General features: G+C 73.3%; 48 protein-coding genes and 1 pseudogene (1 of these 49 running past the window's edge). 18 read left to right on the top strand and 31 right to left on the bottom strand.

Features of this window, described 5'->3' with window-relative positions; genetic code table 11:
- From tkt to pgl, 6 genes are all read left to right on the top strand, one after another.
- A protein-coding gene (tkt, locus tag AC2CHG_RS02235; RefSeq protein ID WP_262014421.1) for a transketolase crosses the window boundary here: on the top strand, positions 1-1,828 show its 3' portion. Its footprint begins 311 nt before the window's first position; the window shows 1,828 of its 2,139 coding nt (coding positions 312-2,139); the start codon falls outside the window, past its left edge; it ends in the stop codon at positions 1,826-1,828.
- Positions 1,829-1,844: 16 nt separating this feature from the next.
- Positions 1,845-3,023, top strand: a complete 1,179-nt coding sequence (gene tal, locus AC2CHG_RS02230) for a transaldolase (protein WP_194803173.1) — start codon at positions 1,845-1,847, stop codon at positions 3,021-3,023.
- 145 nt (positions 3,024-3,168) lie between these two features.
- Positions 3,169-4,740, top strand: coding sequence for a glucose-6-phosphate isomerase (locus AC2CHG_RS02225; RefSeq protein ID WP_484524056.1), 1,572 nt, complete (start codon positions 3,169-3,171; stop codon positions 4,738-4,740).
- A 50-nt stretch (positions 4,741-4,790) separates the two neighbouring features.
- Positions 4,791-6,305 carry a glucose-6-phosphate dehydrogenase gene (gene zwf / locus AC2CHG_RS02220; protein ID WP_355512716.1) on the top strand — a complete coding sequence of 505 codons (1,515 nt, stop codon included), beginning with the start codon at positions 4,791-4,793 and terminating at the stop codon, positions 6,303-6,305.
- Between the two features lie 31 nt (positions 6,306-6,336).
- Positions 6,337-7,353: a glucose-6-phosphate dehydrogenase assembly protein OpcA gene (locus AC2CHG_RS02215; protein WP_366622068.1), complete on the top strand. Its 1,017-nt coding sequence runs from the start codon at positions 6,337-6,339 to the stop codon at positions 7,351-7,353.
- 69 nt (positions 7,354-7,422) lie between these two features.
- Positions 7,423-8,193 (top strand): 6-phosphogluconolactonase, encoded by a 771-nt coding sequence (gene pgl, locus AC2CHG_RS02210; RefSeq protein WP_366622070.1) that lies wholly within the window; start codon positions 7,423-7,425, stop codon positions 8,191-8,193.
- Between the two features lie 65 nt (positions 8,194-8,258).
- Here pgl and AC2CHG_RS02205 read toward each other — a convergent pair whose 3' ends face one another.
- The 8 genes from AC2CHG_RS02205 to rapZ all read right to left on the bottom strand — a co-directional run bounded on the left by AC2CHG_RS02205 (position 8,259) and on the right by rapZ (position 15,279).
- Positions 8,259-8,603, bottom strand: coding sequence for an RNA polymerase-binding protein RbpA (locus tag AC2CHG_RS02205; RefSeq protein WP_018788218.1), 345 nt, complete (start codon positions 8,601-8,603; stop codon positions 8,259-8,261).
- Between the two features lie 130 nt (positions 8,604-8,733).
- Entirely contained in the window at positions 8,734-8,994 is a 261-nt protein-coding gene (gene secG, locus AC2CHG_RS02200) for a preprotein translocase subunit SecG (RefSeq protein WP_091420428.1), read from the bottom strand.
- A gap of 95 nt (positions 8,995-9,089) precedes the next feature.
- Positions 9,090-9,881, bottom strand: a complete 792-nt coding sequence (gene tpiA / locus AC2CHG_RS02195) for a triose-phosphate isomerase (RefSeq protein WP_135241179.1) — start codon at positions 9,879-9,881, stop codon at positions 9,090-9,092.
- A complete protein-coding gene (locus AC2CHG_RS02190) occupies positions 9,882-11,081 on the bottom strand; it encodes a phosphoglycerate kinase (protein ID WP_484524055.1) in 1,200 nt (399 codons plus the stop codon).
- On the bottom strand, positions 11,078-12,082 hold the full coding sequence (gap, locus tag AC2CHG_RS02185) for a type I glyceraldehyde-3-phosphate dehydrogenase (protein ID WP_013287466.1): 1,005 nt from the start codon (positions 12,080-12,082) through the stop codon (positions 11,078-11,080). The genes AC2CHG_RS02190 and gap overlap by 4 nt, the downstream gene beginning before the upstream one ends.
- Positions 12,083-12,346: 264 nt before the next feature.
- On the bottom strand, positions 12,347-13,327 hold the full coding sequence (gene whiA / locus AC2CHG_RS02180; protein ID WP_018788213.1) for a DNA-binding protein WhiA: 981 nt from the start codon (positions 13,325-13,327) through the stop codon (positions 12,347-12,349).
- Between the two features lie 54 nt (positions 13,328-13,381).
- Entirely contained in the window at positions 13,382-14,386 is a 1,005-nt protein-coding gene (locus AC2CHG_RS02175; protein ID WP_484524054.1) for a gluconeogenesis factor YvcK family protein, read from the bottom strand.
- Positions 14,383-15,279: an RNase adapter RapZ gene (rapZ, locus tag AC2CHG_RS02170; RefSeq protein WP_402809136.1), complete on the bottom strand. Its 897-nt coding sequence runs from the start codon at positions 15,277-15,279 to the stop codon at positions 14,383-14,385. The genes AC2CHG_RS02175 and rapZ overlap by 4 nt, the downstream gene beginning before the upstream one ends.
- Positions 15,280-15,476: 197 nt before the next feature.
- On the opposite strand from rapZ, the gene recQ reads away from it, so the two are divergent.
- Positions 15,477-17,345, top strand: coding sequence for a DNA helicase RecQ (recQ, locus tag AC2CHG_RS02165; RefSeq protein ID WP_402808838.1), 1,869 nt, complete (start codon positions 15,477-15,479; stop codon positions 17,343-17,345).
- A 102-nt stretch (positions 17,346-17,447) separates the two neighbouring features.
- Here recQ and AC2CHG_RS02160 read toward each other — a convergent pair whose 3' ends face one another.
- The 5 genes from AC2CHG_RS02160 to rsgA all read right to left on the bottom strand — a co-directional run bounded on the left by AC2CHG_RS02160 (position 17,448) and on the right by rsgA (position 25,788).
- A complete protein-coding gene (locus AC2CHG_RS02160; protein WP_484524053.1) occupies positions 17,448-18,104 on the bottom strand; it encodes a C39 family peptidase in 657 nt (218 codons plus the stop codon).
- Positions 18,105-18,944: 840 nt separating this feature from the next.
- On the bottom strand, positions 18,945-20,891 hold the full coding sequence (gene uvrC / locus AC2CHG_RS02155) for an excinuclease ABC subunit UvrC (protein WP_262014692.1): 1,947 nt from the start codon (positions 20,889-20,891) through the stop codon (positions 18,945-18,947).
- Positions 20,892-20,967: 76 nt separating this feature from the next.
- Positions 20,968-21,456: a Rieske (2Fe-2S) protein gene (locus AC2CHG_RS02150; protein WP_262014691.1), complete on the bottom strand. Its 489-nt coding sequence runs from the start codon at positions 21,454-21,456 to the stop codon at positions 20,968-20,970.
- A gap of 100 nt (positions 21,457-21,556) precedes the next feature.
- Positions 21,557-24,499, bottom strand: a complete 2,943-nt coding sequence (gene uvrA / locus AC2CHG_RS02145; protein ID WP_357209349.1) for an excinuclease ABC subunit UvrA — start codon at positions 24,497-24,499, stop codon at positions 21,557-21,559.
- Between the two features lie 209 nt (positions 24,500-24,708).
- Complete coding sequence (gene rsgA, locus AC2CHG_RS02140) at positions 24,709-25,788, bottom strand: ribosome small subunit-dependent GTPase A (protein ID WP_484524052.1); 1,080 nt, start codon at positions 25,786-25,788, stop codon at positions 24,709-24,711.
- A gap of 237 nt (positions 25,789-26,025) precedes the next feature.
- On the opposite strand from rsgA, the gene AC2CHG_RS02135 reads away from it, so the two are divergent.
- Positions 26,026-26,742 (top strand): maleylpyruvate isomerase family mycothiol-dependent enzyme, encoded by a 717-nt coding sequence (locus AC2CHG_RS02135; RefSeq protein ID WP_262014688.1) that lies wholly within the window; start codon positions 26,026-26,028, stop codon positions 26,740-26,742.
- 8 nt (positions 26,743-26,750) lie between these two features.
- Positions 26,751-27,404: an MBL fold metallo-hydrolase gene (locus tag AC2CHG_RS02130; RefSeq protein WP_135241188.1), complete on the top strand. Its 654-nt coding sequence runs from the start codon at positions 26,751-26,753 to the stop codon at positions 27,402-27,404.
- A 45-nt stretch (positions 27,405-27,449) separates the two neighbouring features.
- On the opposite strand, the gene AC2CHG_RS02125 is transcribed toward AC2CHG_RS02130, so the two are convergent.
- The gene (locus tag AC2CHG_RS02125) at positions 27,450-28,058 is read right to left on the bottom strand and encodes a DedA family protein (protein WP_484524051.1); all 609 of its coding nucleotides are present in this window, start codon (positions 28,056-28,058) and stop codon (positions 27,450-27,452) included.
- Positions 28,059-28,147: 89 nt separating this feature from the next.
- Entirely contained in the window at positions 28,148-28,822 is a 675-nt protein-coding gene (locus tag AC2CHG_RS02120; RefSeq protein ID WP_262014686.1) for a class I SAM-dependent methyltransferase, read from the bottom strand.
- Positions 28,823-29,003: 181 nt separating this feature from the next.
- Between AC2CHG_RS02120 and AC2CHG_RS02115 the strand changes: the two genes are divergently transcribed.
- Positions 29,004-29,207 (top strand): cold-shock protein, encoded by a 204-nt coding sequence (locus AC2CHG_RS02115; protein ID WP_013287480.1) that lies wholly within the window; start codon positions 29,004-29,006, stop codon positions 29,205-29,207.
- Positions 29,208-29,256: 49 nt separating this feature from the next.
- Here AC2CHG_RS02115 and AC2CHG_RS02110 read toward each other — a convergent pair whose 3' ends face one another.
- From AC2CHG_RS02110 to AC2CHG_RS02090, 5 genes are all read right to left on the bottom strand, one after another.
- Entirely contained in the window at positions 29,257-30,531 is a 1,275-nt protein-coding gene (locus tag AC2CHG_RS02110; RefSeq protein WP_484524050.1) for an MFS transporter, read from the bottom strand.
- Entirely contained in the window at positions 30,528-31,103 is a 576-nt protein-coding gene (locus tag AC2CHG_RS02105; RefSeq protein WP_262014684.1) for an ArsR/SmtB family transcription factor, read from the bottom strand. Before AC2CHG_RS02105 ends, AC2CHG_RS02110 begins: the two co-directional genes overlap by 4 nt.
- A 97-nt stretch (positions 31,104-31,200) precedes the next feature.
- On the bottom strand, positions 31,201-32,109 hold the full coding sequence (locus tag AC2CHG_RS02100; protein WP_463840155.1) for a hypothetical protein: 909 nt from the start codon (positions 32,107-32,109) through the stop codon (positions 31,201-31,203).
- Positions 32,110-32,279: 170 nt separating this feature from the next.
- On the bottom strand, positions 32,280-33,929 hold the full coding sequence (locus AC2CHG_RS02095; RefSeq protein WP_484524049.1) for a CocE/NonD family hydrolase: 1,650 nt from the start codon (positions 33,927-33,929) through the stop codon (positions 32,280-32,282).
- Between the two features lie 2 nt (positions 33,930-33,931).
- Positions 33,932-34,447 (bottom strand): MarR family winged helix-turn-helix transcriptional regulator, encoded by a 516-nt coding sequence (locus tag AC2CHG_RS02090; protein WP_262014697.1) that lies wholly within the window; start codon positions 34,445-34,447, stop codon positions 33,932-33,934.
- 137 nt (positions 34,448-34,584) lie between these two features.
- Between AC2CHG_RS02090 and AC2CHG_RS02085 the strand changes: the two genes are divergently transcribed.
- On the top strand, positions 34,585-36,711 hold the full coding sequence (locus tag AC2CHG_RS02085) for an MMPL family transporter (protein ID WP_484524048.1): 2,127 nt from the start codon (positions 34,585-34,587) through the stop codon (positions 36,709-36,711).
- Between the two features lie 54 nt (positions 36,712-36,765).
- Here the strand turns inward: AC2CHG_RS02085 and AC2CHG_RS02080 are convergent, their stop codons facing one another.
- Both AC2CHG_RS02080 and AC2CHG_RS02075 read right to left on the bottom strand, forming a co-directional pair.
- The gene (locus AC2CHG_RS02080) at positions 36,766-37,635 is read right to left on the bottom strand and encodes a lytic transglycosylase domain-containing protein (protein WP_484524047.1); all 870 of its coding nucleotides are present in this window, start codon (positions 37,633-37,635) and stop codon (positions 36,766-36,768) included.
- Between the two features lie 32 nt (positions 37,636-37,667).
- Positions 37,668-39,167 carry a DedA family protein gene (locus tag AC2CHG_RS02075; RefSeq protein WP_484524046.1) on the bottom strand — a complete coding sequence of 500 codons (1,500 nt, stop codon included), beginning with the start codon at positions 39,165-39,167 and terminating at the stop codon, positions 37,668-37,670.
- A 131-nt stretch (positions 39,168-39,298) separates the two neighbouring features.
- Here AC2CHG_RS02075 and typA point away from each other — a divergent pair, with 131 nt between their 5' ends.
- Complete coding sequence (gene typA / locus AC2CHG_RS02070; protein WP_484524045.1) at positions 39,299-41,167, top strand: translational GTPase TypA; 1,869 nt, start codon at positions 39,299-39,301, stop codon at positions 41,165-41,167.
- Positions 41,168-41,411: 244 nt separating this feature from the next.
- Here typA and AC2CHG_RS02065 read toward each other — a convergent pair whose 3' ends face one another.
- Positions 41,412-42,077 carry a class I SAM-dependent methyltransferase gene (locus tag AC2CHG_RS02065; RefSeq protein ID WP_355509113.1) on the bottom strand — a complete coding sequence of 222 codons (666 nt, stop codon included), beginning with the start codon at positions 42,075-42,077 and terminating at the stop codon, positions 41,412-41,414.
- 72 nt (positions 42,078-42,149) lie between these two features.
- Here AC2CHG_RS02065 and AC2CHG_RS02060 point away from each other — a divergent pair, with 72 nt between their 5' ends.
- Positions 42,150-43,016 carry a serine hydrolase gene (locus AC2CHG_RS02060; RefSeq protein WP_484524044.1) on the top strand — a complete coding sequence of 289 codons (867 nt, stop codon included), beginning with the start codon at positions 42,150-42,152 and terminating at the stop codon, positions 43,014-43,016.
- Positions 43,017-43,021: 5 nt separating this feature from the next.
- Here the strand turns inward: AC2CHG_RS02060 and AC2CHG_RS02055 are convergent, their stop codons facing one another.
- Positions 43,022-43,819, bottom strand: a complete 798-nt coding sequence (locus AC2CHG_RS02055; RefSeq protein ID WP_262014676.1) for a tyrosine-protein phosphatase — start codon at positions 43,817-43,819, stop codon at positions 43,022-43,024.
- 44 nt (positions 43,820-43,863) lie between these two features.
- Here AC2CHG_RS02055 and AC2CHG_RS02050 point away from each other — a divergent pair, with 44 nt between their 5' ends.
- Positions 43,864-44,961, top strand: coding sequence for a mandelate racemase/muconate lactonizing enzyme family protein (locus AC2CHG_RS02050; RefSeq protein WP_484524043.1), 1,098 nt, complete (start codon positions 43,864-43,866; stop codon positions 44,959-44,961).
- 57 nt (positions 44,962-45,018) lie between these two features.
- Positions 45,019-46,086: a C40 family peptidase gene (locus AC2CHG_RS02045; RefSeq protein ID WP_355509105.1), complete on the top strand. Its 1,068-nt coding sequence runs from the start codon at positions 45,019-45,021 to the stop codon at positions 46,084-46,086.
- 58 nt (positions 46,087-46,144) lie between these two features.
- Here the strand turns inward: AC2CHG_RS02045 and AC2CHG_RS02040 are convergent, their stop codons facing one another.
- Positions 46,145-47,143, bottom strand: a complete 999-nt coding sequence (locus tag AC2CHG_RS02040; RefSeq protein ID WP_194803519.1) for a TerC family protein — start codon at positions 47,141-47,143, stop codon at positions 46,145-46,147.
- Between the two features lie 389 nt (positions 47,144-47,532).
- On the opposite strand from AC2CHG_RS02040, the gene AC2CHG_RS02035 reads away from it, so the two are divergent.
- Positions 47,533-47,826, top strand: a complete 294-nt coding sequence (locus tag AC2CHG_RS02035) for an antibiotic biosynthesis monooxygenase family protein (protein WP_013287496.1) — start codon at positions 47,533-47,535, stop codon at positions 47,824-47,826.
- Positions 47,827-47,935: 109 nt separating this feature from the next.
- Here the strand turns inward: AC2CHG_RS02035 and AC2CHG_RS02030 are convergent, their stop codons facing one another.
- The 4 genes from AC2CHG_RS02030 to uvrB form a co-directional block, all read right to left on the bottom strand.
- Positions 47,936-48,835 carry a DUF5753 domain-containing protein gene (locus AC2CHG_RS02030; RefSeq protein ID WP_355509103.1) on the bottom strand — a complete coding sequence of 300 codons (900 nt, stop codon included), beginning with the start codon at positions 48,833-48,835 and terminating at the stop codon, positions 47,936-47,938.
- 85 nt (positions 48,836-48,920) lie between these two features.
- Complete coding sequence (locus AC2CHG_RS02025; RefSeq protein WP_262014672.1) at positions 48,921-49,289, bottom strand: VOC family protein; 369 nt, start codon at positions 49,287-49,289, stop codon at positions 48,921-48,923.
- Between the two features lie 25 nt (positions 49,290-49,314).
- Positions 49,315-50,151: a helix-turn-helix domain-containing protein gene (locus tag AC2CHG_RS02020; protein ID WP_484524042.1), complete on the bottom strand. Its 837-nt coding sequence runs from the start codon at positions 50,149-50,151 to the stop codon at positions 49,315-49,317.
- A 25-nt stretch (positions 50,152-50,176) separates the two neighbouring features.
- A complete protein-coding gene (uvrB, locus tag AC2CHG_RS02015; protein WP_135241208.1) occupies positions 50,177-52,282 on the bottom strand; it encodes an excinuclease ABC subunit UvrB in 2,106 nt (701 codons plus the stop codon).
- Positions 52,283-52,580: 298 nt separating this feature from the next.
- Between uvrB and AC2CHG_RS02010 the strand changes: the two genes are divergently transcribed.
- Positions 52,581-54,206: a hypothetical protein gene (locus tag AC2CHG_RS02010; RefSeq protein WP_484524041.1), complete on the top strand. Its 1,626-nt coding sequence runs from the start codon at positions 52,581-52,583 to the stop codon at positions 54,204-54,206.
- 25 nt (positions 54,207-54,231) lie between these two features.
- Here the strand turns inward: AC2CHG_RS02010 and coaE are convergent, their stop codons facing one another.
- On the bottom strand, positions 54,232-55,416 hold the full coding sequence (gene coaE, locus AC2CHG_RS02005; RefSeq protein ID WP_484524040.1) for a dephospho-CoA kinase: 1,185 nt from the start codon (positions 55,414-55,416) through the stop codon (positions 54,232-54,234).
- A 161-nt stretch (positions 55,417-55,577) separates the two neighbouring features.
- Positions 55,578-57,107, bottom strand: a complete 1,530-nt coding sequence (gene rpsA / locus AC2CHG_RS02000; protein ID WP_262014668.1) for a 30S ribosomal protein S1 — start codon at positions 57,105-57,107, stop codon at positions 55,578-55,580.
- A 312-nt stretch (positions 57,108-57,419) separates the two neighbouring features.
- On the opposite strand from rpsA, the pseudogene AC2CHG_RS01995 reads away from it, so the two are divergent.
- Positions 57,420-57,671 (top strand): annotated as a pseudogene (locus AC2CHG_RS01995) (SAM-dependent methyltransferase); the annotation flags it as partial.

Below are 57,671 nucleotides of genomic sequence, written 5' to 3'. Positions count from 1 at the left end.
CCAGTGGGGCTCACTCACCCCGGGCCACCCGGAGCACGGCCACACCCCGGGCGTGGAGACCACCACCGGTCCGCTCGGCCAGGGCCTCGGCAACGCGGTCGGCATGGCGATGGCGGCCCGCCGCGAGCGCGGCCTGTTCGACCCCGAGCCGGACCGCGCCGACTCGCCGTTCCGGCACGACATCTGGTGCATCGCCTCCGACGGTGACATCGAGGAGGGCATCACCCACGAGGCCAGCGCGCTCGCCGGTCACCAGCAGCTCGGCAACCTCTGCGTGATCTACGACGACAACGAGATCTCGATCGAGGACGACACCCGCATCGCCAAGAGCGAGGACGTTGCGGCCCGCTACGAGGCGTACGGCTGGCACGTGCAGACCGTCGACTGGCGCCGCGGCGACGCCGACCAGGGCGACTACCACGAGGACGTGGAGGCGCTGTACCAGGCGCTGCTGGCCGCCAAGGCGGAGACCGGCCGGCCGTCGTTCATCGCGCTGCGCACGATCATCGGCTGGCCCGCGCCGAACAAGAAGAACACCGGCAAGATCCACGGCTCGGCGCTCGGCGCGGACGAGGTCAAGGCCACCAAGGAGATCCTCGGCTTCGACCCGCAGCGCACCTTCGAGGTCGACGAGGAGGTGCTCAAGCACGCCCGTCAGGTGCTGGAGCGCGGCGCGCAGGAGCAGGCCGAGTGGACCACCGGCTTCGACGCCTGGGCGCAAGCCAACCCGGAGCGCAAGGCGCTGTGGGACCGGATGGCCACCCGTACGCTGCCGACCGGCTGGACCGACGCGCTGCCGACCTTCCCGGCGGACGCCAAGGGCGTCGCCACCCGGGCCGCCTCCGGCAAGATCCTGGAGGCCCTGGCGCCGGTGCTGCCGGAGCTGTGGGGCGGCTCGGCCGACCTGGCCGAGAGCAACAACACCACGATGAAGGGCGAGCCGTCGTTCGTCCCGGCCGCGCACGCCACCAAGGACTTCCCGGGCGACGAGTACGGCCGCACGCTGCACTTCGGCATCCGCGAGCACGCCATGGGCTCGATCCTCAACGGCATCGCCCTGCACGGCGGCACCCGCCCGTACGGCGGCACGTTCCTGGTGTTCAGCGACTACATGCGCCCGGCGGTACGGCTGGCCGCGCTGATGAAGCTGCCGGTGACGTACGTCTGGACGCACGACTCGATCGGCCTCGGCGAGGACGGCCCGACGCACCAGCCGATCGAGCACCTGACCGCGCTGCGGGCCATCCCCGGCCTGGACGTGGTCCGCCCGGCCGACGCCAACGAGACGGTCTGGGCGTGGCGGCAGGCGCTGGAGCACACCGACCGGCCGACCGCGCTGGCGCTCAGCCGCCAGGCGCTTCCGACGTTCGACCGCACCGACCTGGCCGGCGCCGAGGGCGTCGCCAAGGGCGGTTACGTGCTGGCCGAGGCGTCGAACGGCAAGCCGCAGGTGATCCTCGTCGGCACCGGCTCGGAGGTGCAGCTCTGCCTCACCGCGCGGGAGCGGCTGGAGGCCGACGGCACCCCCACCCGGGTCGTCTCCATGCCCTGCCAGGAGTGGTTCTTCGCCCAGGACGAGGCGTACCGGGAGTCGGTGCTGCCTCGCGGGGTAAAGGCACGGGTGAGCGTGGAGGCGGGCATCGCGATGTCGTGGCGCGCGATCGTCGGCGACAGCGGCGAGTGCGTGAGCATCGAGCACTACGGCGCCAGCGCGCCGCACACCGTGCTCTTCGAGCAGTTCGGGTTCACCCCCGACCGGATCGTGGCCGCCGCGCACGCGGCGCTGACCCGGGTGGGCGACATCACCGGTTTCACGACCGGCAACTGAGGGGAGCGTGGACGGCATGACGGACAGGCTGAAGGACCTCCAGGGCGCCGGTGTGGCGATCTGGCTCGACGATCTCTCCCGGGTACGGCTGACCTCCGGCGGGCTGGACAAGCTGCGCCGGGAGAGCCACGTAGCCGGGGTGACCACCAACCCGACGATCTTCGCCAAGGCGCTGAGCGACGCCGACGAGTACGACTGGCAGCTTCGTGACCTCGCCGTACGCGGCGTGGACGTCGAGGAGGCGGTCCGCATGCTCACCACGTACGACGTGCGGTGGGCCTGCGACGTGATGCGCCCGTCGTACGACGTCAGCGGGGGCGTGGACGGCCGGGTGTCGATCGAGGTGGACCCGCGCTCGGCGCACGACGCGGCGAAGACCGTCGCCGAGGCCAAGGCGCTGTGGTGGCTGGTCGACCGGCCGAACCTGTTCATCAAGATCCCGGCCACCGAGGAGGGCCTGCCCGCGATCACCGCGACGCTGGCCGAGGGGATCAGCGTCAACGTCACGCTGATCTTCGGCCTGGACCGGTACTCGCAGGTGATGGACGCCTTCCTGGCCGGCCTGGAGCAGGCGAAGGCCAACGGGCACGACCTGTCGAAGATCGGCTCGGTCGCCTCGTTCTTCGTCTCCCGGGTCGACACCGAGGTGGACAAGCGGCTGGAGAAGATCGGCTCGGACCAGGCCAAGGCGCTGCGCGGCAAGGCCGCGGTCGCCAACGCCCGGCTGGCGTACGAGCGCTACGGCGAGGTGTTCTCCTCGGCGCGCTGGCAGAAGCTGGCCGACGCGGGCGCCCACCCGCAGCGCCCGCTGTGGGCCTCCACCTCGACGAAGAACCCGGACTACCGGGACGTCATCTACGTCGAGGAGCTGATCGCGCCCGGCACCGTCAACACCATGCCGGAGCCGGTCATCCACGCCTACGCCGAGCACGGCGAGACGAAGGCGGACACCGTCACCGTCGCGTACGACGACGCCCGCCAGGTCTTCGACGACCTGCTGGCGGTGGGCGTGGATCTGTCCGACGTGATCGCCACGCTGGAGCGCGAGGGCGTGGAGAAGTTCGAGGCGAGCTGGGTGGAGCTGCTGGAGGGGGTCAAGAAGTCCCTCGCCGAGGCGGCCAAGGGCTCGGGCAGCCCGCACCGGGCCGCCGGGAAGAACGCGCAGGCGGCGCAGCAGGCCGGCGGCAACGCGTGACAGACGGCGTCCGACGCGTCCCGGGGCCCCGCCCCGGGACGCGTCGCGCCGTACCGTGGAAGCGGTGACACGGGTGAGGGGATGCCGTGAGCGCGAGGAGTGAGCCGGGGTTGCGAGCCCCGCAGTCGCGAACAGAGGCGGCACCGTGAGTGACCTGCTGGCCGGGCGGGCGGACATGGCCGCCGGTCTGGCCGTGCGCGGAGCCGACGCCCTCGGTGCGTCCAGCCGCGCCATGCTCGTCTCCCACGACGTCCCGGCCCGGCTCGCCGCCGCCGACCCGGCCCTCTGGGGGCCCGCCGCCGAGTCGGCGGCCCTCGACCGGCTGGGCTGGCTGCACGCCCACCGGCGCAGCCGGGACCTGCTCCCCCAGCTCGCCGAACTGGCCGCCGAGCTGGGCGACCTGGACCACGTGGTGCTGGCCGGCGCCCGCGACGACACGCTCGCCGCGGAGGTGCTGGCCGAGTGCCTGGGCCGGCCGCTGACAGTGCTCGACACCGCCGACCCGGGACCGGTCCGGGCCGCGCTCGCCGACCGCCCGGCGCGTACCCTCCTGGTGCTCGCCGCCCGGCGCGGCCTCGACCGGACCACCGACGCCCACCTGCGGGTCTACCGGCGGGCGTGGGCGGACGAGGGCCCCGACGCCGCCCGGCACGTCGTGGTGGTCACCGAACCCGGCTCCGACCTCGCGGCGCGCGCCGACGAGCTGGGCGCGATGGTCATCCCGGCCGAGCCCGGCGTGGCCGGGCCGTGGGCCGCGCTCACCGCGTCCGGCCTGGTCGCGGCGGCGCTGGCCGGTGCGCCGGTGGCCGAGGTGCTGGACGAGGCGGAGGCGCTCACCGGCGCGCTGGACCGGGACCGGGACAACCCGGCCCTGGCGCTCGGCGCGGCCCTGGGCGCGGCGCCCGGCGCCGGCCGGGACACGATCGCGCTGGTCCCGGACGGCACCGGCCTCGGCGGCCTGGGCCGCTGGGCCGGCGCGCTGCTCGCCCGGGCCACCGGTGGACGGCTGCTGCCGGTGGTCGCGGAGTCTCCCGACTCCCCCGACGCCACCGGGCCGGGCCTGCTCACAGTCGGTCTCGGCGGTGCCCTCGGCGCCGGTGTCGGGCCGGGCGTAGCGGCCGACGTCGCGGTAAACGGCCCGCTCGGCGCGCACCTGCTCACCTGGGCCTACGCCGCGGCGACCGCCGCGGTGACGCTGCGGGCCGACCCGTTCGCCGCGCCGCCGGACCCGGTGGACGACGACGCGGCGCCGGAGAGCGGGCCGCCGTCGTCGGTCGAGGGCGCGATCGAGGTGTACGCCCCGAGCGGCGCGCCGGACGACCTGACCGGCGCGCTGCGCTGGCTGCTCGACGGGCTGGGCGAACGGGAGCACCTCGTGGTGACCGCGTACCTCGACCGGCTCGCCGACGCGTCGGTCGCCGGGCTGCGCCCGCTGCTGGCACGGGCCGCCGGCCGTCCGGTCACCTTCGGCTGGGGACCGCGCCGGCCGGAACACACCGACCCGTACGGCCGGCATCTCCAGATCACCGGTGCGGTCACCGATGATCTGGAAGTGCCCGGTCGTCCGTACACCTTCGCGCAGCTCCAGGCGGCCCAGGCCGCCGGCGACCGGCGGGCCCTGGCCGGCCGGGAGCGACCGGTGCTGCGCCTGCACCTGACCGAGCGGGCGGCGGGTGCCGCCCAGCTCCTGGAAACGGCCGGACGGACACGCACGTGACGATCAATGACCTGGAATCAGCGGACCGAGACGCAGGAGGAGGTGGCCCGGTGAACCCGCTGCGCGATCCGCAGGACCGGCGACTGCCCCGGATCCCCGAGCCGTGTGCCCTGGTGATCTTCGGGGTGACCGGCGACCTGGCCCGCAAGAAGCTGCTGCCGGCGGTCTACGACCTGGCCAACCGAGGGCTCCTGCCGCCCGGCTTCGTGGTCCTGGGCTTCGCCCGCCGGGACTGGGGCGACGGCGACTTCGAGTCGGTGGCGCACGACGCGGCCAAGAAGCACGCCCGCACCCCGTGGCGGGAGGAGGTGTGGGCCCGCCTCGCCGGCAACATCAAGTTCGTCGGCGGCTCGTTCGACGACGACGCGGCGTTCGACCAGCTCGCCGCCACACTCGACGAGCTGCGCGACTCGCACGGCATCGCCGGCAACGCGGCCTTCTACTTCTCCATCCCCCCGGCGGCCTTCCCGGTGGTGCTCAAGCAGCTCGCCCGCACCGGCATGGCCGACAACGCCAAGTCCGGCGGCTGGCGGCGCGTGGTGGTGGAGAAGCCGTTCGGCAACGACCTGCCGTCGGCGAAGGCCCTCAACGATCTGGTCGACGACGTCTTCACCAGCAAGGACGTGTTCCGGATCGACCACTACCTGGGCAAGGAGACGGTCCAGAACATCCTGGCGCTGCGGTTCGCGAACAACCTGTTCGAGCCGCTGTGGAACTCCAAGTACGTCGACTCGGTGCAGATCACCATGGCCGAGGACGTCGGCATCGGCACCCGCGCGGCCTTCTACGACTCCGTCGGCACCGCCCGCGACGTGCTCCAGAACCACCTGCTCCAGCTGCTCGCCCTGGTCGCGATGGAGGAGCCGACGAGCTTCGACGCCGACGAGATCCGGGCCGAGAAGCTCAAGGTACTCAAGGCGATCACCGTGCCGCGGGACGTCACCGAGGACACCGTGCGCGGCCAGTACCTGCCCGGCTGGGTGGGCGGCGAGCGCGCCAAGGGCTACCTGGAGGAGGAGGGCGTCCCGGAGGGCTCCACCACCGAGACGTACGTGGCGGTGAAGCTGGGCATCCAGAACCGCCGCTGGGCCGGGGTGCCGTTCTACATCCGGGCCGGCAAGCGGCTGCCCCGGCGGGTCACCGAGGTGGCCATCATGTTCAAGAAGGCGCCGCACCTGCCGTTCGACGCCGCCGACATGGAGTCCCTCGGCCCCAACCAGCTCGTCATCCGGGTGCAGCCGGACGAGGGCGTGGTGCTGAAGTTCGGCTCCAAGGTGCCGGGCACCACGATGGAGGTCCGCGACATCGCGATGGACTTCCAGTACGGCGAGGCGTTCACCGAGTCCAGCCCCGAGGCGTACGAGCGGCTGGTGCTGGACGTGCTGATCGGCGACCGGACGCTGTTCCCGGACGCCGCCGAGGTGGAGCAGAGCTGGCAGGTCGTCGACCCGCTGGAGCACGCCTGGGCGGGCACGACCCCGGAGCCGTACCGGGCCGGTGAGTGGGGGCCCCGGGCCGCCGACGAGATGCTGGCCCGCGAGGGCCGGGCTTGGCGGAGAGCGTGAGCGAGCACTGCGACCGAACCAGGAGGCTCCATTGATCGGGCTGTGGGACACCACCGGCAACGAGGTGGTCAAGGCGCTGGCCGCGGAACGGCGCAGCGCGGGCGGGGTGGCCAGTGGCATGGCGCTCACGCTGATCGTGGTGGTGGACGAGAAGCGGGTACGCGAGGCCGAGGCCGCGGCCACCATCGCCGCCGCGGCGCACCCGTGCCGCCTGCTCGTGGTGGTCCGCTCCGACGTCGAGCGGGACCGCAACCGGCTGGACGCGGAGATCGTCGTGGGCGGCCGGCTCGGGCCGTGCGAGGCGGTGGTGACCCGGATGTACGGGCGGCTCGCGCTGCACGCCGAGTCCGTGGTGATGCCGCTGCTGGTGCCGGACGTGCCGGTGGTGACGTGGTGGCACGGCGAGCCGCCGGAGGAGATCGCCACCGACTTCCTCGGTGTGGTCGCGGACCGGCGGATCACCGACTCGGCGCAGGCCGCCGACCCGATCGCCGCGCTGCGGCAGCGGGCGCACGACTACGCCCCGGGCGACACCGACCTGGCGTGGACCCGGATCACGCCGTGGCGCACGCTCGTGGCGGGCGCGTTCGACACCACCCAGGCCCGGGTCACCGAGGCGAGCGTGGTGGCTCCCCCGTCGGACCCGACGGCGGCGCTGATGCGCGGCTGGCTCAACGCCCGGCTCGGCATCGACCCGATCCTGACCGCCACCGAGGAGTTCCCGCGGATGCGTCAGGTGCAGCTGCGCTGCGCCAACGGCGACGAGCTGACGCTCACCCGGGACGACAGCATCGCGGTGTTCCGGCGTACCGGGCAGGAGGACCGCACGCTGCCGCTGGTGCGCCGGCCGCTCGGCGACGAGCTGGCCGAGGAGCTGCGCCGCCTCGACGCCGACCAGGTGTACGCGGAGGCGCTCGGCGCTGCGGCCGGGATCACCGGGCTCGACCAGCGCCCCGCCCAGCGGGTGCACGTGTGGAAGGATCCGGCGACCGCCCAGCGGGCCGAGGCCGGCGTGACCGCGCACGCGGGCACGACCGCGAACGAGTGACCGCCCGGACCGGGTGGTCGGAGGCACAGGTGACCGCCGGTGGGCGGTCGGAACACGAGGGCTCGACGGATGACTGAGGCGAGTGTCGCCGTACACGCCGACCCCGACCTGCTGGCGCAGGCGGTGGCGGCCCGGTTGGTGGTGAAGCTGCTCGACGCGCAGGCCGAGCGCGGCCAGGCGTCGGTGGTGCTGACCGGCGGGCGGATCGCCTCGGCGGTGTACCGGGCGGTCGGGCAGCTACCCGCCCGCGACGCCGTCGACTGGTCCCGGGTCGACGTGTGGTGGGGCGACGAGCGGTTCCTGCCCGCCGGCGACCCGGAGCGCAACGAGACGCAGGCGCGGGCGGCGCTGCTGGAGACGGTGCCGCTGGACCCGGCCCGGGTGCACCCGATGCCGGCGTCGGACGGCCCCGCCGGCGACGACCCGGAGGCGGCTGCCGCCGGGTACGCGCGGGAGCTGGCCGCCGCCGCCCGGCCCGGGAACGCGATCGTGCCGCACTTCGACGTGCTGATGCTCGGCGTCGGCGAGGACGGGCACGTGGCGTCGGTGTTCCCGGAGCACCCGGTGCACCACGACAACCGGCCGGTCAGCGCGGTACGGGGCAGCCCGAAGCCGCCGCCGGTGCGGACCACGCTGACGCTGCCGACGATCAACACGGCCGAGGAGGTCTGGCTGATCGCCGCCGGAGCGGACAAGGCCGGGGCGGTGGGCATGGCGCTGGCCGGGGCCGGGCCGGTGCAGCTTCCTGCCGCCGGGGTGCGGGGCGTCTCCCGTACCCTCTGGCTGCTCGACCGGGCCGCGGCGGCCAACGTGCCGCCCCGCCTGCGCAGCCTCCGCTGAGGTGTAAGGAAGGGCCCCTTCTTAACGTCTCCGGTAGAGAAGGGGCCCCTTCTTAACACCTCGGGTCAAGCGCGGCCGCGGCGCCGCCGCAGCGCGTCGAGGGCCTCGGCGAGCAGCGCCTCCCCCTCCTCCGGCGTGCGCCGCTCCTGCACGTACGCCAGGTGGGTCTTGTAGGGCTCGGCGCGCTGGCGGCCCGGCGGGTCGCCCGGGTCGGGGCCGGCCGGCTCGCCGCAGCGCGGGCACTCCCAGGTCGCGGGTGTCTCGGCCTCGGCGGCGATCAGGAACTCGACCCGGTGCCCGTGGCGGCACCAGTAGACGACCGGGCGGCGCGGCGCGGGCTCCACCCGCTGGTCGAACCGCTCGGGGGCGGACCCGATCCGGGTGCCGCGGATGACGTTGTTGCTGGGCACGGTTGCTCGCTCCCTGTCGTCGGAGGGGACCGCCGCCGGAGGGGGTGGGCGACGGGCGACGTGCGGAGAAACAAAACTGCGCGCGGTCCGTGACGGACCGCGCGCAGATTGTACGCTTCTCAGCGCCGACTCAGGTGCCGCTGGCCATCTGCAGCCGCAGCCAGAGTCCGAGCCCGACGATGCACGCGAACCAGACGATTCCCACCAGAACGGTGTAGCGGTCGAGGTTCTTCTCGGCCACCGACGAACCGGCCAGGCTGGAGCTGACGCCGCCGCCGAACATGCTCGACAACCCGCCGCCCTTACCGCGGTGCAGGAGGATCAGCAGGGTGAGCAGGACGCTCGTGATGACCAGCAACGTGATCATCGTGTAGGCGAACCAGATCGGCATGGCGGGGGTCAGTCCTCTCGTTGCGATCACTGCCCGGACCTGTCGGGCACTGCGGCACCGACCGGTGGACGGGCAGCGTCAAGGATAGCGAGCGATCAGCGGGTGATGTGCTCCGGGAACCGGCAGATCTGCGCGAACTCCTCCGCGTCCAGGCTGGCGCCCCCGACCAGAGCCCCGTCCACGTCCGGCTGCGCCATGATCGCGGCGACGTTCGACGCCTTGACCGACCCGCCGTACAGGATCCGGACCTGCTCGGCGGTGCCCTCGTCGTAGGTCTCGGCGATGCGCTTACGCACCGCGCCGCAGACCTCCTGGGCGTCGTCCGGGGTCGCCGTCTTGCCGGTGCCGATCGCCCAGACCGGCTCGTACGCCACGACGACCTTGGTGACCTGCTCGGCGGTGAGCCCCTTCAGCGCGCCGTCGAGCTGGTCGCAGCAGTGCCGCACCTGACCCGACTGCTCCCGGACCTCCAGGCCCTCGCCGATGCAGAGGATCGGGGTGAGCCCGTTCGCCAGCGCCGCCGACACCTTTGCGTTGACGAGCGCGTCGTCCTCGTGGTGGTACTGCCGCCGCTCGGAGTGCCCGACCACCACGTAACCGCAGCCCAGCTTGGCGAGCATCGGACCGGCGATGTCACCGGTGTACGCGCCGGACGGGTGCGGCGACAGGTCCTGCGCGCCGTAGCCGATCAGCAGCTTGTCGCCGTCCACCGCGGTCTGCACGGTACGCAGATCGGTGAAGGGCGGCAGCACCACGCACTCGACGTCGGTGAGCTGCTTCTCGTTCAGGCTCGCGGCCAGCTTCTGCACCAGCAGGTTGGCCTCGAGGTGGTTCAGGTTCATCTTCCAGTTGCCGGCCATCAGCGGCCGGCGGGTCGTGCTCGCCATTCAGTTCTCCAGGGCCGCGATGCCGGGGAGGGTCTTGCCCTCCAGGTATTCCAGGGAGGCGCCACCACCGGTGGAGATGTGCCCGAACGAGGACTCGTCCAGGCCCAGCGCGCGCACCGCCGCGGCCGAGTCGCCGCCGCCGACCACGCTGAACGCGTCGGCCTTGGTGATCGCCTCGGCCACACCCCGGGTGCCGTTGGCGAACGCCGCCATCTCGAACACGCCCATCGGGCCGTTCCAGAAGACGGTCTTCGCCTGCGACAGCGCGGCGGCGAAACCGGCCACCGTCTCCGGGCCGATGTCCAGGCCCAGCCGGTGGCTCGGGATGCCGTCGGCCGGCACGGTGTCGTGCGCGGCATCAGGCGCGAACGCGTCGGCCACCACCACGTCGACCGGGAGCATGATCTTGCCCGGCGCGCGCTCCATCAGGTTGCGGCAGGTCTCGACCATGTCCTTCTCCAGCAGCGACGTGCCCACCTCGTGGCCCTGGGCCTTGAGGAAGGTGAAGCACATCCCGCCGCCGATGAGCAGCCGGTCCACGGTCGGCAGCAGCGCCTCGATCACTGCGAGCTTGTCCGAGACCTTCGAGCCGCCCAGCACCACCACGTACGGCCGCTCCGGGGAGCCGGTGAGGCGGCTGAGCACCTCGACCTCGCGCAGCACCAGCCGGCCCGCGTAATGCGGCAGCCGGGCCGGTACGTCGTGCACGCTCGCGTGCTTGCGGTGCACCGCGCCGAACGCGTCGTCCACGTAGGCGTCGCCGAGCGCGGCGAACTGGTCGGCGAACGCGCCCCGCTCCGCGTCGTCCTTGCTGGTCTCGCCCTTGTTGAAGCGCAGGTTCTCCAGCAGCGCGACCTGGCCGTCGGCCAGGTCGGCCACGGTGGACCGCGCCGAGTCGCCGACGGTGTCCTCGGCGAAGTGCACCGGGGCACCGAGCAGCTCACCGAGCCGCCCGGCGACCGGGCGGAGGCTGAACTGCGGGTCCGGCGCGCCCTTCGGGCGGCCCAGGTGCGAGCAGACGACCACCTTCGCGCCGGCCCGCACCAGCGCGCTCAGCGTCGGCAGGACGGCCCGGATCCGGCCGTCGTCGCTGATCTCCCCGGTCTGCTTGTCGAGCGGGACGTTCAGGTCGGCGCGCACCAGCACGCGCCGACCCGACACCCCCTCGGCGAGCAGGTCGTCGAGGTTACGGATCGTCACAGCGACTGACCCACCAGCTTGACCAGGTCCACCAGGCGGTTCGAGTAGCCCCATTCGTTGTCGTACCAGCCGACGACCTTGACCTGGTTGCCGATCACCTTGGTCAGCGGCGCGTCGAAGATGCACGACGCCGGGTCGGTCACGATGTCGGCGGAGACGATCGGGTCCTCGTTGTAGGTGAGGATGCCCCGCAGCGGGCCCTCGGCGGCGGCCTTGAGCGCGGCGTTGACCTCGTCCACAGTGGTCTCCCGGCCGACCTCGACGGTCAGGTCGGTGGCCGAGCCGGTCGGGATCGGCACGCGCAGCGCGTAGCCGTCCAGCTTGCCCTTGAGCTCCGGCAGCACCAGGCCGATCGCCTTCGCGGCGCCGGTCGAGGTCGGCACGATGTTGAGCGCGGCGGCCCGGGCCCGGCGCAGGTCCTTGTGCGGCGCGTCCTGCAGGTTCTGGTCCTGCGTGTACGCGTGGATGGTCGTCATCAGACCCTGCTTGATGCCGAACGTGTCCTGCAGGACCTTCGCCATCGGCGCGAGGCAGTTGGTGGTGCAGGAGGCGTTCGAGATGATGTTGTGCTTGGCCGGGTCGTACTGGTCCTGGTTGACGCCCATGACCACGGTGACGTCCTCGTTCTTCGCCGGCGCGGAGATGATGACCTTCTTGGCCCCGCCGTCGAGGTGCGCCTTCGCCTTGGTGCCGTCGGTGAAGAAGCCGGTGGACTCGATGACCACGTCGGCGCCGACCTCGCCCCACGGCAGCTTCGCCGGGTCCTTCTCGGCGTACGCCTTGATGGTCTTGCCGCCCACGGTGATCTCGTCGGCGGTGGCCTTCACCTCGTGCGGGAGGCGGCCCAGGATGCTGTCGTACTTGACAAGGTGGGCGAGCGTCGCGTTGTCGGTCAGGTCATTGACCGCCACGACCTCGATGTCAGCGCCGGACGCCAGCACTGCCCGGAAGAAGTTGCGGCCGATCCGGCCGAAGCCGTTGATGCCAACCCGGATGGTCACAGGTCCCATCTCCTCGCGTTCTGGTCCGCCGGCGCCAGACCGGGGCCGGCGGAGGTGTGTGCGCCGACCGTTGGAGCCGGCCGTCGACATGTCATCTCGGCCACCCCGCCGCGGTCCCGGAGACCTGACCGCCCGAGGCGGTGAGCACGGCGAGGAGCGCCTGTTCCGGCCCCCTTGCCGTACGCAGCGACCATATCCGAGCGCGCGGCGTCGCGCTGCGGCGGGTGGTGATCCCGCTCGCGTTGCACTGCCGCCCGAGTCCTATCAGACCACGAGCATGTCCGGCGTGACTGCCGCTTCCGTATCCGGGATGCCCAGGTCACGGGCACGCTTGTCGGCCAGCGCGAGCAGCCGGCGGATCCGGCCGGCGATGGCGTCCTTGGTCAGCGGCGGCTCGGCGAGCGCGCCCAGTTCCTCCAGCGAGGCCTGACGGTGCTCCAGGCGCAGCCGCCCGGCCGAGGTCAGGTGGTTCGGCGCGTCGTCGGCGAGGATCTCCAGCGCGCGGGTCACCCGGGCGGCGGCGGCCACCGCGGCACGGGCGGAACGGCGCAGGTTGGCGTCGTCGAAGTTGGCCAGCCGGTTCGCGGTGGCGCGCACCTCCCGGCGTACCCTCCGCTCCTCCCAGGCCAGCACGCTGGAGTGCGCCCCTATGCGGGTGAGCAGCGCGGCGATCGCGTCACCGTCCTTGACCACCACCCGGTCCACGCCGCGCACCTCGCGGTTCTTCGCGGTGATGCCGATCCGGCGGGCGGCGCCGACCAGCGCCAGCGCCGACTCCGGTCCCGGGCAGGTGATCTCCAGCGCGCTGGAGCGGCCCGGCTCGGTGAGCGAGCCGTGCGCCATGAACGCGCCCCGCCACGCCGACACGGCACAGCAGACGTTCGCGGCCACCACGTGCGGCGGCAGGCCGCGCACCGGGCGGCCCCGCACGTCGAGCAGGCCGGTCTGCCGGGCGAGCGCCTCGCCGTCCTTGACCACCCGCACGATGAAGTGGCTGCCCTTGCGCAGCCCGCCGGAGGCGAGCACGTGGATCTCGCTCGGGTAGCCGTAGACCTCGGCGATCTCCCGCCGCAGCCGGCGCGCGACCGCCCCGGTGTCCAGCTCCGCCTCGACCACCACGCGGCCCGACACGATGTGCAGGCCGCCGGCGAAACGCAGCAGGGCGGCCATCTCCGCCCGCCGACAGCAGGGCTTGGGCACGTCGACCCGACTCAGCTCGTCCTTGACCGCAGCCGTCATCGCCATAGTGCGCCCCCTCACGGACCGGTTCCGGCGTGTCGCCGGTGATTACGTACGTGTCTAACGATCGGCGCGCAGGACAGGCACCAGCGCGGCGCCCAGGGCGGCTGGATCATGACGGGGCGTGCCGTCCAGGACGGCGACGGGAGCGAGGACCAGCCGGGCACCAAGCGATTCTGCCGCACGTTCGACCGCCGCGGGATCACCCACCGCCGTGGAGTCGGCGAGCACCCGGTCCACCTTCAGCTCGGGCAGATAGCGCCGCAGGGTGTCCAGATGGTCGGGCAGGGAGAGCCCCGAGGTCTCCTTCTCGGCCACCAGGTTGAGCGTCACCAGCCGCCGCGCCGGGCTGGACACGATCGCGTCCGCAAGCCCCGGCACCAGCAGGTGCGGCAGCACGCTCGTGTACCAGCTGCCCGGCCCGAAGATCAGCCAGTCCGCGGCGCGTACCGCCGTCACCGCCTCGGCGCACGCGGCCGGCGCGGACGGGCTGAGCCGCAACGACTCGACGGTGCCCGGGGTGACAGCGACCTGGTGCTGGCCGCGCACCGTGGACACCTCGTCCGGGTGCTCCGGGTCGGCGCCGCGGACCCGGGCCTCGATCCCGACCGGCTGGCGGGACATCGGGAGCACCCGCCCCACCGCGCCGAGCATCGCCCCGGCGTGGTCGAGTGCTGCCACCGGGTCGCCGAGCAGCTCGGTGAGCCCGTGCAGCAGCAGGTTGCCGACCGCGTGGCCGGCGAGCGAGTCGCCGATCGCGACCGGCACCGGCGCGGCGATCCTCGGCGCGGGCGGCACGGCGGCGGCGAAGCGGTGCTGGAACAACGCCGCGCTGCGCCGGGTGGCCGGGTGGTCACCTGCCAGCGCGACGAGCGCCTGCCGCAGGTCGCCCGGCGGCAGGCCGCCGCGCTCGGCGCGCAGGCGGCCGCTGGAGCCGCCGTCGTCACCGACGGTGACCACCGCGGTGATGTCCAGGTCCAGTTCGGGTACGCAGTGACGCAGCGCCCGCAGCGACGCCGAGAGCCCGTGCCCGCCGCCGAAGGCGACCACCCTGGTCAGGGTCACTCCCGCCCCAGGTCCCGGTGCTGGGCGTTCGCGGCGATGCCGGAGTGGCGCAGCCGGGAGGCCAGCTCCTCGGCGATGGCCACGCTGCGGTGCTTGCCGCCGGTGCAGCCGACCGCCACGGTCAGGTAGCGCTTGCCCTCCCGCTCGAACCCGGCGGTGGTGGCGTTGACCAGGTCGGCGTAGCCGGCCACGAACGCGTCGGCACCCTCCTGGCCCAGCACGTACGCGCTGACCGCCTCCTCGCGGCCGGTGTGCTCGCGCAGCTCCGGCACCCAGTACGGGTTCGGCAGGAACCGGGCGTCCATCACGAAGTCGGCGTCCGGCGGCAGGCCGTACTTGAAGCCGAACGAGATCACGGTGATCCGCAGCCGGCGGGCGTCCTCACCGCCGAACAGCTCCTCGACCCGGCGACGCAGCTGGTTCACGTTCAGGTGGCTGGTGTCGATGATCACGTCGGCCTGCTCGCGGGCCTCCTCCAGCAGCGTCCGCTCGACCGCGATGCCGTCGGCCAGCCGCCCGTCGCCCTGCAACGGGTGCGAGCGGCGCACGCTCTCGAACCGGCGGATCAGCACCTCGTCGTCGGCGTCGACGAAGACCACCCGGGGCTGGAAGCCGCGCTCGCGCAGCTCGCGGATCGCCCCGGCCAGGTCGGTGGAGAACGCGCGCGAGCGCACGTCCAGCACCATCGCCGTACGCCGGGCCGCGCCGCCGGCCTTGAACGCCAGCTCGGCCATGTCCAGCAGCAGCGCCTGCGGCAGGTTGTCGACCACGTAGTAGCCGACGTTCTCCAGCGCCCGCGCCACAGTGCTGCGCCCGCCGCCGGACAGGCCGGTCACCACCACCAGGGAGGTGTCCGACTCGGCCGGCGTTGTCTCCCCCTCGGTCCGCCCCAGGTCACCCGCTGTACGCGCCTCGCTCACCCGCTACCCCCAGCCGTGGCGCCGCGGCCGGTCGGCCGCGCATGGTCAATCAGCGACTCTAACGGCTGCGACCCGGCCCGGGATTCCACGGGGTGACCACCGGAACATGTCGCCGCCCCGGAACGGCTCGCCGGACGGGCGCTGTCGGGGGACGCTCGTAGACTGCGCAGATGGTCTCCCCCACCGACGAGCGGACCACCTCCGCAGCGGCCGGCTCCCCACCGACCGGCGACGCGCTCGACGTGTTGCGGCGGGTCTTCGGGTACGACGCCTTCCGCGGCTTTCAGCAGGAGGTCGTCGAACACGTGGTGACAGGCGGCGACGCGCTGGTGCTGATGCCCACCGGTGGCGGCAAGTCGCTGTGCTACCAGATCCCCGCGCTGGTCCGCGACGGCGTGGCGGTGGTCGTCTCGCCGCTCATCGCGCTCATGCAGGACCAGGTCGACGCGCTCACAGCGGTCGGCGTCCGGGCCGGGTTCCTCAACTCGACCCAGGATCCCGCGCAGCGGCGCCGGGTCGAGGCGGCCTACCTCGCCGGTGAGCTGGACCTGCTCTACCTCGCCCCGGAAGGGCTGGCCGTGCGGTCCACGCTCGGCCTGCTGGAACGCGGCCGGATCGCGCTGTTCGCGATCGACGAGGCGCACTGCGTCTCGCAGTGGGGGCACGACTTCCGCCCCGACTACCTCAACCTGTCGATGCTGCACGAGCGCTGGCCGGACGTACCGCGGATCGCGCTGACCGCCACCGCGACCCGGGCCACGCGCACCGAGATCGCCACCCGGCTGCGGCTCACCGAGGCCCGGCACTTCGTCGCCAGCTTCGACCGGCCCAACATCCAGTACCGCATCGTCCCCAAACGGGAACCGCGCAAGCAGTTGCTCAGCCTGCTGCGCGACGAACACCCCGGCGACGCCGGCATCGTCTACTGCCTGTCCCGGGCCTCGGTGGAGAAGACCGCCGACTTCCTGGTCGCCAACGGCATCCCCGCGCTGCCGTACCACGCCGGGCTGGACGCCTCGACCCGCGCCGCCAACCAGCAGCGCTTCCTGCGCGAGGACGGCCTGGTCATGGTCGCCACCATCGCGTTCGGCATGGGCATCGACAAGCCCGACGTACGCTTCGTCGCCCACCTCGACCTGCCGAAGTCGGTGGAGGGCTACTACCAGGAGACCGGCCGCGCCGGGCGTGACGGGCTGCCATCCACGGCCTGGCTGGCGTACGGGCTCCAGGACGTGGTCCAGCAACGCAAGATGATCGAGACGTCCGAGGGCGACCTGGCGCACCGGCGCAACCTCGCCGCCCACCTGGACGCGATGCTGGCGCTCTGCGAGACGGTCCGCTGCCGCCGCGCCCAGCTGCTCGAATACTTCGGCGAGACCGGCGTGGCCGACTGCGGCAACTGCGACACCTGCCTCGAACCGCCGGAGTCCTGGGACGGCACCGTCGCCGCGCAGAAGCTGCTGTCCACCGTCTTCCGGCTCGACCGCGAGCGCAACCAGCGGTTCGGCGCCGGGCACAGCATCGACATCCTGCTCGGCAAGCACACCGACAAGATCGACCAGCACGGCCACGACGCGCTCAGCACGTTCGGCATCGGCACCGAGCTGCGCGAGGCGGAGTGGCGTGGCGTGGTGCGGCAACTGCTCGCCGAGGGCCTGCTCGCGGTCGAGGGCGACTACGGCACGCTGGCGCTGACCGACGCCAGCGCGGACGTGCTCGGCCGCCGCCGTACCGTGACGCTGCGCAAGGAGCCCGAGCGCCCGGCCGGCCGGTCCGCCAAGCCGCGGGGCGCGGCCACTGTGGTCGCCGACCTCTCCCCCGCCGCCGCGCCCGTCTTCGAGCGGCTCCGCGCGTGGCGTGCGGCCACCGCCAAGGAACAGGGCGTCCCGGCGTACGTCATCTTCCACGACGCGACCCTGCGGCAGATCGCCGCCGAGCCGCCCGCCTCCCTCGCCGAGCTGTCCCGGTTCAACGGGGTCGGCGAGAACAAGCTCGCCAAGTACGGCGAGGCGATCCTGGCCGTCCTCGCCGAGTCCTGACGCAGGCGCACGGAAGGGCCCGGCCCCTCGTGGTGGGGGTCGGGCCTTTCCGGTGTGCGTGCTGTCGCTATTGCTCTGCAGCCATATGGGCGGCGGTGTTGCCTAGCTGGTGCTGTAGCCGCGGGTGGCGATCCAGTCGGCGAGGTTGTCGATGTTCATGCGGTAGGTGGCGGTGTTCGGGTCGGCGCTGTCGGCGATGGTGACGGTGTGGCCGTCGTCGCGGTAGCCGATGACGCTGATGTAGTGGCCGCCTTCGAAGGAGTGGGTGGTGCCGTCGGTGTCGGTGGCGGTGCCGGCGATGTTGGCGACGACGGCCCGGCCGGCGTCGACGGTCTTGACGACGTCGGCGCGAAGCTTGTCGGTCTGCTTGTCGTCGGCCTTGGGGGTGCTGATCTCGACCGACTTGTAGGCGTCCTTCGCGCCGGTCTCCTTGTTCAGCACGGGGGTGATGTCGTTGATGGAGTTGGTGCCGGCCTCGGTGGTGCCCATCTCCTTGGCCATGGCGTGTACGTCGATGTTCTTGCCCTGCACGGACAGGGCGTTGCGGGCGGCGGCGGGGCCGCAGAAGTAGAAGTTGGGCTGGGCTTCGTAGCGCACGTCGAGTTCCCGCTCGCCATGACCGCTCTTGCGGTCGGCGACGATGGCGGCCTTCTCGGCCGGGGCGGCGTGGGCGGCGATCGCGGGGCCGGCGATGCCTCCGGCGGTGGCGGCGATACCGGCAGCGGTCAGAACGGTCTTGCGCAGCAGAGTGGTAGCCATGATGGTTGCCTCCCTGGTCGGGGGAAAACCGCGGCGATAGGGGATGCCGCGAGAAGGGGGAAAGTCTTCGGGGGGTGCCCGTCGGAAGAGGGCTGTAGCGGCGCGGGCGGCCGGGGGGCCTGCTCCGCGGCTCGGGGGGTGTAACGACGTGCGGGCCGGGGTCATTCCCGGGGACGGCGGGGTGCCCGTCGCCCGGGGGATGTAACGACGACCGGGCCGGGCCGATTCCCTGACCTGCCGTGGGTGCCGGGCGGGCCGATGTTCGGCGCTCGGTTCCGGTGCCGCGGGGCTCAGCCATGTACAACGCCCCGCGCCCGCCACCGATTCCACCCGCACGATGGCACCGACCACAGCCACGCCCCCGCATGAACCGGACACAGCTCACCAAACCACCCGCCCTCGGTGCGATGGCCCCGGCCTGGTGCGGGATGGAGTCCGCGAAATGCCGACATCGAACGCCAGCCGTCACAGATCCACTCGACCACATGCGCGATCTTGCAGTTTGGTACCCGGCAAACCTCGCAAAGCTGGCATCCCTGGGGCACCAAGTGCAAGATCGCGTGGGGCCTGGGCGTGGGCGGCCCGCCGGTACAAGCCCCGCGCGGTGTGCGAGATCTTGGTACCGAATGGCCCCTATGGGGGCTCTTCCGTACCAAGATCTGCCACCGCTTTCAGAATGTGGACAGAGGTCGCACCAGGCGGGAAGCCGTCCATCAGTGGAACGCCATGGGTGTCAAACGGGGGCGGAGACACCCATGGGGTTCCAGTCGGGCGTGACGGGTGACGTGCCGGCAAAGCCGGACAGCGAGCAAGCCCGAGGGCGGGCGTGAGCGCGAAGGGTCAGGGACGGGGGGCGGCTTCGGTGGGGGTGGAGCCGTCCAGCGCGGCCAGGATCGCCTCGGCCGTACGCCTGCCGACCCCGGGCACCTCGGTGATCTCCTCCACCGTGGCGGACGACAGCCGCTTCAGCGAGCCGAAGTGCCGCAGCAGCGCCTTACGGCGTACGTCACCGAGGCCGGGCACGTTGTCCAGCGCCGATTCGGTCATCCGCTTGGAGCGCCGCTGCCTGTGGAACGTGATGGCGAAGCGGTGCGCCTCGTCACGGACGCGCTGCAGCAGGTAGAGCGCCTCGGAGGTGCGCGGCAGGATCACCGGGAACTCGTCGTCGGGCAGCCAGACCTCCTCCAGCCGCTTCGCCAGCCCGCACAGCGCCACGTCGTCGATGCCCAGCTCGGCGAGCGCCTTCGCGGCGGCGGCGACCTGGGGCGGGCCGCCGTCGACCACGACGAGCTGCGGAGGGTACGCGAACTTGCGTGGCCGCCCGGTGGTCGGGTCGATGCCGGGCCGGTCGGGGTCGGAGGCGGTCTCCTCGCCCAGCTCGCCGGTCTCGGCGCGGGCGTCGAGGTAGCGGGCGAAGCGCCGCCGCAGCACCTCGGACATGGCCGACAGGTCGTCGGTGGCGCCGCGCACGATGAACCGGCGGTATTCGCTCTTGCGGGGCAGCCCGTCCTCGAACACGACCATGCTGGCGACCACGTCGGTGCCCTGGATCTGGGACACGTCGAAGCACTCGATGCGCAGCGGCGAGGTGTTCATGGCGAGCGCGTCGGCGATCTCGTCGAGCGCCTGGCTGCGGGTGGTCAGGTCACCGGCCCGCTTGAGCTTGTGCCGGGCCAGCGCGTCCTTGGCGTTGCGCTCGACGGTCTCCAGCAGCGACCGCTTGTCGCCGCGCTGCGGCACCCGCAGCGACACCCGGCTGCCCCGGCGGGCGGTGAGCCAGTCGGCGAGCGCGTCGGCGTCGCCCGGCAACTCGGGGACGAGCAGTTCGCGGGGCACGTCGGCCTCACCCTGCTCGCCGCCGTACACCTGGGTGCAGAAGTGGTGCACGAGGTCGCCGGTGGTCAGTTCCTCGGTCTTCTCCACCACCCAGCCGCGCTGGCCACGCACCCGGCCGCCGCGGACGTGGAAGACCTGCACGGCGGCTTCGAGCGGGTCGTCGGCGAACGCGACCACGTCGGCGTCGGTGCCGTCGCCGAGCACCACGGTCTGCTTCTCCATCGCCCGGCGCAGCGCCGCGACGTCGTCGCGCAGCCGGGCGGCCCGCTCGAACTCCAGCTGCTCGCTGGCGTCGAGCATCTCCTTCTCCAGCCGCCGGACCATGCTGTCGGTGCGGCCGGCCATGAAGTCGCAGAAGCCGTCGACGATCTCCCGGTGCTGTTCGGCGGTGACGCTGCCGACGCACGGCGCCGAGCACTTGCCGATGTAGCCGAGCAGGCAGGGCCGGCCGACCTGGCCGGCCCGCTTGAACACCCCGGACGAGCAGGTCCGCGCCGGGAAGACCCGCAGCAGCAGGTCGAGCGTCTCGCGGATCGCCCAGGCGTGCGAGTACGGCCCGAAGTAGCGCACGCCCTTGCGCTTCACCCCGCGCATCACCTGCAACCGGGGGTATTCCTCGTCGAGCGTGACCGCGAGATAGGGGTACGACTTGTCGTCGCGGTAGCGGACGTTGAACCGGGGGTCGTACTGCTTGATCCAGGTGTATTCCTGCTGGAGCGCCTCGACCTCGGTGGCCACGGTGATCCAGTCGACCGACTCGGCGGTGAACACCATCTGCCGGGTGCGCTGGTGCAGGCCGACCGGGTCGGCGAAGTAGGAGTTGAGCCGGCTGCGCAGGTTGCGCGCCTTGCCGACGTAGATCACCCGGCCGGTGCCGTCGCGGAAGCGGTAGACCCCTGGCGACTCCGGGATGGTGCCGGGCGCGGGACGGTAGGTCGAGGGGTCAGCCACGGTGTCAAGCCTAGTCCGCACCCCTGACAGGCGACCGTAGCCGCGTCCCCGCCGGCCGACGGGGACGCGGAACGGGTCAGGCCAGCTTGATCTGGTCGCCGTCGACCTTGATCTCCTTCGCCGCGAGCGGCTTGGTGGCCGGGCCACCCTTCACCGAGCCGTCGACGATCGAGAACCGGCTGTTGTGGCAGGTGCAGTTGATCGTGCCGCCGTCGACGTTCGACACCGGGCAGCGCTGGTGCGTGCAGATCGGGTCGAACGCCTTGAACTGGCCGGCCTCGGGCTGGGTGATCACCACGCCCTGGCTGGCGAAGACGGCGCCACCGCCGACCGGGATGTCCGAGGTGCGCGCCAGCGCACTGCTGCCGTCCCGGTCGCCGCCGCCGGCGTCCCCGGTCGCGGTGGCGCCGGGCGGGCCGCCGCTGGTCGGGGCCTGCCCGGGGGACGCGTCGTCGTCACTGCCGCAGCCCGCGAGCACCACGGCTGCGCCCACCGCGCCGGCTCCGGCGAGCAGACTGCGGCGGCTCTGGGTGAACGGTCGGGTCAGCGCCTGATCATCACTCATGTCCGGCCTTTCTCTCGGCTTACTGCGGAACACGCACAAGCTTGCGGCACGGTTCATATTGACGCGTCAACGAACCGGGAGCCGCGTTGAAGGACGCCGGTCAGCGCGCCCCGGCGGGGACCTTCCGGGTCCGGGACTTGGCGCTGCCGTTGGCCTTCGCCGCCCGGGTGGTGGCCGCCTTGGCGCCCTTGGCCTCGCCGTCGAGCTTGAGGATCGGCCGCAGGAACTGCCCGGTGTGGCTCTCCGGCACCTCGGCGACCTCCTCCGGCGTGCCGGTGGCGAGCACCGTGCCGCCCCGGTGGCCGCCCTCGGGGCCCATGTCGATGAGCCAGTCGGCCGTCTTGATCACGTCGAGGTTGTGCTCGATGGTGATGACCGTGTTGCCCTTGTCGACCAGGCCCTCCAGCACCATCAGCAGCTTGCGGATGTCCTCGAAGTGCAGGCCGGTGGTGGGCTCGTCGAGCACGTAGACGGTGCGGCCGGTGGAGCGCTTCTGGAGTTCGGAGGCGAGCTTGACGCGCTGCGCCTCGCCGCCGGACAGCGTCGGCGCGGGCTGGCCGAGGCGGACGTAGCCGAGGCCGACGTCGACGAGCGTCCGGAGGTGCCGGTGGATGGCCGGGATGGCGGAGAAGAACTCGGCCGCCTCCTCGATCGGCATGTCCAGCACCTCGGCGACCGTCTTGCCCTTGTAGTGCACCTCGAGCGTCTCGCGGTTGTAGCGCGCGCCCTTGCACACCTCGCAGGGGACGTAGACGTCCGGCAGGAAGTTCATCTCGATCTTGATTGTGCCGTCGCCGGAGCACGCCTCGCAGCGCCCGCCCTTGACGTTGAACGAGAACCGGCCCGGGCCGTACCCCCGGACCTTGGCCTCGGTGGTCTCGGCGAACAGCTTGCGGACGTGGTCCCAGACGCCGGTGTACGTGGCGGGGTTGGAGCGCGGCGTCCGCCCGATCGGCGACTGGTCCACGCCGACGACCTTGTCCACGTTCTCCAGGCCGGTGATCCGGGTGTGCCGGCCGGGCACCAGCCGGGCGCCGTTGATCTGGTTGGCGAGCACGGTGTAGAGGATGTCGTTCACCAGCGTCGACTTGCCCGAGCCGCTGACGCCGGTGACCGCGATGAGCTGGCCGAGCGGGAAGCTCACGGTGAGGTTGCGCAGGTTGTGCTCGCGCGCGCCGTGCACCACCAGTTCGCGCCCCGGGGTCTGTGGCCGACGGCTGGCCGGCGTCGGGATGGCCTTGCGCCCGGCCAGGTACGCCCCGGTGACCGACTCGGTGTTGTCCAGCAGCGCCGGCACCGACCCGCTGTGCACGATCTTGCCGCCGTGCTCGCCCGCGCCCGGGCCGATGTCGACGATCCAGTCCGCGACCCGGATGGTGTCCTCGTCGTGCTCGACCACGATCAGCGTGTTGCCCAGGCCGCGCAGCCGCAGCAGCGTCTCGATGAGCCGGTGGTTGTCCCGCTGGTGCAGGCCGATCGACGGCTCGTCGAGCACGTAGAGCACGCCGACCAGACCGGAGCCGATCTGGGTGGCCAGCCGGATGCGCTGGGCCTCACCGCCGGAGAGCGTGCCGGCCGGGCGGTCCAGCGAGAGGTAGTCAAGACCGACGTCGAGCAGGAACTTGAGCCGGGCGTTGATCTCCTTGAGCACGCGCTCGGCGATCATCTTCTGCCGGTCGGTCAGCTCGATGCCGGCGAGCAGGTCGGCCGCCTCGCCGACGGAGAGGTTGCAGACCTCGGCGATGCTCTTGCCGGCCAGGGTGACCGCGAGCACCTCCGGCTTGAGCCGGGTGCCGCCGCAGGCCGCGCAGGGCACGTCCCGCATGTAGCCCTCGTACTTGTCCCGGGACCACTCCGACTCGGTGTCGGTGTGCCGGCGCTCGATCCACTGCACCACGCCCTCGAAGCCGGTGTAGTAGGAGCGCTCGCGGCCGTACTTGTTGCGGTAGCGCACGTGCACCTGGTCGTCGGAGCCGTGCAGGATCGTCTTCTGCGCCCGCGACGGCAGCGCCCGCCACGGGGTGTCGATGTCGAAGTGCTCGGCCTCGCCGAGCGCCTCCAGCAGCCGCAGGAAGTATTCGAGGTTGTGCCCGGTGGCCCAGGGCTGGATCGCGCCCTCGCGCAGCGTGCGCTCCGGGTCGGGGATGACCAGTTCCGGGTCCACCTCCTTCTTGGTGCCGAGGCCGGTGCACTCCGGGCAGGCGCCGTACGGGGCGTTGAACGAGAAGACCCGGGGTTCCAGGTCCTCGATGGCGAGCGGGTGGTCGTTCGGGCAGGCCAGGTGCTCGGAGTAGCGGCGCTCCCGGGCCGGGTCGTCCTCCGGCAGGTCGACGAAGTCGAGCAGCACCAGGCCGCCGGACAGACCGAGCGCGGCCTCGACCGAGTCGGTCAGCCGCTGCTTGGCGCTCGGCTTGACGCTGAGCCGGTCGATCACCACCTCGATGGTGTGCTTCTCCTGCTTCTTGAGCTTCGGCGGCTCGGTCAGCGGGTGCACCACGCCGTCGACCCGGGCCCGGGCGTAGCCCTTGGCCTGGAGTTCGGCGAACAGGTCGACGTACTCGCCCTTGCGGCCGCGCACCACCGGCGCGAGCACCATGAACCGGGTGCCCTCCGCCATGGCCAGGACCCGGTCGACGATCTGCTGCGGGCTCTGCTTGGAGATCCGCTCGCCGCAGATCGGGCAGTGCGGCTCGCCGATGCGGGCGAACAGCAGGCGGAGGTAGTCGTAGACCTCGGTGATGGTGCCCACGGTGGAGCGCGGGTTGCGCGAGGTGGACTTCTGGTCGATGGAGACGGCGGGACTGAGGCCCTCGATGAAGTCGACGTCGGGCTTGTCCATCTGGCCGAGGAACTGCCGGGCGTACGACGACAGCGACTCGACGTAGCGGCGCTGCCCCTCGGCGAAGATGGTGTCGAACGCCAGGCTCGACTTGCCCGAACCGGAGAGCCCGGTGAAGACGATCAGGGCGTCCCGGGGCAGGTCGAGACTGACGTCACGGAGGTTGTGCTCGCGCGCGCCACGGATGATCAGTCGGTCGGCCACGGTGCGTGTGCTCCCGGAAGAAGAATATGAGGCGGATCTGTGCACCAGACGCCGGGTCTGGGTGGTTTTCACAGGTTGTCGGGGGCGCAGAGAAGACGCCCCGGCAACTCTAGCCCCGACGTATGACAACTTCCGTCGCGCGAACATTCCCCCAGCTCAGGCCGGTCGGGCGAGAACCACGCAGGTCCACCCGACCGGCCCGGGCCGGCTCAGAATGCCCCTGGTGCAGGCGGGGTCGCCGGACGTCCGGTACGTCGCCGCCCGGCCCGCCGTCCGCCCCGCCGTTCGGCCGCCAGCCGGGCCGCGCGGCGGCCGCCCTCGTGCTCGATCTCCCGCTGCAGCCGCCGCCAGCTCTCCCAGCGACGCACCGGCAGCTCGCCGTCGTCCAGCGCGGCCCGCACCGCGCAGCCCGGCTCGGCGTCGTGGGCGCAGTCGGCGTACCGGCAGCCGGCGGCCAGCTCGGTGATGTCGGCGAACGCCCGGTCCAGCCCGGCCGCGCCGTCGAGCAGGCCGACCGCCCGTACACCGGGGGTGTCCAGCACCGCTCCCCCACCCGGCAGCGGCACCAGCGACCGCCAGGTGGTGGTGTGCCGGCCCTTGCCGTCGACCCGGCGGATCGCCTGGGTGCGCATCACGTCCGCCCCGGCCAGCGCGTTGACCAGGCTCGACTTGCCGGCCCCGGAGGGGCCGAGCAGGCCGAGCGTGCGGCCCGGGGCGACGTGGCGGCGCAGCGGCGCCAGGCCGGTGCCCCGCTCGGCGCTGACCGGCAGCACCGGCACCCCCGGCGCGAGGTCGGCCAGTTGCCGGGCCACCGCCGCCGGGTCGGCGGCCAGGTCGGCCTTGGTGAGCACGACGAGCGGCTCCGCCCCGGATTCGTGCGCCAGGGAGAGCAGCCGTTCGATCCGCGCGGCGTCCGGTTCCGGGTGCACCGGCTCGACCACCGCGGCGGCGTCGAGGTTGGCGGCCAGCACCTGGCCGCCGGAGTCCTTGCCCGCGGTGCGCCGCACCAGCGCGGTACGCCGCGGCAGCACCACCTCCACCGTGACCGGGCCGTCCGGCCAGGTGGACAGCAGCACCCAGTCACCCGCGCAGGGCAGCGCGGTCAGGTCGCGGGCGGCGGCGGACAGCACGCCGCCGCCGAGGCTGGCCCGCACCGGCCCCTGCGGGCACAGCACGGTGCAGACGCCCCGGTCCACCCGGGCGACCCGCCCGTGACGGTGGCCGGCGCGCCGGTCGAGGTGGGCCGCCCAACCGGCGTCCCAGCCGAGGGCGGTCAGATCGAGAGTCATGGTGTCCTCATCGGTGTCGAGGGGAGATACGGCGGAACACACGCGCTGCGACCGGCATGCACACCACCTCCCCTCCGACTCCCGGTGCCGCGTTCGCGACGACGTGGACGCCGGCGCGTGCGGCGCCGGTCCGATGTCGTCGGCCCCGACGGTAGGTGTCCCGCCGACGCGCCGAAAGCGATTTCCCCCCGGGCACGGCCCGGTCCGGCCCGCTAGGGTCGGACGGGTGAGAACGCGATGACCGCCGACCCCCTGCTGCTGACCGGCCCGCTGGCCGAGGCGAACGACCGGCTGCTGCGTACCGTGTCCGGCCTGACCGCCGCGGACGTCGCGGCGCCCTCCCTGCTGCCGGGCTGGTCCCGCGCGCACGTGCTCACCCACCTGGCCCGCAACGCCGACGGGTTCGTCAACCTGCTCACCTCGGCGCGCACCGGCGAGGAGATCCCGATGTACGCCTCGGCGCACGCCCGCGCCGACGACATCGAGGCCGGCGCCGGGCGCGGCCCGGCCGACCTGCTGGACGACCTGCGCCGCAGCGGCCAGCGCTTCGACGCGGCGGTCGCGGCGATGCCCGCCGACGCGTGGGGCGCCACGGTGCAGACCCGGCGCGGCCCGTGGCCGGCGGCGATGCTGGTCTGGGGCCGGCTGCGCGAGGTCGAGGTGCACCACGTCGACCTGGCGGCCGGTTACCGGCCCGCGGACTGGCCGGACGCGTTCGCCCAGCGGCTGCTGCACGAGGTGGTGACCGGGCTGGCCGGCAATCCGGCCGCGCCGGCCATGGTGCTGCGTTTCGACGGCGCGGCGTCCGAACTCGTCGTGGGTGACCCCGAGGGGGCGCCCACGGTCACCGGCCCCGCGCCGGAACTCGCCGCCTGGCTCACCGGCCGGGGCGCGGGCGAGCTGCTCACCGTCGAACCCGACGGTCCTCTGCCGAACCCACCGGAATGGATCTGAACATCGTCATGACCTACACCGGAGACGTCACGCCCGGCGGTCCGCCGGCCGTGCGCGAGCTCGACCGGCTCACCGTCACCAAGCTGTCGGTGGGCCCGATGGACAACAACGCCTATCTGCTGCGCTGCAACGCCACCGGCGAGCAGGTGCTGATCGACGCCGCGAACGAGGCGCCGCGCCTGCTGGAGCTGGTCGGCGACGGCGGCCTGGCCGCCGTGGTGACCACGCACCAGCACATGGACCACTGGGTCGCGCTGGAGGAGGTGGTGGCCAAGACGGGGGCGCGCGCGCTGGTGCACGCCGACGACGCCGAGGGTCTGCCCATCGAGGCCGAGCGGCTCGCCGACGGCGACACGGTGCCGGTCGGTGACTGCGCGCTGGAGGTCATCCACCTACGCGGGCACACCCCGGGCTCGATCGCGCTGCTCTACCGCGACCCGGCCGGCACCCCGCACCTCTTCACCGGGGACTCGCTCTTCCCGGGTGGCGTCGGAAACACCGATCAGGACCCGGAGCGCTTCGGCCGGCTCATCGACGACGTCGAGGCCAAGCTCTTCGACCGGCTGCCGGACGACACCTGGTTCTACCCGGGCCACGGCAAGGACAGCACCATCGGCGCCGAGCGGCCCGCGGTGCCGCAGTGGCGCGCCCGCGGCTGGTGAGCACGCCCGGTCCGGCCTCCCCCGTGACGGCCGGGCCGGGCGCGGTCAGCCGATGACCGCCCGCAGCCGCCGCCGGGTGGCGAGCAGCACCGGGCCGGCCAGCAGCAGCCCGACCGCCATGGTCAGCACCGTCGGGTTCAGCGCCGCCGGCAGCAGGCCGGTCAGCGCCCGCGCGGCCAGCCCCAGCGCCACGTAGAGCCCCGCCCACGCGGTGGCCCCGGCCGCCGCGCAGACCAGGAACCGCCGGTACGACATCCGCAGCCCGCCCGCGGCCAGCGGCAGCAACGCGTTGAACACCGGCAGGAACGGCGCCACCAGCACGATCCGTCCGCCGCCACGGTGCAGCAGCGTCTCGGCGGCGACCCAGCGGGACTCGCCGATCCAGCCGCCCACCCGGCTGTCCCGCAGCCGCCCGCCCCAGCGCCGGCCGGCGAAGAAGCTCAGCGACCAGCCGGCCAGGCAGCCCGTGACCACCGCCGCGACGGTGAGCGCCCCACCGGCCGGACGACCCGCGCCGACCGCCGCGAGGACCGCGGCGTCGCCGGGCACCAGCACCCCGATCAGGGGTACGGCGTCGGCGAGCATGACCACGCCGAGCAGCCCCATCAGCAGGGTGGTGGGCAGCTCACCGGCGGCGGCCACGAGTTCGTTCATGAGCTGCACGCTATGTCCCGGCGGCACCCCGGCACATCGGGCATGATCCCCCAGTGGTCCCCGACACCCGGCCGGGGAGACCCCTAGGGTCAGCGGGGGCGGAGCACCTGCACCCGGCGGACCGGGGAGTCGACGGAGGGTTCGGTGGTCGGCACCGGATAGCTGGCCACCAGTTCCAGCCCGTCCGGCGGCAGGTGGCCCCGGTCCGGGTCGCCGACCAGCACCTGTACGCCGTGTGCGGCGCAGCGCCGCAGGTAGGGCAGGACCCGGGCGGCCAGCCCCGCGTCGTAGAGCGCGTCCCCTGCCACCAGCAGGTCGGCGCCCGCCACCCCGTCGAGCAGGTCGGCACCGTCGGCCGTCACCCGGACCCGGTTGGCCCGCGCGTTGACGGTGACCGCGGCCACCGCGTACGGGTCGATGTCGTTGGCGACCACCTCGTCGGCGCCGGCGAGCGCGGCGGCGATGGCGACCAGCCCCGATCCGGCGCCCAGGTCGAGCACCCGCCGCCCGGCGGCCAGCTCCGGGTGGTCCAGCAGGTGCCGGGCGAGCGCCTGCCCACCGGCCCACACCGACGCCCAGTACGGCGGCGGCAGCGACCGCCCGGCGGCGGCCTCCATCCGGGCCCACCACAGGATGGCGTCCTCGGCCAGGTGCAGACGCACCTCCGGCACGAACGGCGTACCGACCAGGCGCAGGCGGTCCGGGCCCGCGCCGGGCGCCGCGATCTCCTGCTCCAGGTCGGCCAGAGCCGTCTGCCTGCTCATCGGGGCAAGCATGCCGTGCCCGGCCCGACGGCGGGGTCTTTTTCCGGTCGCGCACGTATTCACGGGCGCGCCGCGCGCTTCCGGCAGCGGATTCCGGTCCGGACGGTTACTGTCGGGGTGGTACAGGGCGATCACCGGCCGTGGAGCCGATGCTCGCCCGCATTGGAACAGGGAGAGACGCATGGCAACCGGCACGGTCAAGTGGTTCAACTCGGAAAAGGGCTTCGGCTTCATCGAGCAGGACGGCGGAGGCCCGGACGTGTTCGTCCACTACTCGGCCATCCAGAGCAGTGGCTACCGCGAGCTGAACGAGGGCCAGAAGGTCGAGTTCGAGGTGACCCAGGGCCAGAAGGGCCCGCAGGCGGACAACGTCCGTCCGATGTAACGCGTGCCGGTGGCGGGGGGCGGGGCGCGCCCCCCCGCGCAGTGCATCCTCAGGACGGCGCGGCCGGCAGGTCGCGCCGTTTCCGTAGTGGCCCGGCCAGCAGGATCAGCGGGGTCAGCGCCAGCCAGGCGGTCATCGCCCGGATCGCGCCGCCCGGCCCCCAGACCGCGCCCAGCGCGCCGGCGAGCAGGGCGGCCAGCGGAATGGTGCCGTAGTTGAGCAGGTGCATGCTCACCGTCACCCGGCCGAGCAGCCGGTGCGGCGTGTACGTCTGCCGGAAGCTGCCCTTCACCACGTTGCCGACGGCGACGCCGAGGCTCACCAGCACCCCGCCGAGCACCAGCCAGCCGGTGCGCGCGCCGGGTCCGGCGAGTGGGATGAGCAGCGCGGGCGGGCCGGTCAGGGCGCCGGCGACCAGCAGCGTACGGGCGCTGCCGAGCCGGCGGGCCAGGCGTGCGGCGAGCGCGGCGCCGATCACGCCACCGAGGCTGGCGAGTCCGATCAGGAGGCCGACGAGGCCCGCCGGAAGGTCGGCCGAGCGGACCAGGAACACCACGAGCACCGCCTGGTAGCCGGTGAGGCCGATGTTGCTCGCCGCCCCGAAGACCGTCAGGACCCGCAGGTACGGGTCGCGGACGACGAACCGCAGCCCGGCGGCGACCTCGCGGCGCAGCGACGTCGACCCGGCCGGACGGTGCGGGCGGGGTTCGTCCGCGCGGATGCGGCGCAGGCACAGCGCGGACAGCAGGAAGCTGAACGCGTCCAGCGCCACCGCGGTCACCGCGCCGACAAGCTGGGCGACCAGACCGGCCAGTCCCGGCCCGACCAGGTAGCTCGCCGTCTGGGTGGCGTGCAGCCGCGCGTTGGCCTCGGGCACCTGCTCGGGACGCAGCAGCGTGGGCAGGTAGACCTGGTCGGCGGTCTCGAAGAAGACCCGGGCCAGGCCGGCGCCGAGCGCCACGATCAGCAGGTGCCCGACGGTGAGCAGCCCGGCCAGGGCGGCCACCGGCACGCTCGCGAACAGCGCCGCGGCGGCGAGGTCGGCGGCGATCATCACGGGCCGGCGACGGACCCGGTCGACCCACGCCCCGACCGGCAGGCCGGCGAGCAGCCACGGCATCCAGGCCGCGGCGGTGAGCACCGCCACCTGGAACGTGGTCGCGTCGAGCACCGCGACGGCGACCAGCGGCAGCGCCACAGCGGTCATGTTGCTGCCCACCGCGCTGACCGTGTGACCGGTCCAGAGCAGCCGGAAGTCGCGGTCCCGGAACAGCGGGCCGGGCGGCGCCTCGACCGGCCCGGACGTGCGCGCGGGAGCGGTCACGGCCGGCCCGGCACGCCGTGGGCGAACACGAAGACCGGCTCGCGGGGCTGCCCGTCCTCGGGCACCGGCCGGTCGGCCCACCTGGCGAACAGCGCGATCACCTCGCGGCTGAGTTCGGCCAGCTCGTCCGGGGTCAGGTGCAGCCACTTGTCGGTGCTGAACGGCCCCTCCCCCCACGCGGCGTGCGCCTCGTCGGGGGCGGCCTGCCAGGCGCGGACCAGCTCGGCGTGCCGCTCCAGGTTGAGCGAGCTGGCCGCGTCGGCCACCACCCGGGCCGCCGGGTCGTCGTCGAAGTCGCTGTTGGACCAGCGCACCCCGCGGTCGCGCAGCCGCCACCAGCGTTCCCGGCGGTCGCGGGCCAGCTCGGGCGCCTCGGCCAGCAGATCGGCGGCGGCGAGCACCTTGAGGTGGTGGCTCACGTTCGCGGGCGCCTGGCCGGTGTGCTCGGCAAGCATGCCGACGGTGCACGGGCCGTACACCTTGAGGACGTCCATGAGCCGGCGGCGCAGGGGGTGGGCGAGCGCGGCGAGCACCCGCGAGTCGGTGACCTGCCGGACGGAGGGCTGTTCCATGCGGCGAGCATGACATTAGCAAGAGTTGTTGCGCAATACCTCTTGCGGATTAGGAGAGGCCGGGGCGCCGCGACGCGACGGTCGCGGCGCCGGACGGTCAGGCGGTCAGCCGCCGGGACAGTTCGTCGGCGACGTCCCGGGCGATCTGCGGCGGGATGGCCTCGGCGATCTTCTCCGGCGGCAGGCCGGCCAGCACCCCGGAGACGATCTGCTCCTCGTCGGTGAAGTCCTTGCCGGACAGCTCGTTCACCTGCGCCACCAGCGCCGGCCAGGCGCGCAGCATCGCCAGCATCTGCTGCAACGGCGAGTTCGCCATCGGCGGGTTCACGAGCCCCGTGGTGTTGACCGGCGAGATGAGCCAGTTGCGCAGGTTCTGCAGGTCGGCCAGGACGTCGCCGACGGTACGGTTCTTGGCGCCGGTGTCGCGGATGAGCTTGTCGGTCTGTTCCATGTCGTCCTCCGGTTTCGCGATGGCGATCATCCCGATCGCGGTCAGGTAGCGGCGGAACAGCGGGGTCTGGTCCCGGCCCGCCTTCGTGGAGTCGCGGAAGAAGCTGAAGTGGGTGTGGAACAGGTGGCTGCTGTCGCCGCCGGTGCGCCGTCCCAGCCGGTCCCAGCGGCGTACGGTCCGCCCGTCCGGGGAGTAGATGATCTCCCGGATGTCCCGGGTGTCCGCCGCGTTCGCCACGCACTGCGCCACCATCCAGGTGGAGAACGTCCGCAGGTTGTGCGTGCCGCCGCCGGAGCGGACGGAGAACGTGCCGACGTCCAGCGCCGACGCGTACAGCGTGAGCCCGGACCGGTCCCGGTTGGACTCCACCACCGAGTAGTCGTTCGTGACGACCCGGTCGGAGCCGCAGTGGTAACCGCCGCGGTGGTTGACGTCGCCGACGATGCCGACCTCCGCCGGCTCCAGGTCGTCGGCGCGTACGGCCTTCTTGTCGACGTTGAGGTACGTGAGTAACAGGTTCCGGACGGCCAGCAGGTTCGCCGGGGCCGACGTCATGACAGATCCCCTTCCGATCGATGACCGGCGAGGGCACGACAATCACACCGCGTGATGACATGCGATCCGCGGACGCGCCCCGCCGGATAACTGCACGGCACCGGGCACTTGCTCCGAGCTTAACCACGGTTCGGCAGAAGTGCCCAGCTCAGGGGCGGTTTTTTGAACTATCAGCCCGCTGTGGACGGTGCCGGCACGAGCGGCAGCACCAGTGCCGAGGGATGCTCGCGATCGTGGAGGATCTCCCGCCATCCAGCACGGAGGGTCACAGCGGTGCCGAGCGGCTCACCGGTGCCGGGATTGCGCGCGTAGCGCGGATGGGCGCCGCCGGAGACCTGCACCCGCAGCCGGTGCCCGGGCGCGAAGCGGTACGACGTGGGCCAGAGCGTCACCGGCACGGCGACCACTCCGGACGGATCTCGCGGGAACCGGCCGGGCTCGACGCGGACCAGGCCGTCGCAGACGTTCCACGAGCGCCCGCGCCGGTCCACGTCGCACAGACGCACGAACACGTCCAGGTACGACAGTTCGCTGCGCAGGTGGACCTCGGCGCGTACCGGCCCGGCCACCTCGACCGGCTCACGCAGCGGCTCGCTGGTGTACGTCAGCACGTCCGGGCGCGCCTCGACCGGCCGGTTGTCCACCGCACCGGCCCGCTGGGCCACCAGCAGCGGGCCGCCGAGCGACGGGGTGGGGTCGGCCGGGTCGTACCAGATCCGGTCCGGCGCGCCGTGCTCCTGCGGCTCCGGGGCCAGCCCGCCGGCGGATCGCAGGTGCCATCGGGCGGGGGTGGCCGGTGGCGGCCAGTCCGGCAGGTCGCGCCAGCCGCCGCCGTCGCCGCCGACGTGCACCCGTACCGGCGCGCGGTCCGGCCCGGGCCGCCCGGCCAGGTGGGTGTCGAGCCAGTCCAGGCCCTCCCGCAGCGACGCCAGGAGCAGCCCCGGGCTGCCGTGCGTCCACGGCCCGACTACCAGGCGGGTCCGCGTCCCGGCGGCCCGCAGGCGGGCGTAGTCGTCGAGCTGGGCCGGCAGGAAGATGTCCTGCCAGCCGCTGACCATCGCCACCGGGGCCCGGACCTCGGTGATCCGGTCGCCGAAGACCCGGGTACGCCAGTAGTCGGCGCCGGGCGTGTGGTGGCGCAGCCACTCCTGGAAGAACGGCACCGTCACGCCGGTGGCGACCCGGTCGGCCTCGGCCAGCGGCAGGTGCGCCAGGGCCCGGGCGAGGCGGGGCTGGCCGCGCTTGAGTTCCCACTGGCGGGCCAGCCAGGGCACGGTCTGCGCCTGGAGCAGCTCGGCCCAGGTGAGCACCGTGTCCAGGGCGAACGACTCCCCCGCGTACGTCGAGTCGCGGGTGCCCGACGCGGTCACCACGGCGACCATCGCGCGCAGCTCGTCGCCCGCCTCGACGGCGAGCGCCCACTGCACGAAGCCCTGGTAGCTGGCGCCGAACATGCCGAACGCGCCGGTCCACCACCGCTGGCGGCGCAGCCAGTCGAGCGTGTCGAGACCGTCGTCTCGCTCGTGCACCAGCGGCGCGAACTCGCCGCCCGAGCCGAACGTGCCGCGGCACGACTGGATCACCACGTGGAAGCCCCGCTCGGCGATCAGGCGGCCGAGCAACCGGACCGGTCCGCCGCGCCCGTACGGGGTGCGGATCAGCACGCACGGCGCGGCGGGCAGGCCGGGCGCGTAGTGGTCGGTGCGCAGCGTCACTCCGTCGCGTACCCGGACCGGGATGTCCCGGGTGACGGTGACCCGCCCGGTGCGGGCGGCGGGCAGTCGCAGCGCCGCGGTGGCCGCCCGGGTGACCAGCCGCACGATCAGGCGTCTCCGGACGCGGCGCCACGGCGGGGCGCGGCGCGGATCTCGTCCCGGTGGGTGCGCATGGAGTGCACCATCTCGGCCATGAACCGGTGCACCACGGCCAGCTCGTCGTCGCTGAAGCGGTCCATCACGTCGTCGGTACGGCGGCCCAGCGGCCCGAAGAAGCTCTGCGCCAGCGTGGCGCCCCGGTCGGCGTAGTGCAGGAGGATCTTGCGGCGGTCGGCGGTGTCCCGGTCGCGCCGGATATGGCCGCCGCGCTCCAGGCGGTCGACGAGCGCGGTCACCGAGCCGGAGGAGATGTTGAGCGCCTCGCCGAGCCGGCCGGGGGTGATCGGGTCGCCCACCAGCTCGGCCTCCATCACCGCGATCAGGGCGTACAGGTCGGTGGCGTTGAGCCCGTGCAGCCCGGCGAACGCGTGCCCGATGTGCTGCGCGTCGACCGAGTAGCGGCGCAGGTCGTTTGTGATGTCGGCGACCATGCGACCGCGTGGGTCGTCGCGCCGCCGGTACATCCTGTGCGCCGCCACCGCTTGCCGCCACCCCCTGTCGAACAGCTCCGGTTGCAGCATAGAACCACCCCGGATAATCTCGCTTATCAAGATACTCGTTAAAAGAGAATTCCCCGCGATCAATACTGTGAGGGCATCAGATGTCTCTGTTCACCCGCGTCGTCCGGGGCCGGCTGGCCGCCTGGCTCACGCTGGCCGCCGCACTCGTCGTCGGCGTGGTCGCCTTCGGGCTACCGAAGCCGGACAATCCGGCGCCCGTCTCCGACACCGGCCTGTCCGTGGAGTGGCAGTCGACGCAGGTTGAGCGGCTCCAGGAACAGTTGCCCTCCAAGGACGCCCAGACCGCCCTGGTGGTGGTCAGCCGCGCCGACCAGGCCCCGCTGAGCGGGGCCGACCGCAGCGTGCTCGACGGCCTGGGCGGCGAGTTGAACTCGCTCGCCGCCGGCGGGCGGGTCTCCCCCGCCCAAGTCTCCCCGGACGGCACTGTGGCGCTGGTCGCGGTGCCGCTGTCCACCGAGGGCGGCCCGTCGGCGGTGGTCGACGAGGTGGAGAAGCTCCGCGAGGCGGTCGGTGACCTGCCCGGCGAGCTGACCGTCGAGGTCACCGGCGGCCCGGCGTTCACCGCCGACCTGGGCAAGGTGTTCCAGGGTGCGGACACCACGCTGCTGCTGGTCACCGCCGCCGTGGTGGCGGTGCTGCTGCTCGTCACCTACCGCAGCCCGTTCCTGTGGCTCGTACCGCTGCTGGTGGTGGGCGCCACCGAGCAGATCACGCTGCGCGTGGTGGAGTCCCTCGTCCCCGCCTTCGGCATCTACCTGCCCAGCGGTCAGGTCACCGGCATCGCCAGCGTGCTGGTGTTCGGCGCCGCCACCAACTACGCGCTGCTGCTCATCGCCCGCTACCGGGAGGAGCTGCGCCGCGAGGAGGACAGGTTCGCCGCCATGCGCTCGGCGCTGCGCCGTACCGCCGAGCCGATCCTGGCCAGCGGCAGCACCGTCGTCCTCGGCGTGCTCACGCTGCTGCTGTCCGAGCAGGAGACCAACCGGGCGCTCGCCATCGCCTGCGCCACCGGTGTGATCCTCGCCATGCTCTGCGCCCTGTTCGTGCTCCCCGCCGCCCTGCTGCTGTTCGGCCGGGGCCTGTTCTGGCCGTTCATCCCCCGCGTCGGCAGCGCCGCCCGCGAGGGCCGGATCTGGGGCCGCCTCGGCGAGCTGGTGGTCCGCCGGCCGCTGCCGGTCGCCGCGCTCGCCGTCCTGCTGCTCGCCGGCCTCGCCCTCGGCGGCCTCGGCATCCGCACCGGGCTGTCCGAGACCGAGCAGTTCAGCGAGAAGCCCGAGGCGGTCGCCGGAGCCGAGACGCTCGCCCGGGCGTTCCCGGCCGGCAGCACCCAGCCGGTCGCGGTGCTCACCACCCCGCAGGCCGCCCAGGCGGTCCTCGCCGCGGCCGGCGGCGTCGACGGGGTCGCCTCGGCCCGCCCCGGCGCCGCCGGGGACCGGGTCGCCCAGATCGACGTGGTGCTCACCGCCGAGCCGGGCAGCGCCGCCTCCGACCGGGCCGTGGTGGCGCTGCGCGACGCCGTGGCCGCCGTACCGGACTCCGCCCCGCCCGCCGTGGACGGCGCGGACGCCCCCGACGGCGCCCTGGTCGGTGGTTCGGTCGCCGCGACTTACGACTCGAACGAGGCGAACACCAAGGATCTCAAGCTGATCCTGCCGCTGATCCTGCTGCTGGTCGGCGCGGTGCTGGTGCTGCTGCTGCGCGGGATCCTGGCGCCGCTGCTGCTGGTGCTGACAGTCATCGCCTCGTTCTTCGCCAGCCTCGGCGCGGCCTGGCTGCTCTTCGACCACGTGCTGGACTTCCCGGCGCTGGACAGCGGAGTGCTGCTGCTCGCGTTCGTGTTCCTGGTGGCGCTCGGCGTCGACTACAACATCTTCCTGGTCACCCGGGCCCGGGAGGACGCGCGCCGCACCGGCACCCGCGACGGCATGCTGTCGGCGCTGCGGGTCACCGGCGGCGTGATCACCAGCGCGGGCGTGCTGCTCGCGGCGGTGTTCGCGGTGCTCGGCGTGCTGCCGCTGATCACCCTCACCCAGATCGGCATCATCGTCTGCGTCGGTGTGCTGCTGGACACGCTGCTGGTCCGGACGGTGCTGGTACCGGCGCTGGCGTTCCTGCTCGGCGACCGCTTCTGGTGGCCCGGCCGGATCACCCGGTCCGCCGACGCGCCCGCCACGACGCCGGCCGAGCCGGTCGCCGCGCGGAACTGACCGGACGGGCGGGGGCCGGCGCGTACGCCGGCCCCCGCCCGTTCGTCCGGTCGATCAGAAACTCAGGCACTCGCACTCGGTCATCAGCGCCCGCACGTTGCGCACGTACTGCGGGTTCGGGATGGTCAGCGGCTGATCCTCCCGCGCCACCGCGCCGTGCCCGTAGTTGTAGGCCGCGATCACGGCGTTGAGCAGGCAGGAGTTCAGCTCACTCGTGCACAGTGAGGCGTCGAGCCGGTAGTCGGACTCGAAGTACATGTCGCCGATGTACTTGGTCAGCCAGGCCAGGTAGGTGCCGCCCAGGTAGGCGTTGTCCCGGTAGGCGTCGATGTCGTACGACTGGCCGAAGCGCTGGTTCATCCACTCCGCCGTGGCCGGCATGACCTGCATCAGCCCGACCCCGCCGTCACAGGCGACGATGTTGGACTGCCACCCGCTCTCCTGCCAGGCGGTGGCCTTCATCAACGCCGACGGGATGCGGATGTCCGGCGCCGAGGTAGGCCAGTAGGTCCGCGCCGCCGCGTCGGCGAGCGCCGCCTTCACCTGGCTCTGACTGGCCTTGGTGCCCCGGTAGCTTGGCTTGCAGCCGTCGTCCACCGGCTTCGGCGGCGCCGGTGGCACCTGGGTCTCGGTCGGCGGCTTCGGCCGGGCCAGCGGCGCCGTGGTCGTGCGGGACGGCTTGGCCCGCGGCTTCGGTTTCGCCGACGCGCTCGGGCTGGGCCGGCCGCCCATCGCCGCGACCGCCGGTGGCTCGTCGCTCGGCGCGTCGGCCGGCGCCTCCTGCGGTTGCTCCGCCGGTGCCGCCGTGGGCAGGTCCGCAGCGACCTCCCGGACCGGCCGTTCCTCCTCGCCGCACGCCGTCAGCGTGGCCGCCGCGACCAGTGCCACCACCGTCACGGCCCACCGGCCGAGTCCTCGCCGCATCGGACCTCCCCGTAGTCCCCCGTCGGCGCACCCTAGCAAGGATCGACAGGTCCGGGGGGTACCCGGAACGCGGACCGGCGGCCCCGGGGCCGGGGCGGCGACTCCCCCGCCACCGCGTCGGCCGGCCCCTCGTCCGGCTCCGCGCCGGCGGACCGTTCCTCCCGGTCCGCGCCGCCCGGTCGCTCGTCCCGGTCGGTCAAGCGGTCCCGGGTCGCCCACGCCACCACGAACACGGTGGTCCAGGCGACGCCCAGCAGGACCGCCGTGACGGTGCCGCTCGCCGTACTGAAGCCCAGGTAGAGCCGTGCGCCGGTGACAGTGACCACGCCCGCCGACGCGACCGTCCAGACCGCCGCGCCCACCGGCCAGCGGGCGCCGTGCGACAGCAGCCAGGCGAGCGTGCCGAAGCTCGCGGTCACCACCGCGTTCTGCGTCGGGAACAGGTCACCGGGGCGGTCCGGGCCGCCCGGGCCGGTCAGGTCCGCGACGACGACGAGCAACACCAGCGGCACGGCGGCGCCGACGGTGCCCACCACCCCGAGCGGGTCCGCCCGCCACGCCCGGCCGCGCCGGGCCACCACGGCGGCCACCACCGCCACCGCGGCGATCAGCACCCAGCCGCGCAGCACCGACACCGCCAGCAACGCCGTGTCGACCACCCCGGGGGTACGCCGGGCGGCGAACCAGTCGGCGACCAGGCCGTCGAGGACGTACAGTCCGCTCTGCGCGACCACCGCCTCCAGCAGGACCGCCACGGCCAGCCCGGCGACGAACAGCAGCGCCAGCCCCAGCGCCAGGTTGATCAGCAGCGTCCAGGCCGGGCCGACCCGCATGGCGACCAGGAAGAACAGCACCCCGTACCGGGCCCGCAGCCAGCGCAGCGGCGGCAACGCGGCGGCCCGTGCGGCCAGCGCGCGTACCGGGTCCGGGTTGCGGCCCAGCCAGCGGCCGGCGAGCACGACGGCGAGCAGGCACAGCAGCAGGGCCAGCACCGCGCCGGTGGCCCGGCCGAGCAGCTTCGACACCCGCTCGTACGACTCACCGGCCAGGTAGCCGGCCAGCACCGAGGCGCCCACCCAGCTCGCCACCCCGGCCAGGTTCCACGGCGCGAACCGCCGGTACGGCATCCCGGCCGACCCGGCCAGCCGGGGCGCCAGCGTGCGGGCGAACGCGATCCAGCGGGCCGCGAGCACACCCCGGCCGCCGAGGCGCTCCAGCAGCGAGTCGGCCCGCCGCCACCGGTGCGCGCCGATCCGGGCACCCACCCCCGAGGCACGCAGACGGGGGCCGTAGCGGCGGCCGGCCCGCCACGCGAGTGTGTCTCCGATCACGGCGGCGGCGGTCATCGCCACCAGCACGGGCGCGAGGCGCAGCGTCCCCGCGTACGCTAGGAAGCCGACCAGAAGCAGGGTCGCCTCGCCGGGCATCAGCAGCCCGACGATCACCGCGGTCTCCGCCGCGACGATCGCCGCGGCGGCCACGTAGATCAGCAGGGGCGGCAGCTCCTGCAGCCAGCTCAGCAGGTCAGGCATCGGACACCCCGCACGGGTGTCAGCATGCCAGTCGCTGGAACGGTCGGCACAGCACTTTCGACGCAGATCCGGGTTGTCTCGGGGTGACCCCGAGGCGTGCCCCGGCAACCGCAGACAGGAGTATGGAGGGTATGCAGCTACGCACCGACCTCCGCAACGTCGCCATCATCGCCCACGTCGACCACGGCAAGACGACCCTGGTCGACGCCATGTTGCGGCAGGCCGGCGCCTACGGCGCCCGTGGTGAGAACACCGAGCGGGTCATGGACTCGATGGACCTCGAGCGCGAGAAGGGCATCACCATCCTCGCCAAGAACACCGGCGTGCGGTACCTGCCGGCGGACGGCTCGGAGCCCGTCACCATCAACATCATCGACACCCCCGGTCACGCCGACTTCGGCGGCGAGGTCGAGCGCGGCCTGACCATGGTCGACGGTGTGGTGCTGCTCGTCGACGCCAGCGAGGGCCCCCTGCCGCAGACCCGGTTCGTGCTCCGCAAGGCGCTGCGCGCCCGGCTGCCGATCATCCTGGTGATCAACAAGGTGGACCGTCCGGACGCCCGGATCAAGGAGGTCGTGGACGACACGTACGAGCTGTTCCTCGACCTGGACGCCGACGAGGAGCAGATCGACTTCCCGATCGTCTACGCCTGCGCCCGCGACGGCATCGCCTCGCTGACCCAGCCCGCCGACGGCGCCGTCCCGGACGACAGCAGCAACCTGGAGCCGCTGTTCCGCACCCTGCTGGACACCATCCCCGCGCCCGCGTACGACGAGGGCGCGCCGCTGCAGGCGCACGTCACCAACCTCGACGCCTCGCCGTTCCTGGGCCGGCTCGCGCTGTGCCGGGTCCGCCAGGGCACCATCAGCAAGGGCCAGACCGTGGCCTGGTGCCGCACCGACGGCAGCACCCAGCGGGTACGCATCTCCGAGCTGCTGATGACCGAGGGCCTGGAGCGCAAGCCGGCCGAGTCCGCCGGGCCGGGCGACATCATCGCCGTCGCCGGCATCCCGGAGATCATGATCGGTGAGACGCTCGCCGACGCCGAGAACCCGGTCCCGCTGCCGCTGATCACCGTGGACGAGCCGGCCATCTCGATGACCATCGGCACCAACACCTCGCCGCTCGTCGGCCGGGTCAAGGGCGCCAAGGTCACCGCCCGGATGGTCAAGGACCGGCTCGACAAGGAGCTGATCGGCAACGTCTCGCTGCGGGTGCTGCCCACCGAGCGGCCGGACGCCTGGGAGGTGCAGGGCCGCGGTGAGCTGGCCCTGGCGATCCTGGTCGAGCAGATGCGCCGCGAGTCCTTCGAGCTGACCGTCGGCAAGCCGCAGGTCGTCACCAAGGAGATCGACGGCAAGACCTGCGAGCCGGTCGAGCGGCTGACCATCGACGCCCCGGAGGAGTACCTGGGCGCGATCACCCAGCTCCTGGCCACCCGCAAGGGCCGGATGGAGCAGCTGGTCAACCACGGCACCGGCTGGATCCGGATGGAGTGGCTGGTCCCGGCGCGCGGCCTGATCGGCTTCCGGACCGAGTTCCTCACCGAGACCCGCGGCACCGGCATCCTGCACCACGTCTTCGAGTCGTACGAGCCGTGGTTCGGCGAGCTGCGCACCCGCAACAACGGGTCGCTCGTCGCCGACCGCGCCGGTTCGGTCACCGCGTTCGCGATGACCAACCTCCAGGAGCGCGGCCAGCTCTTCGTCGAGCCCACCACCGAGGTGTACGAGGGCATGATCGTCGGTGAGAACTCCCGCTCCGACGACATGGACGTCAACATCACCAAGGAGAAGAAGCTCACCAACATGCGCTCGTCGACCGCCGACGAGACCGAGAAGCTGATCCCGCCGCGCAAGCTGTCCCTGGAGCAGGCCCTGGAGTTCTGCCGCGAGGACGAGTGCGTCGAGGTCACCCCGGCCGCGGTGCGCATCCGCAAGGTGGTGCTCGACCAGCAGCAGCGTGGCCGGGCCGCCGCCCGCCGCAAGCACGCCGGCTGACCCACCAGCTCACCAGCCCCACCCGGAGCCCGGCCCGCCCCTCGGCGGACCGGGCTCCCCCCTTCCCCTCCCCACCGCTGCCGCCCATCGCTGGACGATCATGAGGTTGGCGGCAGTCCTGGAGATCAAATCCGCCGCCAACTTCATGATCGACGGGTCGGGTGCGAGAGGGCGCGACGGGCGGCCACGGGGTGCAGGGCGGCGGGCGGCGGGCGGCAACGAGGGCGGGGCCGGCAGGGTGGGGTCAGTGGGGCTTGGTGGCCTCCAGGGCCAGGACGTCGGGGATCGGGCCGGAGCCGGACTCGACCACCCGGGTCAGCCGCAGGCCGGCGCCCGCCACGGCGTCCAGCAGGCCGGCCAGCGGCAGGTGCCACGCGCCGACCCGCGCCCGCACCCCGGTCGCGTTCCACGAGCGGACCGTGCGGTCCCGCGAGGCGTACCCGCCGTCGATCACGATCCGCTCCGGCTCGGACCGGTCGGCGAACGCACCCACGAAACACGGGTGCACGCCGACGTGCACCAGGCGGCCGCCGGGTGCCAGCACCCGCGCCGCCTCGGCGACGGCCGCCGGATAGTCCGGCATGTCGGTGTGCGCGAGCACGCAGACCACCGCCGGTACGGCGCCGGCGGACAGCGGCAACGCCGTCGCGTCGGCACGGGCCACCGGCAGCCGGGCACGGGCGTGGCGTAGCTGCCCGCCGGACAGGTCCACCCCCACCGGTGTCCATCCGAGACGCTTCAGCTCGGCGGCGTGCGCCCCGGTACCGCAGCACAGGTCCACGCAGCGGCCGGGGCCGTCCCCCAGCAGGTCGGCCAGCACCGACCGGACCCGGTCCATGTAGACCGACGAGGTCTCGCTGGCGTACTCCTCGTACCAGTCGGCGATGTCGTCGTACAACGGGGTCGTCATCTCCGCACGCTAGCCCGCACCCGCGCCCGCCGCTGCCCCGCGTACGCCACGAAGATCCGCTACGGTGCGCTCATGACCTGGGAGGAACTCGACGCACACCTGGACCGGGTGCCCGGCACCGTCTCCGCGTACGTGGGCCGCCCCGGCGCGCGGCCGACGTGGACGCGGCGGGCCGACGCCACCCACTACGCGGCGAGCACCATGAAGCTGGCCGTGCTGGTGGCGCTGTTCCGCGCCGCCGAGGCGGGCCGGCTCGACCTGGACGCGCCGGTGCCGGTGCGCAACTCGTTCGACTCCGCGCTGCCGGGCGCGCCCCGGTTCGCAAACGACCGCGACTACGACAACGACGACGCGGTCTGGGATCGCGTCGGCGGCGAGGCGCCGCTGCGCTGGCTCGCCGAACGGATGATCGTCCGGTCCAGCAACCTCGCCACGAACATCTGCATCGGCGAGGTGGGGCTGCCCGCCGTGGCGCAGGCGTGGGCGCTCGCCGGTGCCCGGCACAGCGTCACCGGCCGCGGCATCGAGGACTTCGCCGCCCGCGACTCCGGCATCGACAACCTGGTCACCGCCGCCGACCTGGCGGGCCTGCTCGGTGAGCTGGCGCTCGGCGCGACCCGGCCCGGCCCGCTCGCCTCACCGGCCGGCTGCGCCGCCATGCTCGACGTGCTCGTCGCCCAGGAACACCGCGAGGACCTGGCCGCCGGGCTGCCCGACGGCACCCGGATCGCGCACAAGGGCGGCTGGGTACGCGGCGTTCGCCACGGCGCGGGCGTGGTGTTCCCGGACGACGCGCCGCCGTACACGATCGTCGTCTGCACCACCACCGAGCTGGCCGACGGCGGCGCGGACGGTGACGAGGTCTCCGACGACGCCTGCCAGCTGATCGCGCACGTCTCCGAGCGGGTCTGGGCCGCGCGGCACGACCTGGCCGGCTGACCCGGCTACTCCAGCAGCCGCTCGCGCAGCGCGGCGCGGTGCGCGTCGGTCACCCCCAGACCGTCGCGCAGGTACGCGTCGAACGAGCCGTGCGCGCGGCGCACCTCGTCGTAGGCGGCGTCGAGGTATTCCGGGCGCACCTCCAGCAGCGGCCGGGCCACCGCCGGGTCCAGGTCCGGCCGGCGCTGGATCATCGCGGACAGCAGCACCTCGCGCAGGCTCTCGGTCAGCTCGTTGTGCACCAGGTAGTCGGCGCGGATCGCCTCCTCCTCCACGCCCAGCGCGGTCAGCAGCACCACCGACAGCCAGCCGGTGCGGTCCTTCCCGGCCGAGCAGTGGAACAGCAGCGGCAGGTTCGCGCCCTCGGCGGCCAGCCGCACCGCCGCGCCGAAACCGGTCCGCGCCGACTCCCCGGTGACGAACCAGCGGTAGATCGCCGTCATCGCCCCCGGCATGCCCTCGCGGGCCAGCGCCGCGTACGCGTCCAGGTCGTGGCCCTGCAGCACCGCCGAGACGTAGGTGAACACCGGGTGCGCCGCGTCGTAGACCGGCAGGTGCACGGTGCGGGGCTCGCCCACCAGCCGGTCCGGCGGGGCCACCGCCTGCTCGTGGACGTCGCGCAGGTCCACCACGCACGCCGGGCCGAGTTTGCTCAGCACCGGCAGGTCCTCGTCGGTGAGCCGGCCCAGCGCGGGTGTGCGGATGAGCCGCCCCGCCCGTACCCGCCGCCCGTCGCTCGTCGGCAGTCCACCCAGGTCACGCGCGTTCGGCGCGCCCACCAGCTCCCATTCCCGCCCGGCCATCGGCCCTCCCCTGCTCGCCGCCAGTTGGCTATAGGGTGCCCCACATGACGATCGCCGCGGTACGCACCCACCGTCTGTCGGCCCCCTTACACACCCCGTTCGTCACCGCGCTGCGCCGTACCACCACCGTGGACACGCTGGTCGTGGAGGTGGTCGACGGCGACGGCCGGTCCGGTTTCGGGGAGGCGCCGCAGGTCTGGCAGGTCACCGGCGCGTCGGTGGCCGGCGCCGAGGCGTGCGTACGCGAACTGCTCGCGCCACTGCTGATCGGCCGCGACGCCGACGACCTCCAAGCGGCAGGCGCGCTGGTGCGCCGCGCCGTGGTGGGCAACGAGTCGGCGAAGGCGGCGCTCGACGTGGCGCTGCACGACCTGGCCGCGCGGCGGCTCGGCGTACCCCTGGTGCGCCTGCTCGGTGGCACGGCGCTGCGCGTGCCGACCGACGTCACACTGGCCGCCGGCGACGCGGTCGACCTGGCCGCGACGGCGGCGCGGCGCGGCGCCGAGGGGTTCAGCGTGCTCAAGCTCAAGGTCGGCACCGACGCCCGCGGCGACCTGGACCGGGTCCGCGCGGTGCGGGCCGCGGTCGGCCCGGACGTGCGGATCCGGCTGGACGCCAACCAGGGCTGGACGCCCCGGGAGGCGGTGCGGGTGATCCGCGCGATCGAGGACTCGGGGCTCGACGTGGAACTGGTCGAGCAGCCGGTGCACCGCCGCGACCTGGACGGGCTGGCCTGGGTCAGCGACCGGGTGGACCTGCCGATCCTGGCCGACGAGTCCGTCTTCGACGTGCGCGACCTGGTCGAGGTGATCCGGCGGCGCGCCGCCGACATGGTCAACGTGAAGCTGGCCAAGTGCGGCGGCCTGCAACCGGCCCGCACGCTGCTCGACCTGGCCGCCGCGCACGGCATGGGCACCATCGTCGGTTCGATGATGGAGGGACCGGTGGGGGTCGGCGCCGCGGCCAGCCTGGTCGCCGCGTCCGGCACCACCGCCGTGTCGGACCTCGACGCCGCCTGGTGGCTGGCCTGGTCGCCGGTCACCGGGGGCATCCGGTACGAGGGCGCGAGCGTGCTGCTGCCGGACGCTCCGGGCCTGGGGGTCACCGGCCTGCGTGAAGCTAAAATTCAGACAAGTGGTTGAGCAACGTCAGAATTTTTCATATGGTCGCCCGGACGACCACCGGAGAGAGGGGTACGCGTGGCACCTCAGCCCGGCCGCCGGGCCGTCGTACGGGTACCGGTGGCGACCCTGTGGACCGCTCCCGAGGCGGTACGCCCGATCGACTGCCCCGCCCTCGCCGGCTCGCCCGACGTCGCCGCCTGGATCGCCGGCATGGACCGCGACCAGCTCGTCGGTGACTGCGTCCTGACCCAGCTGCTGCTCGGCGAGCCGGTGCGCGTCACCGAGTCCCGGCCGGACGGCTGGGTGCGGGTGGTGGCGCTGGGCCAGCCAGCGGCGAAGCTCGGCGCCGACGGCTACCCGGGCTGGCTGCGGGCCGCCCACCTGGCCGACGCCGACCCGGCCGACACCGTCCCGTCCGACAGCGTCCCCGCCGGCCCCGCTCCGGCCGGCCTCGCCGCGTCCGGCGCGGCGCGATCGGACCCCGCCTCGGCCGGACCGGCAGCGGTCGGCACCGGTCCGGCCGGTCCCGGTCCCGCTCCGGCCGGTTCCGGCCCGGCGGCCGACGGTCCGCTGACGGTCGACGTGGCCCGCACCGCGTTGCGTGCCGCACCCGGCGGCGACGCGGCGCTCACCGGCGTGGTCCTCGGCACCCGGCTCACCCCGGCCGGGCCGGCGGTGGACGGCAGGCGCCCGGTCCGCGTACCCGGGCGGGCCGACCCGCTCTGGGCCCCGGAGGACGACCTGGTGCCGCTGCCCGCCGAGCGCCCCGAAGCCGAGGAGGTGCTCGCGGTCGCCGAACGGCTGCGCGACCTGGTCTACGTCTGGGGCGGCATGTCCACCGACGGCATCGACTGCTCCGGGCTGGTGCACCTGGCCTGGCGGCGGTACGGGATCACGCTCCCCCGCGACGCCGACGACCAGGCGGCGGCGACCTCGCGGGTGCCGCTGGACGCCGAACGCCCCGGCGACCTCTACTTCTTCGCCCGGCCCGGCCGGCGCATCCACCACGTCGGGATCGTGTCGGCCGAGCCGCGCGGCGGCCGGCGCCGGATGCTGCACGCCTGCTACCTGACCCGCCGGGTGGTCGAGGAGGAGCTACCGGCCGACCGGACCGCCACCCTCGTCGGCGCCCACCGCGTCTGACCGCCGACACGCCGCGGGGCGCCCCCGGCACGGGAGCGCCCCGGACGGGACGGGTGGGTCAGCGGCGGGCCTGGGCCAGTTCCCGGCGCCGGTCCCGCGACGACTTCGCCAGGCTGGCGGCGGTGGCCACACCCAGGGTGCCGAGGATGACCGTCAGCGACAGCCAGATCGGGATGTGCGGGGCCCACGCCACGTGCTCGCCGCCGTTGATGAACGGCAGGTTGTTCTCGGCCAGCGCCTCCAGCACCAGCTTCACGCCGATGAAGCCGAGCACCACGGCGAGGCCGTAGCTGAGGTAGATGAGCCGGTCCAGCAGGCCGCCGAGCAGGAAGTAGAGCTGCCGCAGTCCCATCAGCGCGAACACGTTCGCGGTGAAGACCAGGTACGGCTCCTGGGTGATGCCGAAGATCGCCGGGATCGAGTCCAGCGCGAAGATCAGGTCGGTGGTGCCGATCGCGATCATCACGATGAGCATCGGGGTGAAAAGGCGCCGCCCGTGCTCGTGGGTGGTCATCCGCGCCCCGTCGTAGTCACGGGACAGCGGGAGCGCCTTGCGGCTCCACCGGATCAGCAGGTTCTCGCTGAACTCGTCCTCGTCCGGCTCGCCCTGCCGAGCCAGGTTCACCGCGGTGTAGATGAGGAACGCGCCGAAGATGTAGAACACCCAGGAGAACTGGGAGATCAGCGCCGCGCCGGCCGCGATGAAGCCACCCCGCATGATCAGCGCCAGGATGATGCCGACGAGCAGCACCTTCTGCTGGTACTGCCGGGGCACCCCGAACCGGGCCATGATGATCACGAAGACGAAGAGGTTGTCCACCGAGAGGCTGTACTCGGTGAGCCAGCCGGTGTAGAACTCGCCTGCGACGCGGCCACCCGCGGTCAGCCAGAGCACCACGCCGAAGATCAGCGCCAGGCCGACGTAGAAGCCCACCCACAGGCTGGACTCCCGGACGCTCGGCTCGTGCGGCCGCCGGCCGATGATGAACAGGTCGGCGAGCAGGACCGCGATCATCGCGATCAGCGTTACCGCCCACACCAATGCGGACACGTTCAAATCCATCCTCCGGCAGACACGCTGCGTCGGGCACACCGTACGCCGGGTGCGGTGCCGGGGTGCGTCGACGCTGACAGGGGTGACTGTCGGAGGTCTCTTCCGCCGGAGCCCGGGTGCCGGGTTCCGACCGGCGGAGCCGGGTCGGGCCACCGGGGGTGCCGGCGCTCTTCCGTGCTGACGACTCCGTCGCGGGGGAATACTCCCCTCCTCGGCCGCCATTGTTCACCATCGCACCCAGGTGGCGCATCTCCGGGGCGTCCGTCGATCTCTCGACGTGCTGTGGCTCACGTCCCGCAGGGCGTCCTAGGAGGCTAGCCGTCCTCTGGCGAGGCACGCCGGGACGTCACCCGGGACGCACCGGCGGCGGGCCGGCATGGCAGGCTGCCTGCATGGTTCTTGAGGTCGCGCTGATCGATGTCACGCCCGGACACGAGGACGAGTTCGCCGCCGCCTACGCGCAGGCGCGGCCGATCCTCGCCGGCGCCGAAGGCTGCCGCTCCGTGCGGATGACCCGGGGCGTGGAGTCGCCCACCCGGTTCGTGCTGCTCGTCGAGTGGGACTCGGTCGAGGCGCACGACGTGAACTTCCGCCAGACCGAACGGTTCGCGCAGTGGCGCGGGCTGATCGGCCCGCACTTCGCCGGTCCGCCGCTGGTCGAGCACTTCATCGACGTGCCGGCCTGAACTGTCGTACCCCTGCCGTAGCCTGCGCGCTGCGCGGCCACCGGTCCCGACGGGCATCGGGGGCGCCGGGCCCGGTGGTCGCGCCGCACCGACAGCGGGCCGTACGGGCTCACTCCAGCTCGTGCGGATCGCGCGGCCGGGGCACCGGCGCCGCGCCGAGCCGCCGGGCGACCAGCTCGGCGGAGGCGTCCGCCGGCAGTGCCGCGGCCAGCAGCCGCTCGATGACCCGCTCGTAGTGGGCCACGTCCGCCTCGGCGACCAGCCGCAGGTCGGTGGTGAGCGTCTCCACCAGCACGGTGCGCGGGTCGTCCGGGTCGGGGTAGGCGTAGTACGAGAACGGTGCCAGCGGGTGCGGTCCGTCGCCGCTCGACGCCGCGGACCGCAGCACCCGGACGGTGACACGGGGCCGTTCGGCGAGCGCGAGCAAGTGCCGCATCTGGTCGCGCCACACGTCGGCGGGCAGGCCGTCCGGGTCGCAGACGCGCTCGTCGACCAGCGCGGTGTAGTGCGGCGGGTCCGGCCGGATCAGCAGTTCCTGGCGTGCGGCTCGGGCGCGCACGTCGGCCTCCACGTCCACCTCGCCGGTCAGCGCCGCGCCGGCCGACACCCGCAATCGGGCGTACGCCGGGGTCTGGAGCAGGCCGGGCACGAGCACGCACTGGTACTCCACGATGCGCTCCGCGCCCGCCTCCAGCTCGGCGTACGCCCGCTGGCGCTCCCCCATCTCGCCGAGCGCCTTGGACCAGCCCCGGCCGGTGGCCGCGTCGCGGGCGATGACGATCAGCTCGTCGCGCTGCGGCGGCGGCACCGCGTAGACGTCGAGCAGGTCGAGCACGTCGGCCAGGTCGGGCCGGCTCTGCCCCAGCTCGATGCGGGACAGCTTCGACGTGGACGCCCAGCCCAGCCGGGTGCAGACCTGTTCGAGCGTGAGCGACTCGCGACGACGCAGCCGGCGCAGCTCCACACCGAGCCTCGCCCTCCGGACCACAGGACTTGCTGACAACGGCATGCACGCCTCCCGGGAGGGAGCGTACGCATCACCGTCACGCTCGGCAATACCTCGCCCACACAGCGCTACCGTGCGGGCGGCGCGCTCAGGGGCGGTACGTGCCGAACGACCAGACCAGCCCGGCCAGGTCGCGGGCCGCGTAGTCGCGGGAGCCGTAGTCGGTGTCGAACGGCGCCCGGACGATCTCCGCCCCGGCCACCCGGGCCCGCTCGTGGTGCGCGTCGACGTCGTCGAGCGCCACGTAGACGCGGTAGTCGTCGTCGGCCGGCCGGGACCGCGGCGCCGGCCCCGGGCCGAGCATCACCAGGTCGTCGCCGTACGCAAGCTCGGCGTGGCCGACCGTGCCGTCGGGGAGTTCGTGGGCCTCGCGCACGGTGAAGCCGAACGCGGAACAGAGGAAGTCGGCTGCGGCTCGCACGTCGGGATACCGCAGGACCGGATAGATGCTTCGCATGCCCGTCAGTCTGCCGCCGGAGCGGTCAGGCCGGATTGGACGAATGCGATCCGGGCCCGGTCAGCGCGGCCGGGGTGGCGCCGGCGAACTCGCGGAACTCCCGGATCAGGTGCGACTGGTCGTAGTAGCCCCACCGGGCGGCCCGCTCCGCCCACCCGGCGGCGTCCGGCACGGCGGCGTCCGCGGTGAGCAGCGTCCGGCCCAGGCTCGCGTACGCCCGCTCGAAGCGCAGCAGGCGGGCGACCGTCTTCGGCGGCAGGCCGAACTCCCGCCGGAACCGGACCGACAGGTGACGGCGGGACCAGCCCAGCTCGTCGGCGAGCGCGGCCACGCCGACCGCTCCCCCGCTGCCGTCCAGACGCCGCCAGGCAGCCAGCAGGTGCGGGTCCGGCGGCACTGTCGCCGCCAGCCGCGCGGCCACTGCCGCGTCGAGCCGGGCGAAGCGTTCCGGCCAGCCCGGCGTCTCGGCCAGCTCGTCGCGCAGCCGGGCCAGCCAGCCCGCCACCGCGTCGAGCGGCACCACCCGGTTGGTCAGCTCGGCCAGCGGCAGCCCGAGCAGGCGGCGGGCCGCCGGGGCGGTGAGCAGCACCTGCACCCCGGTGCCGGTCCCGGCCGTCCGGGTGGCACACCAGCCGTCGAACGGGCCGGCCAGGAAGGCGTTCGCGGCGGCCCCTCCCCGGCCGGGGGCACGCGGGTCGGTCACGTCGAGAGGGTCGCCCCAGCCGAGGATCAGCACCACGAACGCGCCCGCCACCTCCCGGCGTACCAGCGGAACGGGCGCGTCCTCGCGGTAGCCGAGGTAGCTGTCCACCCACCGGCGCAGCCGCGGGTCGGGCCGCCCGACGACGGCCTCGGTCAGCATCGCGCCGCCCCGGCCGTCGCGCCGGTCACCGGACCCCTGCGGCGTCCATCCCGCGCAGCTCCTTCTTGAGGTCGGCGACCTCGTCACGGATCCGCGCGGCCAGCTCGAACTGCAACTCCCGCGCGGCGGCGAGCATCTGGTCGTTGAGCTCCTGGATGAGGTTGGCCAGGTCGGCCCGGGCCATCCCCTCCCGCGACGGGGTGGCCGCGGCGCCCCGGCGGCTGCGGGTCTCCTTGACCGGCGCCTTGCCCCGGGACAGCTGCCGCACGGCACCGCCGACGTTGCTGTTCTCGGTGTCCTCCGCCTCGCGGTAGATGTCGTCGAGGATGTCGTGGATCTTCTTGCGCAGCGGCTCCGGCTTGATGCCGTTCGCCTCGTTGTGCGCGATCTGCTTGGCCCGGCGCCGGTTGGTCTCGTCGATCGCGCTCGCCATCGACGGGGTGATCTTGTCGGCGTACATGTGGACCTGGCCGGAGACGTTACGGGCCGCGCGGCCGATGGTCTGGATCAGCGACCGGCCGCTGCGCAGGAAGCCCTCCTTGTCGGCGTCGAGGATCGCCACCAGCGACACCTCGGGCAGGTCGAGACCCTCCCGGAGCAGGTTGATGCCGACGAGCACGTCGTAGTCGCCCTTGCGCAGCTCGCGCAGCAGCTCGACCCGGCGCAGCGTGTCGACCTCGGAGTGCAGGTAGCGCACCCGGATGCCGTTCTCCAGCAGGTAGTCGGAGAGATCCTCGGCCATCTTCTTGGTGAGCGTGGTGACGAGCACCCGCTCGTCCCGCTCGGTGCGCAGCTTGATCTCGTGCATGAGGTCGTCGATCTGGCCCTTCGTCGGCTTGAGAACCACCTCGGGGTCGATCAGGCCGGTGGGCCGGATCACCTGCTCGACGAACTCGCCCTGGGCCTGCTCCAGCTCCCACGGGCCGGGGGTGGCGGAGAGGTAGACCATCTGGCCCACCCGCTCCAGGAACTCGTCGAAGCGCAGCGGCCGGTTGTCGGCGGCGCTCGGCAGCCGGAAGCCGTGGTCGACCAGCATCCGCTTGCGGGAGGCGTCGCCCTCGTACATGCCGCCGATCTGCGGGATCGTCACGTGCGACTCGTCGACGACCGTCAGGAAGTCGTCGGGAAAGTAGTCGAGCAGGCAGTGCGGCGGGCTGCCCGGCAGCCGGCCGTCGATGTGCATGGAGTAGTTCTCGATGCCGGAGCAGAAGCCCACCTGGCGCATCATCTCGATGTCGTAGGTGGTGCGCATGCGCAGCCGCTGGGCCTCCAGCAGCTTGCCCTGCCGTTCCAGCTCGGCCAGCCGTTCGCCCAGCTCGGCCTCGATGTCGCGGATCGCCCGTTCCATCCGTTCCGGACCGGCGGCGTAGTGCGTGGCCGGGAAGATCATCAGGCTGTCGACCTCGCGGACCACGTCACCGGTCAGCGGGTTCAGGTAGTAGAGCTTCTCGATCTCGTCACCGAACAGCTCGATCCGGACCGCAAGCTCCTCGTACGCCGGGATGATCTCCAGCGTGTCGCCGCGGACCCGGAAGGTGCCGCGCTGGAAGGCCATGTCGTTGCGCGTGTACTGGATGTCGACCAGCCGGCGCAGCAGCTGGTCGCGGTCGAGCTCCTGCCCGACCTTGACCCGCACGGCCCGGTCGAGGTATTCCTCCGGGGTGCCCAGGCCGTAGATCGCCGAGACGGTGGCGACGACGATGACGTCCCGCCGGGTGAGCAGCGACATGGTGGCCGAGTGCCGCAGCCGCTCGACCTCCTCGTTGATCGAGGAGTCCTTCTCGATGTAGGTGTCGGTCTGCGGGATGTACGCCTCGGGCTGGTAGTAGTCGTAGTAGGAGACGAAGTATTCGACCGCGTTCTGCGGCAGCAGCTCGCCGAACTCCTTCGCCAGCTGGGCCGCGAGGGTCTTGTTGGGGGCGAGCACCAGGGTCGGCCGCTGGAGCCGCTCGACCAGCCACGCCGTGGTGGCGCTCTTGCCCGTGCCGGTCGCGCCGAGCAGCACCGTGTTGCGGTCGCCGCGCCGCACGCGACGCTCAAGCTCGTCGATGGCAGCCGGCTGGTCACCGGCCGGCTGGAACTCACTGACGACCTGGAAGCGGCCGTCGAGCCGGGGAATGTCGAGCGCCATGACACCAACCGTACGCCCGGGGTCCGACACTTCCGGCCACGACCACGGACCGTCCCTGATCGGCTTCGATATTCCCATTGTGTGGCTCATCTCACCGGTCTACCCTCGTACCGTAGGCCGCTCGCGGCGGCCGACCGGGCCGGTGATCGCCCCCTCGCGGGGCCGGTCGCCCCCGGCGCCAGGGCCGCAGCACCCGGGACGACCGGCGTGCGCGCCGACGGTGGTCGCGCGCAGCGCTGACCGGCCGCCGCGAGCGCCCCTGCTCGTCACCGAAACCCCGCTCTCGCGTTCTCCACTCGTGGGGACCTCTCCCGAGCGCCGGCCGCGACGCGAGCCCGACACCGGCACGCCCCCGCCCGCCGACGAGCCGGGCCGCCAGCGCGGCGCCAGCCGCCCCCACCGGCTCTCCGCGCGGGGCGACGGCGACCAGGCCGTACCCCGGGAACCGGGTCGCGGCCACCGGCGCGGCCGCACCAGCACACCGACCCGGCCCGCCACCGTGGCCGGCCGGCGCCGCCGGGCCGGCCTGTTCGACGGCCGCCGCCCCCCGCTCACCACCCGGCCGGACGGCGACCCGGAACTGGACGGCGCCGGCGACCCGCCGGACGGGCCGGACCGGCGCCGGATCGCCCTCGCCGCGCTCGTGGCCGCAGCCGCGCTCTCCGCCGCTACGCTCGTCGCCGCCCTGCCGTCCTGGGTGCCCGGCCGCACCGGCGACGCCCCGGCGACACGTGCCCTGACCGCCGCCGAGGCGGACCGGGTGGCCGCGCTGCGGGTCACCAACCTGCGCGACGTACGCGCCGGTGTCCGGGTCACAGTCGGCGCGGACGGTGCCCGTACCGAGTTGGTCGGCTGGGTCGACTGGGCCCGCCCCCTGGTCTACCTGGACGTCGGCGGCCCGGGTGCGGGCGACGACCGGGGCCTGGTGCAGGCCACCGCGTCCGCGCTGCTGGTACGGCCCGACCCGGGCGCGCTCCCCACCCCGGCCCGGCCGCCGCTGGTGCCGCCGGCGGACCGGTGGCGGATGCGTTCCCCGGCCGGCGGGCACGGCCTGGGCGCGGTACGCGACCTGCTGATCGGGCTCGGCGCCGACCGGGTCGATCCACCCGCCACCGACGGCCGGTGGCTACGCGGCGACCAGGTGGGCGGCGTCGCGGTGGACGTGCTCCAGGCGCCCCTCGCGCCGCCCGGTGACCCGCTGCCGACGCTGTGGGTGGACGCGGACGCCCGGCTGCACCGGCTCACCGGCCGGCTGGCCGACGGCACGCCCGTCACCGTGGACCTGACCCGCGCCGACCGGCCCACGCTGCACCCGGTGGACGCGCTCGGCGGCCGGCCCGGGCAGCCCCGGGCGCTCACCGACGACGAAGCCGCCCGGCTGGCCGCGCTACCCGCCCGGCTCCGGGCACTCGGCGGCGCGACGGTGACTGTGGCCGCTCCGCTCGGCCCGTCGGCGAACCTGCGGGCCACCGGCACGGTGAACTGGACGAGCCCGTCGGCGTACCTCGCGGTGATCGAGGAGGGCAGCGGCCGACGCACCCTGCGATGGGCCCGGCCGGGGCGGGTGGCCGAGGTGCAGCGTTCCCCCGACGGGCCCGCGACGCCACCCGCACCGGTGCCGGCCGCGCTGCTCGCGGCCCCCGCGCGGCCGCCCGGCGACGACCTCGACCGGCTGCTCGACGCGGCGCTGCGGACGGCCCGGCACGCGCCCGGCGGCACCGCCGTCCGGATCCGGGAGGACCGGCTGGACGACCGGGCCGTCGACGTGTTCGAACTGCCGGGCGGCCGCCGCCTGTGGCTGGACCGGGGTGGTCTGCCGCACCGGATGGAGCTGCGGGCCGGGTCCGGCGTGTGGATCGGGCTCGACCTCACGCCCGGTCGTGCGGCGGGCAGCGGCGGATCGTCGGCCTCGACGGCGCGCTGAGCCCGGCCCGCTCCCTACCGCCCGGTCAGGGCCGCCAGCCGGTCTGCGCGGCCCACTCCTCGGCGCGCAGGTGCTCCTCGTCGAACCAGGGATCGGTCACCGTGCCCCACGTGGCGTGCTCCGGCGCGGCCGCCGCCAGATCCCGCTTCACCTGGAGGTAGTCGGCCCGCCGTGCCGGGTCGGCGCGCAGGTGGTCGCGCATCAGCAGCGCGTACCGCCAGCCGGGCGAACCGGCCTCCCGCAGGTGCAGGCGCACCGGACGCGCCGGGTCCGCGCCGCCGTGCAGCCGCTTGGGCCAGCGCACCGGCTCCGGCTGCCGCGGCGCGTCCCACCACTCGCCCGGCAGCCGCGGGAAACCCGCCTCGGCCAGCCGCTGCGCGAGCGGCCCGTCCGCCTCGTCCAGCGAGGGCACCGTCACCTGAATGTCGATCACGTCCGGCGCGGCGAGCCCCGGCACGGCGGTGGAGCCGACGTGGTCGACCCGGATGTCACCGCCTGCGGCGTGGCGGATCCGGGCGGCCAGCCGGGCGTACTGCTCGGGCCAGGTCGGGTCCGGCCCGGGCGCGGCCGGGTCGGGTGGGACGGGTGGGACGGCACGGCGTTCGCGGACGTTGCGCTCGTAGGGCAGCAGACGGTCCCGCCAGAGGGTGTCCACGGCGGCGTGCAGATCGGTGAGCGTGCCGTCGTTCGTCAGCAGCACGTCGGCGACCGCACGGCGGGTCGCGTCGTCGGCCTGCGCGGCGATGCGCCGCTGCGCCTCCGCCGGGGCCATCCCCCGGTCGCGGGTCAGCCGGGCCATCCGGGTCGGCACGGCCGTCTGCACCACGACCACCAGGTGGTACGTCGGCGCGAGTCCCACCTCGACCAGCAGCGGTACGTCGTTGACGACGATCGCGTCGGCAGGGGCGGCGGCGACCAGTTCGGCGCTGCGCGCGCGTACCCGGGGGTGGGTGATCCCTTCGAGCGTGCGGCGGGCCGCCTCGTCGCCGAAGACCAGCGCGCCGAGGGCGGCCCGGTCCAGCGCCCCGTCGGCGTCCAGAACCTTTTCGGAGAAGGCGGCGACCACCTCGGCCAGCCCGTCGGTGCCGGGCGCGACGATCTCGCGGGCGATGCGGTCCGAGTCGACGATCACCGCGCCCAGCGTGGCGAGGCGGCTCGCCACCGCGCTCTTGCCCGATCCGATTCCGCCGGTCAGCCCCACCTTCAGCACCCGGACAGTCAACCGGATCCGGTGTCCGCGTGCCAAACCCGCCCGGCGTACGACGCGGGCCCCGCCCCCGGCGCTCCGCTGGTGCGGAACGCGGGGACGGGGCCCGTCGTCAGAGGCAGTCGCCGGTCCGTCCGGTGGGACGAACAGGCGTCAGCGTCCGGTCACTTGCCGCCGGCGAGCTTCTCCCGCAGCGCGGCGAGCGCCTCGTCGGTCGCGAGCGTACCGGCCGGCTCCTCGGCCTGACGGCTCGGGGCCGAGGTCGAGGTGGTGGTGCCGCTGGTGACCGGCGGAGCCGGGTTGGCAGCGGCCTCGGCGTCGGCGGCGCGGGAGGTCTGCACCTGCTTGGTGTGGGCCTCCCAGCGCTGACGCGCCTCGGCGTACTGCTGCTCCCAGGTCTCGCGCTGCTTGTCGTAGCCCTCGAGCCACTCGCCCGTCTCCGGGTCGAAGCCCTCCGGGTAGATGTAGTTGCCCTGGTCGTCGTAGGTCGCGGCCATGCCGTAGAGGGTCGGGTCGAAGTGCTCCTCGCCCTCGACGAAGCCCTCGTTGGCCTGCTTGAGCGACAGCGAGATCCGGCGGCGCTCCAGGTCGATGTCGATGACCTTGACCATGACCTCGGAGCCGACCTGCACGACCTGCTCCGGGATCTCCACGTGGCGCTCGGCCAGCTCGGAGATGTGGACCAGGCCCTCGATGCCGTCGTCCACGCGGACGAACGCACCGAACGGCACCAGCTTGGTGACCTTACCCGGCACGATCTGCTGGATCGCGTGGGTGCGGGCGAACTGACGCCACGGGTCCTCCTGCGTCGCCTTCAGCGACAGCGAGACCCGCTCGCGGTCCAGGTCGACGTCCAGGACCTCGACCTCGACCTCCTGGCCCACCTCGACGACCTCGGACGGGTGGTCGATGTGCTTCCAGGACAGCTCGGAGACGTGCACGAGGCCGTCCACGCCGCCCAGGTCGACGAACGCGCCGAAGTTGACGATCGAGGAGACGACGCCCTTGCGGACCTGCCCCTTCTGGAGCTTGTTGAGGAACTCGGTGCGCACCTCGGACTGCGTCTGCTCCAGCCAGGCACGGCGGGACAGGACCACGTTGTTGCGGTTCTTGTCCAGCTCGATGATCTTGGCTTCGAGTTCGCGGCCGACGTACGGCTGCAGGTCACGCACACGCCGCATCTCGACGAGCGACGCGGGCAGGAAGCCGCGCAGGCCGATGTCGAGGATGAGACCACCCTTGACGACCTCGATGACCGAGCCGCGGACGACGCCGTCCTCGTCCTTGATCTTCTCGATCGTGCCCCAGGCCCGCTCGTACTGCGCCCGCTTCTTGGAGAGGATCAGCCGACCCTCCTTGTCCTCCTTCTGGAGGACGAGGGCCTCGATGTGGTCACCCACCGAAACGACCTCGGCCGGGTCCACGTCGTGCTTGATCGACAACTCCCGAGAGGGGATGACACCCTCGGTCTTGTAGCCGATGTCGAGCAGGACCTCGTCCCGATCGACCTTGACGACGGTGCCTTCGACAATGTCGCCGTCGTTGAAGTACTTGATGGTCTCGTCGATCGCGGCGAGGAAAGCTTCCTCAGAGCCGAGGTCGTCGTGGGTGACCTTGTTGGCGCTCGAGGTGGCCTCGATGCTGCTCGTCATGTGGGCGGTTGCTCCGGTCGGATGGGTTGTCACAGCGGGCATGGGTGTCGCGGTGACTCTGCCGCGCCAACGGATCCGTCGCCGGGCACACCGAACGATCGACGCGAGAAGATCATTAGTGGCTCCGGTGACCGCGCACCTGCTCCCTGCCGAGGCACACGATCCGCGAGCGCATCGTCTAGCCTACCCGCTGCATTACCACAGCGTGCAAGCCCTCCCGGGTCCGTGCGAACTCATCCGCTGCGAAAGCGGAGATTTCGCGCGGTAAGGGGCCACAGCTGTCTCGTCCGTCACATCCGTCCCAACCGCCACCCCAACCGACCGGCCGGACGCCGCCGGACCTAGCGTGGACGGGTGGACGACGACAGGGTGACCCGCCGACGGGTCGACGCCGGGGAGATCCGCCGCGCGAACCGCGGATGGTGGGACACCGACGCCGACGCGTACCAGGCCGAGCACGGCGCGTTCCTCGGCGACGCCGACTTCGTCTGGTGCCCGGAGGGGCTGCGCGAGGCCGACGCCCGGCTGCTCGGCGACGTCGCCGGGCGGCGGATCCTCGAACTCGGCGCCGGGGCGGCCGCCGCCGCCCGCTGGCTCGCCGCCCAG

It is taken from the genome of Micromonospora sp. ATLC20, assembly GCF_057196585.1.
Note: the sequence above shows the minus strand (reverse complement) of the source record. Positions and strands in the feature narration are given on the sequence as shown.

Bases quoted from the DNA above. Each gene is read 5' to 3' on its own strand.
- tal (WP_194803173.1), top strand. From the start codon at position 1,845: ATGACGGACAGGCTGAAGGACCTCCAGGGCGCCGGTGTGGCGATCTGG.
- pgl (WP_366622070.1), top strand. From the start codon at position 7,423: ATGACTGAGGCGAGTGTCGCCGTACACGCCGACCCCGACCTGCTGGCG.
- secG (WP_091420428.1), bottom strand. From the start codon at position 8,994: ATGCCGATCTGGTTCGCCTACACGATGATCACGTTGCTGGTCATCACG.
- tpiA (WP_135241179.1), bottom strand. From the start codon at position 9,881: ATGGCGAGCACGACCCGCCGGCCGCTGATGGCCGGCAACTGGAAGATG.
- whiA (WP_018788213.1), bottom strand. From the start codon at position 13,327: ATGGCGATGACGGCTGCGGTCAAGGACGAGCTGAGTCGGGTCGACGTG.
- recQ (WP_402808838.1), top strand. From the start codon at position 15,477: ATGGTCTCCCCCACCGACGAGCGGACCACCTCCGCAGCGGCCGGCTCC.
- AC2CHG_RS02160 (WP_484524053.1), bottom strand. From the start codon at position 18,104: ATGGCTACCACTCTGCTGCGCAAGACCGTTCTGACCGCTGCCGGTATC.
- AC2CHG_RS02150 (WP_262014691.1), bottom strand. From the start codon at position 21,456: ATGAGTGATGATCAGGCGCTGACCCGACCGTTCACCCAGAGCCGCCGC.
- rsgA (WP_484524052.1), bottom strand. From the start codon at position 25,788: ATGACTCTCGATCTGACCGCCCTCGGCTGGGACGCCGGTTGGGCGGCC.
- AC2CHG_RS02135 (WP_262014688.1), top strand. From the start codon at position 26,026: ATGACCGCCGACCCCCTGCTGCTGACCGGCCCGCTGGCCGAGGCGAAC.
- AC2CHG_RS02130 (WP_135241188.1), top strand. From the start codon at position 26,751: ATGACCTACACCGGAGACGTCACGCCCGGCGGTCCGCCGGCCGTGCGC.
- AC2CHG_RS02125 (WP_484524051.1), bottom strand. From the start codon at position 28,058: ATGAACGAACTCGTGGCCGCCGCCGGTGAGCTGCCCACCACCCTGCTG.
- AC2CHG_RS02120 (WP_262014686.1), bottom strand. From the start codon at position 28,822: ATGAGCAGGCAGACGGCTCTGGCCGACCTGGAGCAGGAGATCGCGGCG.
- AC2CHG_RS02115 (WP_013287480.1), top strand. From the start codon at position 29,004: ATGGCAACCGGCACGGTCAAGTGGTTCAACTCGGAAAAGGGCTTCGGC.
- AC2CHG_RS02105 (WP_262014684.1), bottom strand. From the start codon at position 31,103: ATGGAACAGCCCTCCGTCCGGCAGGTCACCGACTCGCGGGTGCTCGCC.
- AC2CHG_RS02100 (WP_463840155.1), bottom strand. From the start codon at position 32,109: ATGACGTCGGCCCCGGCGAACCTGCTGGCCGTCCGGAACCTGTTACTC.
- AC2CHG_RS02090 (WP_262014697.1), bottom strand. From the start codon at position 34,447: ATGTACCGGCGGCGCGACGACCCACGCGGTCGCATGGTCGCCGACATC.
- AC2CHG_RS02085 (WP_484524048.1), top strand. From the start codon at position 34,585: ATGTCTCTGTTCACCCGCGTCGTCCGGGGCCGGCTGGCCGCCTGGCTC.
- AC2CHG_RS02080 (WP_484524047.1), bottom strand. From the start codon at position 37,635: ATGCGGCGAGGACTCGGCCGGTGGGCCGTGACGGTGGTGGCACTGGTC.
- AC2CHG_RS02075 (WP_484524046.1), bottom strand. From the start codon at position 39,167: ATGCCTGACCTGCTGAGCTGGCTGCAGGAGCTGCCGCCCCTGCTGATC.
- typA (WP_484524045.1), top strand. From the start codon at position 39,299: ATGCAGCTACGCACCGACCTCCGCAACGTCGCCATCATCGCCCACGTC.
- AC2CHG_RS02065 (WP_355509113.1), bottom strand. From the start codon at position 42,077: ATGACGACCCCGTTGTACGACGACATCGCCGACTGGTACGAGGAGTAC.
- AC2CHG_RS02060 (WP_484524044.1), top strand. From the start codon at position 42,150: ATGACCTGGGAGGAACTCGACGCACACCTGGACCGGGTGCCCGGCACC.
- AC2CHG_RS02055 (WP_262014676.1), bottom strand. From the start codon at position 43,819: ATGGCCGGGCGGGAATGGGAGCTGGTGGGCGCGCCGAACGCGCGTGAC.
- AC2CHG_RS02050 (WP_484524043.1), top strand. From the start codon at position 43,864: ATGACGATCGCCGCGGTACGCACCCACCGTCTGTCGGCCCCCTTACAC.
- AC2CHG_RS02035 (WP_013287496.1), top strand. From the start codon at position 47,533: ATGGTTCTTGAGGTCGCGCTGATCGATGTCACGCCCGGACACGAGGAC.
- AC2CHG_RS02030 (WP_355509103.1), bottom strand. From the start codon at position 48,835: ATGCCGTTGTCAGCAAGTCCTGTGGTCCGGAGGGCGAGGCTCGGTGTG.
- AC2CHG_RS02025 (WP_262014672.1), bottom strand. From the start codon at position 49,289: ATGCGAAGCATCTATCCGGTCCTGCGGTATCCCGACGTGCGAGCCGCA.
- AC2CHG_RS02020 (WP_484524042.1), bottom strand. From the start codon at position 50,151: ATGCTGACCGAGGCCGTCGTCGGGCGGCCCGACCCGCGGCTGCGCCGG.
- uvrB (WP_135241208.1), bottom strand. From the start codon at position 52,282: ATGGCGCTCGACATTCCCCGGCTCGACGGCCGCTTCCAGGTCGTCAGT.
- rpsA (WP_262014668.1), bottom strand. From the start codon at position 57,107: ATGCCCGCTGTGACAACCCATCCGACCGGAGCAACCGCCCACATGACG.